The organism is Candidatus Binatus sp. (assembly GCF_036567905.1).
Lineage (GTDB): Bacteria > Desulfobacterota > Binatia > Binatales > Binataceae > Binatus.
Map to the genome: position 1 here is coordinate 1 of NZ_DATCTO010000084.1, position 57671 is coordinate 57671.

The window sequence follows — 57671 nt, forward strand, 5'->3', positions numbered from 1 at the left end:
AGCTTCGTCGGTGATCTTGACGCCGAGCGCGTCTTCGACCAGTGACGAGTCGTACATCCGGATCGCGTCGTAGTCGGTCAAAAGCGAGCAAACCTCGACGCAGATGTAGCATCCGATGCATTCCTGGAAACGGTCCTGCACTGGCTGCACGCCGCGTCCGGGCACGCTGCCGTTTTGCAGATACTCGATGCAATTGACGGGGCAGAACTCAGGACATTTGCCGCACGGGAAGCACAGGTTCACGTCCATGAACGCGACTTCGCGCGGGCGCTTTTTCTTTTGTCCGACTTCTTCAGGAGTCTCGGGGATACGGTCTTCCTTGAGACGGCGCTTGATGATGTCGATGGCGCTCATACTTTTACAGTCACACTTTTTCGGCGAGCCCGGTCAAGCGGGCTCGGGGGAAGAGTGAAAAAATGAAAATTTCTTATCTGATGGCGAAGATGCGGCCGGTCGAGGTCCCGACGTACAGCATCCCCGACGCCGACGACGCGGCCGTCGTGATCTTGCCGAAGCTTCGCGCCGCCCAGACGTAGCTGCCGTCGCCGGCGAGCACCGCGCCCACGTCGCCGGTGGCCGCATCGAACACGCCGTCGTAGCCAAGCGCGAACAGCCCGGCCTCGCCCGGTTTCAGCGTCGGATTTTGCCATCGGAGCTGACCGTCGGCGGAGACGCCGTAGATCGTATCGGCGCCGGCGAAGATTGTTCCCGACGGAGCCACCGCCGGTCCGGTGGTTACCGGATGCGCGGAGTTGACGTGCCAGATCAGATTGCCGGTTCCCAAATCGATCGCATACACGCCGCCGGCGGCCGAGCCCGCATAGACGACATCGTCGGCGTACGCAACCGATCCCGAAAATCCGCCGTCAGGCTCAAACGTCCAGACCACGGCGCCGTCTGCGGCAAGCGCCGTAACCGCGCCGCGCGACGCTCCCACCACGACTCCGTCCGGAGTCGTCGCGGCGGCAGTCACCGGTCCAACGCTCACGCGCCAATTGAGCGATCCCGTGGCGCCGACCGAGACGAGGTCGGCGCCCGCGGATGCGTAAATCGCGCGGTCGGTCGCGGCCAGCGGTCCAGCGCTCTGGCCAATTTCGAGATGCCAGAGCGTGGCGCCGTAGGGAGCGATCGCCGCAAGCTCCGACTTGGACGACATCGCGACCACGGTCCCGTCGGGCAACACGGCCAGCGACAGACCGTCGCCGTGGCGACGCATGGTTTCATTGCCGGCGGAATCCAGCCCGTGCAGCACGCCGTCACGGGTGATGAAATATATCGAGCCGTCGGCGCCGGTCGCGATTCGCCCGCGCAACTGGGCGCCCGAATCGAAGGTCCACATCAGAATGCCCGCACTGCGCGCCGATGGCGCGGGCGTACTCGAAGCCCCCGGCACCAAGGCGCCTTTGGGCGTGGGCGTCGCGGTAGGCACAGGAGTCGGGCATAGCGGGCAGGCGTCGACGTCCTGGTAAACGCCGATGCCAACCTGCTGACTGCTCACTCCTGAATTGCTCGCGAGAATACAGACGCATCCCGCAAATCCCGTCGTGTAGATGCCGCCCTGAGCCCCGGACGCAGGCGCTTGGAAGATAGTGTTGTCGGTGGAGGTCCAAAGCGTCAGCGGTCCCGCCGTGAGGTCCTGGTACTGGGTTTTAGATTTCTTCGTGAATTTACCGATTACATTGAATGCGACCGGGCCGCCGGTCGGCACGGCACTCGGGCCGGTGCTCAACACGGTGGTGCTGGTTGCTGCGGGACGCGGCGTCAACGTGGGCGTCGGTTGCTTCGGCGTGTGTGTGGGCGTGGCGGTGAACGTGGGCGAGGTCGGGGGGCCATTTGCGATCGTCATGGATTCGAGCGAAAAGCCCGGAGGGGGGCCTGGTCCACCCCCTCCGCCGTAGCCGTAGCCGCCGTAGCCGTAGCCGCCGTAGCCGCTGCCGCCGCCGCAACTGAGCATAATTGCTCCGAAGACGAACAATACGACCGGCGCTACCACCAGCCATTTGAGCCACCGCGAGAACATCAAGCTATGAGCTATGACGATGCCCGCGCGCGCTGTCAAGTTAAGCGGCGATTTTCGACCGAAATCTACGAGTTGATCTTAGCTTGCCCGAGTGCTGTGTCTGAAGTTCGCGATGATGGCGGTTGTTGAAATAAAAAATGGCGGGCATATGAAGAGGGGGGGACCCTTCAATGCCCGCCTGTTCGTAGCAGCCCGTCCGCTTACGCAGCGGACGGAATCCGGTTGGGTGGGAGGAATGTCCGACCGGAGGGTGCCAGAGCCGTTTGCACCCATTTATTGAGACGATTCATTTCGGCGATTATTCAAAGTCGAAAATTTTAATTTGTATGCGCCAATGGTCGTACTAGACTCGGTCGCGGAGGATTGGAAAAAGCCATGGAATATCGGCGATTAGGCGGTACCGGACTCAAAGTTTCGGAACTTTGCCTTGGCTGCATGACGTTTGGACGCGAAACGGATGAAGCTACGGCGGGAAAAATTCTCGATCGGTTCATCGAGGTTGGCGGTAATTTCCTCGACACCGCGAATGTTTATGCGGCGGGCGCGTCGGAGGAAATTCTCGGGCGAATTGTCGGCCAGCGGCGAAAAGATTTGATTGTCGCGACCAAAGTCCGCTTCAACGCCAATGTTTTCATGGGCAAAACGGTGGCGCCGAATCAAATTGGACTCTCGCGCGGGCATATCATGTCGGAGGTCGAAGCCAGTCTGCGGCGGCTGAAAATGGATTACATCGATCTCTACCAGGTGCATTCGTGGGACTTCGAAACGCCGATCGAAGAGACGATGCGCGCACTCGACGACCTCGTGGGTCAAGGCAAGGTCAGATATATCGGAGCGTCGAATTTTACGGCGTGGCAACTGATGAAGAGTCTGTGGGTCAGCGATAAACACGATTTCGCGCGTTTTGACTGCCTGCAGCCCCAATACAGCCTGATATCGCGCGAGATCGAGCGTGAGCTACTGCCCTTGTGCCGCTATGAGAGCGTCGGGGTGATTCCGTGGAGTCCGCTCGGCGGTGGATTTCTCACCGGCAAGTATCGTTCGGGACAGCACCCGCCCAAGGACAGCCGCCTGGCCAAGCTGGATATGTGGAATCGGCTCGCCGACGAGCGAAACTACTCGACCCTTGAAGCCGTCGAGCGCATCGCGAAGGAACGAGGCCGTACTATCTCGCAGGTCGCGCTGGCGTGGGTGAATCAGCAGCCCGGCGTCAGTTCGGTGATTTACGGCGCGCGAACCGAGGAGCAGAACGAGCAGAACCTGGGCGCGATCGGACTTCGGCTCGAGGCTGCGGAAGCCGCGGCGCTCGACAAGGCCAGCGCGTTGCCGCTCGAGTATCCCAATGCGATGCAGGCGCGGCTGCCCGGCTACCCGCGCATCTAAACAAGCGCCGCAGCGCCGTCAACCCTGGAACGACGGGCCGAGGAAGCCGGCTGGCGGGATCGCCGACGGCATGCTTTCTCCGCCCGCGCCTGAGAACTGGCTGCCGACCGTCAGTCCGCCGTCAACGATCATCGCCTGTCCGGTGACGAATACCGAATCGTCGCTGGCCAGGTAGAGCGCCATCCCGGCGATATCCTCCGGATGGCCCGCGCGCGGGATCGGCTGACCCTTTACCATCCATTGTTCCATCGCTTCTTTCACACCCGGCACATTGCGATGCAGGATCGGCGTATTGATGATGCCGGGACAGATGCAATTGACGCGGATTTTATCCTTGGCGAATTCCAACGCTGCCGAGCGCGTCAGATTCACCACCGCGGCCTTCGCCGCGCAGTAGGCGTGCAGTCCGGCGACGCCGCGGATGCCTGCGATCGACGCAGTCGAGATTATGGAACCGCCGCCGGCTTTTCGCAGCTCGGGCGCCGCATGCTTCATTCCCAGGAACACGCTGCGCAACAGCACCGCCTGACTGTTGTCCCAGTCTTCGACGGAAATTTGTTCGAGTGATCCGACCGCGCCGCCGATTCCGGCGTTGTTGTAAATGATATCGAGCCGGCCGAATTCCTTGACGGCGCGCGCGATGAGCGCCTTGATTTCAGCTTCGGCGGAGACGTCGGTCTTCTGGAAGACCGCGCGCCCGGCGTTCTCCTTGCAATCGCGGACCGCGGCCTGGCCGCCTTCGTCGTTAAGGTCCGCGATCACAACCGCCGCGCCTTCGCCCGCGAACCTGATTGCGGTCGCGCGCCCGATTCCACTTGCCGCGCCCGTAATAACCGCCACTTTGCCGTCAAGCCTGCCCATTTCAGAATCCCTCTGCCTAAAAGATTACGATGGCACGCAACGCGCGTGACACGCATCGAGCTAAGTAGCAGACCCCGCCTCGAAGCGGGTAGCGGTTGCCAAGCCGCTGGTGAGAGACCGCTCGAAGCGCCGGGCGCAACTTCCCGCCAGACAGCGGATACTTGGCGCCCCCATTGATATACTAGGCGCGACGATGGCCCCGGAAGACGAAAACAAAAAGCGCGGAGCAAACGAAACCCCGCCTGAACCGGATGTCGGCGAGCCCACCGGCCCGCAGTAGTTGCGTGCCCAGCAGATGCGAAACCGGCCCCTCGCGGCACCGCTGGAAAGACCGCGGACCAAAACCGGCTAAACCCTTGCCCAGAGAGGTGCTCCGGCCTATACGGGAGTTGGAATCGTAGAGTCAAAACGGAAATCCCGGTTTAGTTAAGGGAGTGCGCTATGAACTCAAAAAGTACTTTCGGAGTGTTGCTGATAGCTGCTGCGGTGATCGCTTGTGCGGTCCCGGCCGCCTATTGCCAGGGAATGGGAGGCGGCATGGGCGGCGGTCGCATGTACAATCCGAGCACTGAAACCACCGTCAACGGGACGGTCGAGCAAGTCAGAACGATCTCTGGCGGGCGCGGTTGGGGAGGGGTTCACCTCGACCTCAAAACCGAATCCGGCACACTCGACGTTCATTTGGGGCCTTCCGCCTATTTGTCATCGAAGGGCTTCCAGTTTGCCAAGGGTGATAAGGTTGAGGTGACGGGTTCGAAAGTGACGGTCCAAAGTCACGAAGCGATCATCGCCCGCGAAGTGAAGGAAGGTGGCAAGGTGCTCACTTTGCGCAATGCTCAAGGAATTCCACAATGGTCTGGCGGGCGGCGCGGCGGCGGCCTCGGAATGGGGCGTGGCAAGGTCATCGCGCCTTCACCTGCGCCCTAGTGTCGCGTTTCGGTAGTAAGTTCAGCATTGTCGATGCTGCGTTTGATCTTACCAGTGGTCCTGATCGACACGAAGGGTTGGGCGTTGTCATTCGAGTTTAAATCTGAATTGAAACGCGTTCGGTAACAGCCCGCGCCTTAGCGAGGCTTGGTCACCTTCCCGCCTCGAATCACCCGTGGCTTTAACGGGTTGTAGCCGCGCCGGAGCGTCGTTTCGGGATAATAGCCTTGACAATGCCTTCGGAAGACGAAAACGAAAAGCGCGGAGCAAACGAAACTCCGCCGCAACCGGCTGGCGGCGAGGCGACCGGCCCGGCTTACGGCTCGCTGATCGAGTATCCCAAGGACGCGCCGGCGCAGATCGGGCAGACCGCGGACTGCGATGCGCGCGCAGTCGGGGACGAAGCGGCCTCAATCGAGCAAAAGTTGGAGGCTGCCGCGACCGAGCCGGGCGTCTATCTGCTTCGCGATCGCGCCGGCAAGGTGCTTTACGTCGGCAAGGCCAAGTCGCTGCGCTCCCGCGTGCGCGCATACTTCCGCGACGGCGGCGACGGCCGCTTCCAGATTCGCTTCCTGATGCGGCGGGTGCGCGACTTCGACACGATAGTCACCGCGAGCGAGAAGGAGGCGCTGATCCTCGAAAACAATCTGATCAAGCAGTACCGGCCCAAGTACAATATCCGCCTCAAAGACGATAAATCCTACCTGAGCGCGAAGATCACCAATCACCCGTGGCCGCGAATCACGGTCACCCGCAAGATCGTCAAGGACGGCGGGCGCTACTTCGGCCCGTTCGGTTCGGCCGACGGACTGCGCGAGACGATCGACGTCATCCGCAAAGTCTTTCCGCTGCGCACCTGCACCGACGCGGTGTTCCGCAATCGCTCGCGGCCGTGCCTGGAATATCAGATCAAGCGATGCCTGGGGCCGTGCTGTTTGCCGGTCGATCGCGAAGAGTACGGCCGTCATTTGCACGCGGCGCAGATGCTGCTCGAGGGGAAAAATCTCGAGCTGCTCCGCGAGATGCGCGATCTGATGAAGGATCACGCTTCCCGCCTCGAGTTCGAGCAGGCCGCGCGAATCCGCGACCGCGTGCGCGCGATCGAAAAAACCGTCGAGCGGCAAACCGTGCTGCATCACTGGGGAATCGACCAGGACGTGTTCGGAATCTACCGCGAGGGCGGCTTCATCGAGGCGATCGTTCTAATCGTCCGCGGCGGAAAGCTGACCAGCACCCAGGGATGGAGCTTTCAGGACCTGGAATTCCCGGTTCACGAAATTCTTTCCGATCTGCTGACTCAGTATTACTCGGGAGCGCGCAATATTCCCGACGAAGTGATCGTGCCGGTCGAACTGGAGGACGCCGCCGTGCGCGCGGAGCTGCTCTCAGAGCGGCGCGGCAAGAAATGCGAAGTGTTTCAGCCGCAGCGCGGCGAGAAGCTCCGGCTGCTCGAAATGGCGATGGACAACGCGCGCCAAAGCTTTGCCTCGCGGCGCGACAACGAGAAGACCCGCGAGCAGATGCTCGAGGATCTGCGCGCCAAGCTCGGTCTGCGCAACACGCCCAAGCGGATGGAATGCTACGACATCTCAAATCTGCAGGGCTCGATGGTGGTCGGGTCGCAGGTGACGTTCGACGAAGGCGAGCCGCAAAAGAATCTCTACCGCCGGTACCGGATTCGCAGTTTCGAAGGCCAGGATGACTTCGCCAGCATGTACGAAGTCTTGAAGCGCCGGCTCCAACGCGCGGTGCGCGAAAACGAATACCCCGATTTGTGGGTCATCGACGGCGGCAAGGGACAACTGAACGTCGCACTCGAAGTGATCCGCGAGTTCAAGCTTGCCGATCAGATCGATTGCGTGTCGTTGGCCAAGCAGCATGTGCTGAACGACCGGCGCGGAAAAGAAGTGAAGAAATCCGAGGAGCGCGTCTTCGTTCCCAGGCGCAAGGATCCGATCGTGCTGCCGAAAAATTCTACCGCGCTGTTCCTGCTGGTGAGGATTCGCGACGAGGCGCATCGATTCGCGATCACCTACAACCGCGAACTAAGGCGCCGCGCACGGTTGCGCTCGGTCCTGGACGATATCGAGGGAGTCGGCCCGGTGCGCCGGCGCGCGATGCTCCGCCATTTTGGCAGTCTCAAACGGATTCGCGAGGCGACCACCGACGAGATTGCGGCAGTGAAGGGACTCAATCGCGAACTTGCCGCCGAGATTCGCCGCCATCTCGACGAAATGACGGCGCTGCTCGACGTCGAAGAATCCGCCGACTCCGCGGATCAACCGGCTCTTCCGCTCGCTTCATCGGCCATTTCCCCGGATAACGCCGGCGCTCGAGTCAACGACACATCCGCCCGCGATTGACGCGAAAGTTCCCCGGAGCACACATCGTTGGTCGTGCTACTTGCTTGTGTCGGCGCATAATCTATAAGTCAACATAGACCTCACGCCGCCGCTGATGCGCGAAGGAGTGCGTAGCTATCGCTGCGGGAGCACTTTCCGGAAAACGCGCCGCATTGCGACCTGTCGGACTGGACTCGATCAGGCCCCGCGAGATTTTACCCCCGGTCCCGGCAGTCAGCCCGCTTGAGCGGATCGCGCCGATCTACGCGGTCGCGATTTCCATAGCCGCCGGCGATGCGCTTGGCAATTTTCACATCGCGATTCCACTGTCGCTTGCGCTGGCGGTCGCCGCATTAGCGCTCGGCGCGTTTCTGGCCGCTCGACGGACGCTCGGCCTTGCGGCGGCATACGTCGCGCTTGCACTGAGCGCGACAGTAGCGGTGGCGAACGTACTCGATCCGCCGCACGCGGCGCACGACGTCGCCACGATGGCGGACGATTCGCGAATTACGATCGAAGGACACCTGTATCGCGAGACCGAGCGCGTAGCTTACGGCGATCGGTTGTACGTCATGGTCGAGCGGGCTGCCGAGCATGGCGGCGCCATGCTGCCGTCGCGCGGCAATGTCCGAATCGCGGTGCTCGGTGGTGGCAGCTTCAAGCTGGGCGACGAAATCAGGCTGAGCGCGCGAATTCATTTTCCGCGCAACTACGGGAATCCGGGCGAGTTCGACTACGCGGGACTGATGGCGCGCGAGGGCATAGACGCGACGATGACCGCGCCGAAAGGATCGCTCGGCTCAGTGCGATTTCAAATCATCGGGCATCGTTCGAGCTTCCCGTCGAGCCAGATTGAATCGATAAGAACTCACATCGGCGAGTTCTTCGATCGCAACCTTGCTTATCCTGAAAACGCCGAGATGCGCGCGCTCGTGATCGGCGATCAAGGCGAAATCGGCGAGCCGCTTCGACAGACATTCGCGCGCACCGGGATGGCCCATTTGCTGGTTATCTCGGGACTGCATTTGAGCATCGTGGCGGCCGCGATGTTCGCCGTGGCGCGGCTTGCGATGATGCTGTTTCCGGGGCTGGCAAACCGCGGCTATGCGAACAAGGTGGCCGCGATTGCCGCGATGGTGGCGGTATGCGCGTACGCGTCGATCGCGGGGCATCATGTGTCCACGATGCGCGCGCTGGTGATGGTGCTGGCGTATATGCTGGCCGTGGCGATCGATCGTTCCCGCGAGGCGATCGCGTCGTTGGCTCTGGCTGCGATTGTGATTTGCGCCGCGCTTCCCGGTTCGACCGCCGACATCGGGTTTCAGCTCTCGTTTGCGTCGGTAATTGCGATCATACTCGGGATGCGCCGGTTTGCCGCCTGGTTCGCGCGCCGCAAACGCATCGGGAGGCTTCGCGGCGAACCCTCGTCGCCACGATGGCGATTTCTGGAAGGTCCCGCAGGCTATCTCGCGGTGTCGTTCTGGGCGATGGTCGGGACGGCGCCTCTCACCGCGTATCACTTCAACCAGTTCGCGGTTGTTGGCCTGGTCGCGAACGCGGTGGTGGTGCCGATCATGGCATTCGGCGCCACGATCAGCGGACTGGTTGCCGCCGCGTTGAGTTTCGTTTCGGAGCCGACGGCACGGCCGATACTGCTGTTCGGCGCGCACGCGCTTGCGGCCGGCAACTGGCTGGCGGCCCGGTTCGTCGCCTGGCCGTTGGCGTGGTTCCGTATCTTCACGCCGACGATTCTCGAACTCGCAATCGCGTATGGATTGCTGATGATTTGGCTGCTCGCTCCGCTTGCCGCGGCGATAACCGGCAAGCGAGCGCGCGACGATCGGACTGGCGAGGACGGTCTGAACGGCGCTCCGGTTAAGCCCGGATTCGGATGGCATGCGCGATGCGCCATCGCGCTGGCAATTGTCCTGATAGTTGACGCGGGATGCTGGACCTACGACCGCTTCTTCAATCCCGATCTGCGCGTGACGTTCCTCGCGGTGGGGGAGGGCGACGGCGCGGTGGTGCGATTTCCCGGCTCGCGCGTGATGGTGATCGATGGCGGTGGCTCCTACGGCGGCTTCGACGTGGGTGAGCGAATTGTCGCCGCATATTTATGGTCGCAAAAAATCATGCACGTCGATTACCTTGCGCTCAGTCATTCCGACCTGGACCACTTCGGCGGTCTGGATTTTATCGCCATGAACTTCGCGCCACGCGCGTTCTGGACCACGGGAGTGGCGAGCGCCGACGTGAGCTACGCACGCCTGATGGACGACCTCTCGCGCGCCAAAATTCCGATGGTGCAGGTGGGCGAGACGGCGCCGGTCGCGGCGATCGGCGGGGTTGCGATTTCGTCGCTCAACGGCGACGCCGGCGCCACGAGGAAGCAGAACAACAGCTCGATGCTGTTGCGATTCAGCTTCGGCAGGATGTCATTGCTGTTCACCGGCGATATCGAGTCGGCCGGCGAGCACGCGATGATCGAGAGGCGCGGCGATCTTCACGCGACGATGCTCAAAGTGCCGCACCATGGCAGCGCGAGTTCCTCGACGCCGGCATTCATTGCGGCGGTGCATCCAGAGGCTGCGGTGATCTCGGACGGATATTTGAATTATTTTCATTTTCCGTCGGCCGCCGTCGTCGAACGTTACGTGGAAGCGGGCGCCATCGTAATGCGCACCGACCTGGACGGCGCCGTGATGGTCGATGCCACACCCGATCGGATGACCGTACGAACTTTCCGTGCGCGCCGTGGCGATCCGATCCACCTCGTGCTGCCAGCGCCCGCCGCCGCCCCGCATTAGTGAACGCCGCGCTCCGTTGTCGCGCGCGGCCACTGCGGCGGGCGCGCGGTTCTATCGACCCGGCCCATCGCTCTACGCTAGATATGGAGCGAGATGGATCTCGAACTCACCGGATCGCAGCGCGGCGCCCGCGACGTTGCCCGCCGCTTCGCCCGCGAAAAGCTTGGACCGATCGGGGTCGAGGCCGACCGCGCGCATCGCTATCCCGCCGAAGCGATCGACGAACTCGCCCGGCTCGGGATGCTCGGCATATTCCTGCCCGAACAATACGGCGGCGCGGGCCTCGATCACGTTGCGTACTCGCTGGTGCTCGAGGAACTCGCGGTCGAATGCGCTTCGACGGCAGTTATAATGTCGGCGCACTGTTCGCTTGCGTCGTGGCCGATTCTAGGGCTCGGCACCGCCGGGCAAAAAGATCATTTTCTGCCGAAGATGGCGACCGGCGCCTGGCTGGGATGCTTCGCGCTGACGGAACCGGAGGCCGGCTCCGACGCGGCGGGTCAGAAGACGCGCGCGGTGCTCGACGGCGACTCGTACGTGATCAACGGCACCAAGAATTTCATCACCAACGCGCCGCAATCGAAGGTCGCGATCGTGTTTGCGATGACCCAGCCCGACAAGGGCCATCGCGGGATCAGCGCATTTGCGGTCGAGACCGACACGCCGGGATGGGCCGTCACGCGGGTCGAAGACAAAATGGGAATTCACGGCGCGCATTCCGCGCAGTTGAGCTTTTCGGATATGCGCGTGCCGCGCGAGAATCTGCTGCTCGAGGAAGGGCAGGGATTCAAGGTCGCCATGAAAACGCTCGACGGGGGCAGGATCGGGATTGCGTCGCAAGCGCTCGGAATCGCGCGCGCGTCACTCGAGGCGTCGTTGAAATACGCCAGTGAACGCGTGACGTTTGGCAAGCCGATCGCGCAGTACCAGGCGATTCAGTGGAAGCTTGCCGACATGGCGGTCGAGATCGACGCCGCCCGCCTGCTGACGCATCGCGCCGCCACGCTGAAGGATCGCGGTGAGCCATGCACCAAAGAATCCGCGATGGCAAAGCTGTTCGCCGCTGAAACCGCGATGAAGTCCGCGACCGAGGCGGTGCAGATTCATGGCGGCTACGGCTACACCAAGGAGTTCAAAGTCGAGCGCTTTTTCCGCGACGCCAAGATCACCGAGATTTACGAAGGAACGTCGGAGATTCAGCGCCTGGTAATCGCGAGCAGCGTGCTCGAAAACCGGTGAGGATCGCGCACGGTGGGCAACAAGAAGAAATGGCGTGAGACGACCTACCAGCAGGCGAGCGAGCGCCCGGTCCGCTTCTCGACCGTGTCCGACATGGAACTCGAACCGCTCTACACGCCCGGCGACGTAACCGGCTCGTACGACGACGCGCTCGGCAACCCGGGCGAGTTTCCCTTCACGCGCGGTGTGTACGGCTCGATGTATCGCGGGCGGTTGTGGACGATGCGCCAGTTCGCCGGCTTCGGCCTTGCCGAGGACACCAACGCGCGCTTCCACTTCCTGCTCGGCCAGGGCCAGGACGGGCTTTCCACCGCGTTCGACATGCCGACGCTGATGGGCTACGACGCCGACCACGAACGGGCGCTCGGTGAAGTGGGACGCGAGGGTGTATCGGTCTCGACGGTTTCCGACATGGCGACACTGTTCGATCGAATTCCGCTCGACCGAGTCACCACCTCGATGACGGTGAATTGTTCGGCGTCGATCCTGCTCGCGATGTACCTGGTGGTGGCTGAGCGCAACGGAATTGCGTGGGAGCGCGTCGGCGGAACCATCCAGAACGACATGCTCAAAGAGTACATCGCGCAGAAGGAATGGATTTGCCCGCCGCGCCCGGCGCTGCGAATCGTCACCGACATGATCGAGTTCTGCGCGCGCAAAGTTCCGCGCTGGCATCCCGTGTCGATCTCCGGCTACCACATCCGCGAGGCCGGCTCGACCGCCGTGCAGGAGCTGGCGTTCACCATCGCCGACGGCATCTGCTATGTCGATGAGGCGATTAAGCGGGGGATCGGCGTCGATGAGTTCGCGCCGCGGCTGTCGTTCTTCTGGAATCTGCACAACGACTTTCTCGAAGAGATCGCCAAGCTCCGCGCCGCGCGCCGGATGTGGGCGCGAATCATGAAGGATCGTTTCGGCGCGATGAATCCGAAATCGATGATGCTGCGCACGCATGCGCAAACCGCGGGCGCGTCGCTGACCGCGCAGCAACCGGCCAATAACGTGGTCCGCGTGGCGATTCAGGCGTTGGCGGGAGTGCTCGGCGGAGTCCAGTCGCTGCACACCAATTCGATGGACGAGACGCTCGCGCTGCCCACCGAAGAGTCCGTGATGGTCGCGCTGCGCACCCAACAAGTCATCGCCGAAGAGACCGGCGTGACCAACACGATCGATCCATTGGGCGGCAGCTACGCGGTCGAGGCGCTGACGGACAGGATGGAACGCGAGGCGAACGGCTATATCCGGCGCATCGACGAGATGGGCGGGATGGTCAAGGCAATCGAGACCGGCTATCCGCAGCGCGAAATCGCCGAGGCCGCATTTCACTTTCAGCGGCAGCTGGAACAGGGAATCAAGACGGTGGTCGGGGTGAACAAGTATTCAATCCCCGAGGAGATTCCGATCGCGACGCTGAAGATCGATGCGGGGATCGAGGAGCGGCAGATTCAGCGCGTGCGCAAGGTCAAGCGCGAACGCAACTCCGTCGCGGTGAAGGAAGCGCTCGCCCGCGTCGCCCAGGCGTGCCGCTCCGGCGAGAACCTGATGGAACCGATTTGCGAGGCGGTGCGCCGCGATGCGACCGTCGGCGAGGTCTCCGACATCTTTCGCGCCGAGTTCGGCGTGTACAAAGACCCAGGCTGGATTTAGCGATGGCGGACAAGAGGCTCAGAATTCTGGTCGCAAAGCCCGGACTCGACGGTCACGATCGCGGTGCGAAAATTATCGCACGCGCGCTGCGCGACGGCGGCTTCGAGGTCATCTACACCGGGCTTCATCAGACGCCCGAAATGATCGCGGAGGCTGCGGTGCAGGAAGACGCCGACGCGGTCGGGCTGAGTATCCTTTCGGGCGCGCATATGACGCTGTTTCCCGAGGTGATGCGCCTGCTCAAGGAGCGCGGCGCCGGCGAGATCGCGGTTTTCGGCGGCGGGATTATTCCTGACGACGACGCCGTCAAGCTCAAGCAGATGGGTGTGCGCCAAATCTTCACCCCCGGCGCGTCAACTGAAGACATCGTCAAGTGGGTGCGCGAGAATGTCGCCCCTCGCACTTAAGCTGATATGAATTTCGATCTGACTGAAGAGCAGCGGCGCATCCGCGAAACGTTGACCGATTTCGCCGAGCGCGAAATCAAGCCGCATTCGACCAGCTGGGACAAGGAGGAGACCTTCCCGCGGCATATCGTCGAGCAGCTTGGCCGGCTCGGCTTTCTCGGCGTCTCATTTCCGGAAAAACTCGGCGGCGGCGGTGCGGACAGCCTCTCCCAGGTGCTCGTCGTCGAAGGGCTTTCGCGCTACGACGCGTCGATCGGGCTCACCTGCGCCGCGCACATGGCGCTCTCGACCGGGCACATCGCCGCTTTCGCTTCCGACGAGCAGCGCGATCGCTACGTTCCCGCCATGCTCCAGGCCAGCAAGATCGGCGCGTGGTGCCTGACCGAGCCGAGCTCCGGTTCGGATGCGGCCGCGATGCGCACGAAGGCCACGCGGGTCGGCGACAACTATTCGATCACCGGCTCCAAGATGTTCATAACCAACGGCACGGTCGCCGACGTGTACGTGGTGATGGCGATAACCGACCCGTCACGCGGACGCGACGGCGTGTCGGCGTTCATCGTCGATCGCGGCGCGGCGGGACTCTCGACCGGAAGGAAAATCGAAAAGCTGGGGCTGCGCGCGTCCGATACCGCCGAGGTCATCTTTGAAAACGTCACCGTGCCGGCGCGCAACCTGGTCGGCGAACTCGGCGCCGGCTACAGACAGACGCTCAAGGTGCTCGAAGCGGGGCGAATCGGAATCGCCGGATTCGCGGCGGGAATCGCGCGCGGCGGATTCGAAGAAGCCCGCGCATACGCGCTCGAACGCGCGCAGTTCGGCAAGAAAATCGCCGAGTTCCAGGCGATCCAGTGGATGTTCGCGGACATGGCGACCAGAATCGACGCGTCGTGGGTGCTCATCTGCCGCGCCGCCGCGCTCAAGGATGCGGGCAAGCCGTTCGCGCGCGAGGCTGCGATGGCAAAGCTGTTCGCGTCGGAAACCGCGATGTGGTCAACGATCAAAGCCGTGCAGATCCACGGCGGCTACGGCTACGTCACCGATTTCCCGGTCGAGCGCTACATGCGCGACGCCAAGCTCTCGGAAATCGGCGAGGGCACCAGTGAAGTGCTGCGGATGATCATCGCCAAGTCGCTGCTGCGCGACGGCTACCTGCCCGCTTGATCGCTCGCTTGGACTGCGAGCGGCCGGCGCGCTCAATCTTCCAGCAGATTTTCCTGAATGATGGCGATTTCGCCGGGCGCGAGGCCGATCACCTCGCGCATGAAACCTTCGATGCCGCCGTTCTCATCGATGAGGTCGAAGAGCGGATCGAGTTGCGCGGCTGTGAGCGGAACCTTGGTGAAGACCAGGTTGCTTTCGAGAAAGTCGGCGACGATTCGATTGCGAGCGACCCCGAGCATCGACAGCAGCATCGCGGCGCCAACTCCGGTGCGGTCGCGGCCGGCGGAACAATGGAAGAGCAGCGGATAAACGTCGCGCTCGGCGAGCAGTTTGAAGAAGCGGCGCCAGTCGCGCCGAAAGCCCGTCACGAGCGCCAGATGATCGGGGCCGGTTTGAGCGGCGATTTCCGTGTAGCCCTGGTCGTTGAACCATTCGTCGCCCATTGGGATGTGTTCCCATCGCACGCCGAGGCGCGAAGCGGGCTCGGGCGCGCCCAGGTGTTTCACTTCGGCGCGGCTCTGGAGAGTGACGAGGGTGCGGAGCTTGAGCCGGCTGATGGGGCTTTCAGGCGGAACTTGGGCGAGATGCGATGAGCGGAATATCCGGCCGGCGCGGACGTGGCGGCGATTGGCGGCGGGATGACCACCGAGGTCGCGGAAATTTTGCCCGGCATAGGTGCGCAGCAGGTCGAAGTCGATGACGACGCGCGGCTTTTCAGTCTTTTCAGATCCTTCGATGGCGGCGTCGGTCGTTTTTCTATTATTCGGCAAGGGATCAATCCAACCGTGTGCGTCTCTCTCCGGCCAAGTTTAACAGGGCGCGCTGCTCCGGCAAAAGACGAACTATCCGGCGGGAGCAATCGGCCGGCTGGAGTCAGGCGGGGATTTCGGCGGCGGTTTGCGCCAGATAGGCCCGGTAGGCCAGGTTGGTCGCGAGCAGGTGTGCATGCGTCCCGGAGGCGGCGATCGCCCCGCTGTGAATGAAGAACACGCGGTCGCAAGCGGCCAGGGTGTCGGGGCGATGGGCGACGATGATGACGATTCGATCGCGAGCGAGCGCGGCCAGCGTTGTTATGAGATCGGATTCCGAGCCGGGATCGAGTGGCGCGGCCGGTTCGTCGAGTACGATTATTTCCGGCCGCCGAAGCAGGGCGCGCGCGATGGCGATTCGTTGTTTCTGTCCGACCGAGAGGCGCGCGCCACGGCGCCCGAGCATCGTCGAGTATCCGTCGGGGAGCCGATCGATAAATTCCGCCGCACCGGCCATCGCGGCCGCTTCGCGAACGTCGGCCATCGACGCGCCAGCGCTTCCGTAGCGGATGTTGTCCTCGATCGAAATCGAGAACAGCGACTCATTCTGAAATACGAATCCGACGCGTGCGCGAATCGAGTCGGGCGCAACGGCGCGCGAATCGACGCCGTCGAAGGCGATCGTTCCCGCCGACGGTTCGATAAAACGCGGGATCGAGCAGATGAGCGTAGTCTTGCCGCATCCGCTGGGTCCCGCCAGCGCAACCATCTGGCCGGCGCGCATCGACATCGTGACTCCGCTGAGCACGGTGGCAGTGCCGTAGCCCAGAGCGACGCCGCTGAATTCCAGGTTGCCGACGCGTCCGCCGAGTCCATCGTGGCCTGCGTCGGCGACCGGCTCAGGCAAGTTGTCGAGTACGCTATGCACCCGCCGGAGTCCCGCGACCGACGCCTGCATCGCGGCCCAGGTGTTGCCGATCGTGGCCATCGGACGGGCCAGCATCGCTGCGTAGCTCGCGAGCAGGACGATATCGCCGAGCGTCATCCGGCCCGCAATCACCTGCATCATAAGATAGTAGAGGCAGTATCCGATCAGCAGGCTACAGGCGGGAGCGAGCACGATCGCGAGCACAAATCCGATCGCGAGCATCCGGAGCGTCGCGCGATAGGACTCCCAGCTGGCGGTATCGACGGCGGCGGTCTCGCGGTTTTCCTGTCCGAATGCCTTGATGAGCAGGACCTGCGCGATGCGCTCCTCGAACGCCGCCATCACGTTGCTGCCGCTTTCGCGCATCGACTGGCTCTGGTTGCGCAGCGCGCGTCCAAAGAGGCTGCTGCCGATGGCGACCACGGGCAGAAAGAGAATCGCGACGACGACGATCACGGGCTGGTTGCTGAATTGTGCGGAAAGCACGATCAACGCCATCACGAACATCAACAGCGACATGATTGGCGCCAGCACGCCGCGATAAAATACCGGGCCGATCGACGCGCTGTCGTACATCACGCGGAAAACGGCGTCGCCAATTTTCTGATCGGCGTAAAGCGCCAGCGGCGAGCGTAAAAATCGCTCATAGATCGCGGTGCGCACCGACTGGTTCATCCGCTGCGTGAGATCGATCGTGACGCGCGCCTCGAGGTAGCCGAACAGACCGCTCCACAGGCTGCCGCCGTCGTTGGCGTCGTTGGCGGTGAGGCCGGCCTGGTCGAGGCCGCCGCTGGCCACGTCGGTGCCGAGCGAGTGCGCGTTCCCGGCGGCCATCCCGATCAAAATCACGGCCAGCACCAGAAACATCGTGACGGCGATGAGCAGAGAGGTCCGGCTGGCGCCGGCGATCGGAGTCAGAATGGCGGCTGGAATGCCGGTCAGCGGGTGGGCGTCGATCACGTTGTCGATGACGATTTTCAGCGGCCACGGCGTCATCAGAAAGAAGGTCAGCGAGACGAAAACCAGCGCGCATTTGATCGCAACAAGGCGGCGATAGCGGCTGATGAACGGCCAGCTCTTGGCGAGCAAGCGCCAGGCCTCGCGCCAAGTGAGCGGAGCCTGTTCGCCGGCGTAAAGAAGATTCGTGCGCGAGTCGCGCGGCGACGGCGCCGGGTCTGCGGCGGATGCGACGGCGTCAGGCGTTTTCACTTTTCACTTTTCACTGGCTCGCCTCGCGCACTGGGGTGTCGTCGAGGGCGGAGCCGTCGGCGGCAACGAGCCGACCGGCGGCAAGCTGGTAGATTCGGTCGGCGCGAGACGCAGTAGTGTGGCGATGCGTCGCGATGATCGCCATGCGCCGCCTGGGCGCCTCGTTGACCCAATCGCGCACGCCGCGCATTACGATCTCTTCGGTGGCTACATCCAGGGCCGAGGTCGGTTCGTCGAGCAACAGAATTGGCGCGTCGCGTAAAATCGCGCGTGCCAGGCCGAGCCGCTGCGCCTGCCCGGTCGAGAGTTTAGAGCCCTTCTCGCCGAGCATCGTGTCGAGGCCGGCCGGCAGCGAGCGAACGAAGTCACTGAGGCCTGCGCGGTGAATCGCTTCGGCAACTTCGGCGGTCGATGCGTTCGGGCGCCCGTACGCGAGGTTGTGGCGAAGGGTCGCGGTGAAGAGCGGATTTTCCTGCAGCGCGACGGAAAGCATGCCGCGCCACGCCGGAAGATCGAAGTCGCGAATCGGTTCGGTGTCGAGCAGGATGCTACCCGCCGTGGGATCGATAAATCTCACGATGAGCGAGATGATCGTGCTTTTGCCGGAGCCGCTGGGGCCGGCGATCGCGGTGATTTGCCCGACGCGAGCCTCGAGATTTGCGCCGGTGAGGACGGGCGTGCGCGGGTCGTAGCCGAAGGTCACGCGGTCGAAGGCCAGAACCGCCGCGGTCTTTGGCGGGATTCCACGGCCGCTGCTGGCGCTTTGCTCCGGCGTTTGGCGGATCATCTCGAGCACGCGCGATATCGCGACGACCACGTCCTGCATGCTGCCCCACAGGTCGGTGAGATTTCGCGCGCGCGCACTGACGCTGCCAAACAGCGCGAGCGAACCCTGGAACAGTCCCAGCGAAACGGCCGCGCGGGCGAGGCCCGCGGCGCCACCGGCCATCACTTCCCCGGCGCCGACGTACAGCGCCGCAACGTAAGCGAGACCGCGAACGGTGTTGGTCATGACACGGTATCGCGCGAGCATCAGGCGGGCGCGGCGGGCGGCAATGAATGCGTCCCAATTGTCGCGCGCGTAGGTATCCGCCTCGCCAGCCTCGGCGCCGAAGGCTTTGACAGTTTTGATCGACGCGAGGGTTTCTTCGATCCGCGTTGTGGCGCGCGCCGTCGTCTCGCGCTCACGGATGAAAGCGCGGCGCATCGAATCGCCGAACATCCACGCCAGCATAAGGTTGGCAGGGATCAGCACAACGGCGATCAGCGCCATCCGGTAGTCGTACCAGACCAGGTAAAGGATCGAGGCGGTGGCGACGGGAATGAAAATCAGCGGTTGAACGACCAAGCCGTTGATGACATTGGGAATCGCGGCGGAGTCCTGGAACATCCGGAAAATCGCGTCGCCGATCTTCTCCTCGGAATGAAAGCGCACGCTCAGTTCCTGCATGCGGGTGTACAGATTGACGCGGAAGAGACTGCTGATGCGCTGTAAAATCCACACCGCGTAGCCGAGAGTGAATGCGCTCACGATCAGGGCCGCAACCGCCGCAATCCCGCCGACAGTGCATGCATGAATCAGGACGATCCGCCGGTCCGCATGCAACGGCAGGTGAAGCATCCACGCCTGCGCGGGCGTCAGGGCGTTGCCATGACCGACGACGTCGAAGAAAACGCGCGTGAGGTCGAGCGCCAGCAGTCCGCCAAGCAGCAGCGGCAGCGTCGCCAGGAATAGATAGACGAAATGGCGGCGATAGGGGCGGATAAACGGCCACGCACGCGCGAGCAGGCGGAACACGTCGCGGGAGCGCAGTTGGCGAGCGTCGGGGAACGCCAACTCGCTTGCAGCGGGAGGCGCGGCGATGGTCGATTCAGCGTTCAATCGGATCGCAGTCTTATGACTCCTCTGTGTGCGCAAGGTCGGGAGTCTCGCAGGATCATAACGGCCCGCGAAACGCCGGGTAAAGGGGCGTGGCCGGCGACGACTGTTTGGTGGTAACTTCGCGGGGCCGCTGCGCGCTTGCGTGAGTTCGTCACAGCGCACGGAAAAGGAGCGCATCATGCCCGCGTTAATCTTCGAAAAACGGAATCACGTCGCCTATCTCACTCTCAACCGGCCCGAGGTCCACAATGCGCTGAATCCCGAAATGCTCGTCAGCCTCGCCGCGGCGTGGAAGGAGATCGACGGCGACGGCGCAATCAGGGCGACGATCGTGACCGGCGCGGGCAAGATCGCATTCTCGGCCGGCGCCGATCTGGGGCGCTTGATTCCGCTGTTGACCGGCGCGCGAAAGCCGCAGGACGAGTGGGATGCCAAGCTGCTCGCGGAGCGCAAGCTCGGCGACATCGCATTGCTGCGCGGCTACGACATGGACAAGCCGGTAATTTCCGCGGTCAACGGGTTTTGCATCGCGGGCGGAATGGAATTGATCGAGGCAACCGATCTTCGAGTCGCGGCGGAGAACGCGAGCTTCGGGCTGCAGGAGGTGAAGTGGGCGATCATCCCGGCGGCCGGCTCGCTGGCCCGGCTGCAACGCCAGATTCCATACTGCAAGGCGATGGAGATTCTGCTGACCGGCAACCGGATCGATGCGCAGGAGGCGTGGCGCCTGGGCCTGGTCAACTACGTCGTGGCGCAGGAAGAACTGATGGCGAAGGCGGAAGAACTCGCGGCGACAATCGCGCAGAACGGGCCGTTGGCGGTGCGGAAGATCAAAGAGGCGGTGCGGCGGACCTCGGGCCGTCCCTACGAGGAGGCGTTCAAAATCGAGAACGAAATTGCGCGCGAAGTGATGAGGTCCGAGGACGCGAAGGAAGGCCCGCGCTCATTCATGGAGAAGCGAAAGCCAAACTACCAGGGAAAGTAGATGGCGTCGGGCGTTTAAGCTCCCGCCAGCGCGCGCATCGTGTTTGGATAATCGCGCGATGCGGTGGCGGCCGGTCCGATCGGAAACACCACCGGATGCGTCACGCCGGCAGCGCGGAATCTCGCGACGAAATCGCGGCCAGCTTGAGCCTTGCCGAACACCGCGATCTTGCGGCACGACTCCTCCGTGATGGCTCTGGGAGCCTCGTCGCGCTTGGCCTCGCGCCAAAGCCGGCGCACCTCGTCGAACTCTGCCGCCAGACCGTAGCGCGCGAACATCTTGTTGTAGCTGTCCACGAACGCATAGCCGGCCAGCTCGCGCCGGAACGAATCGACGGCTTTGTCCTCTTCCTCGGTGATGCACATGCGGACGTAGATGCCCACGTCAACGGCGGACGGCTCGCGCCCCGCGGCGCGGGCGCCCTCATGGATATGCTTCACCATCGGCGCGATTGCCTCGGGCGGCGAGTAGTTCATCAAGACCCCGTCGGCAACTTCGCCGGCGAGTCGAAGCATCGGGGCATTGAGGGCCGCCAGATAAATTTTCGGCGGATGCGGCGCCGTGATTCGCATACCGAGGCGGAAATCAGACTTGTACACTTCGCCCTGGAACTTCGAGCGGCCCTCGGTGAACAACTGGCGCATGATCGTGACGCATTCGCGCATCGCGGTGACCGGCTTGCGATACGACGCGCCGTGCCATCGCTCGACGATTACCGGACTCGACACGCCCAGACCCGCGATGGCGCGGCCGCCGGATAGCTCGTTGATCGTCAGGAATCCCATCGCCATCGCGCCAGGCGTGCGAATTTGAATCGGTATGACTCCGGTGGCCAGCTCAGCTTTGCGGGTGTTGGCCGCAAGCGCGGCGAGACTGACGAACGCGTCGGGTCCGCTGACCTCCGCAACCCACAGCGAGGTGTAGCCGAGGTCCTCGGCCTCACGGATGAGTGCGAGGCGGCCGGCAAGCGGGCCGGCGTCGATGGAGGTCTGAAGGCCGAGTTTTTGGTTTGATGCCATCTGAAAGTCCTGTACCGGTTCAGTTTGCCAAGCTGACGAGCTGGGCTAGTGCGCGATTCTGATTGATCGAATGGAGCCGGAAAGGACAATTTATACCATCGGTAGTGGTTTTGGGACGGCTCTGCTCCAGGGCTAGCTTTGTTCCGTCAAAAATTACCCGTGGGCACGGATAGCCAGTGTTAAGACCCGTTGGCACGGGAGGCCAGTATTAAAAAAAGATGGCGAGCGTCGCTGGGTTGCGGGCGAGCGCGGCGAGTACGGGATATCCTGGCGGTTGACCATAGCGTATGTGTAGCACGCCAAATCCGCGGGGGTCAGGCTGAATAGTTCATCCCCAAAATCCGAAGTTCGCGCGAGTTTGATTTGTGCAGATTGTGCGGCTATTCGATTATGGCTGCAAGACAGACAGGCACAGCCCAACCAGGAGTGTTGAACGATGGCTTACTTCGATTCCAACGGTGTGCAGATTTACTTCGAGGAACACGGGGGCGGCGAGCCGGTGGTGCTGGTGCATGGCTTCGCCTCGCGCGCGGAGAATAACTGGGGCGCGACGAATTGGTTCACCGCGCTTGCACCGCATTACCGCGTCGTCGCACTGGATTGCCGCGGCCACGGCAAAAGCGGCAAGCCGCACGATTCCGCCGCGTACGGCGGCGAGACCATGGGCGAGGACGTGATCCGGCTGATGGATCATCTGGGAATCAAGCGCACGCTGATCATGGGCTATTCGATGGGCGGACGAATCGTGACGGGCCTGCTGATGTCGCATCCAGAGCGTTTGCGCGCGGCCGTGCTCGGCGGAATCGGGGCGGCGTCGGCGACGGCGCCATCTTTCAGCCGCAAACCGATCGTCGATGCGCTGCTCGCCGAAAATATCTCAGGAGTTACGGATCAGCGGGCAAGGGAGTTTCGCCAATTCGCGGAGAGCACCGGCAACGACTTGAAGGCATTGGCGGCGTGCATGGGCGCGGACCGCGAGGGTCTTATGGCCGAGCACATTGCGGCGAAGAAAATTCGCGTGCCGGTCATGATCGTAATCGGGACCAAGGACGTGCTGGTCGGTAATCCCACGCTGCTGCGCGATGCGATTGCGGGCAGCAAACTTGTGATGTTGGAAGGACGCGATCATTTGAGCGCTCCCGGCGACCAACATTACAAGGAGGCGGTGGCGGAATTCTTCAAGTCCGCGCCGGCGTGAGCGGCTATGTCAATCCGTCAGCTGATTCGCGGGTTGTTGAGCGTGCCGGTCAATCGATAGGGCTGCGGACCGGGGGGATGCGGCAGCATCGCGAGCAGGGCCGCCAACTGCGAGGCCGCGGCCGGAGCCGGGGAGAGAGTGAATTCGATCGCGAGTTCGCTTTGACCCGGGTCGGGCGCGAGCTGGATGGTGCCCACGGCGGTCAGCGCCAAGTCGCCGCCGCTGGTCTTCAATTCTTCTATTGTTAGCGTGCCTTGATCCAATTTGAACTTTGAATGCCCGTCGCCAAGTTGAATCGGCGAGGCCGCAAACGGCGACGTGAGCGTCAGTCCCGCGGCGCTCAATTCGCCGTCGCCGGTCTGGGCGGCGTCGCCGGAAGACAGCCACAGGTTGCCGCTGCCAGAAAGCGTGCCCGCGGCCGCCGCGCCGGGAATCGCGATCAGGCGCTGACTGGCTATATCCACGGAGTCGAGCTCGTAGCTGATAGCAGTGCCGCCGCCGCTGGGGCGCAGGGTGACGTTCACGACGCCGTCGTAGAGCGCGGCTTTTACCCGAACGCCGGGATGCAACGTCAGCATCGAGAGAAACGCGGGCGCGATCGTGACGGCCGGGCTCTCGATCAGCGGACCGGCAGACGCGGACCGGGTCGAACTCAGGCGGACGCCGGCCAGCCGGGCGCCGAAGGGAAAGCTGGCGCTCTGACTGGCGCTTGAAACCTCGAGGCCCATCGGCGCGAGGACCTTCGATAGAGTCGCGGAGTAGGGAAAGGTGGCAATCAGGTACGCGGTGAAAAGCGTCAGTCCGACAACTGCGTAACCGACTCGAACGAGACGGGTTCGTCGGTATTGCGCGGACAAATTCCCGGGCGCATCAGGTATTCTTGGCGAGCGCAACACAGGTGAGGTCAACGTCGTAGGAATGCGTGTCCTGGGTGCGGCGCTGGATGCGAATGTTCGAGACGCCGATCGGCATCGCCAGCGAAGTGACTCCGTAAAGCGCATCGATCAACTGCGCGAGATTCACGTTGTCCAGCTTCAACTGCACGCTGTACTCGGTGAACCCGTCGGTAAGCTTGCGATCGGAGCCGGGCGTGATCGATCCGATCTTCGCGCGTCCGACGCTCTTGGTCAGCGACGCTTCGACGACGGAAAACAGCGAGAAATCCTTGCCCAGCGGAACCGTGTGACGCTCGGCAGAGGCAAGCTCAGCCTTGAGCTGCGCATAAGTGGCGGCGAGCCGGCGAACTTCGGCGAGATCCTGTTGTCGTTGGACAATCTTGTTCCGCAGCCCCGAGCTCAGATCCACGATCGGCATGTAGATCAGGTTGTAGATGAGAAAAACACCGACCAGGCCGGCGGCGATTTGCACCAGGATGCGTTCGCGGGTCTCGAGTTTCTGGTAGCGGCCGCGCGCCTGCGCGATCAGCGGATCGACGAGAGTAGCGGCTTGCTTGAGATAAGGGCCGAGCAAATCCATTGCTCGCGCGCGCAAATTGTCGATCCATTCTCTAAGCATTGCAGCTACTCGTCGCGCTCATTGGTCGGCGTCGTCGCGCGGATTCGCCGGGGTTGCGCCCTTGAAGTTTGCGTCCATCCGAAAATCCACCTTGCTGGGATCCGATCCCGCCTTGGCATGGGCGACTTCGATCGAGCCGAAGTAGCCGCTTTTGCCCAGCGCTTCTTTGGCTTGAGCGACGGTTGTGAACGAATCCGCCTGGCCGGTCACGCGCAAGCCGTTGGAATCGATCTGAACGTCGGCCATCTCGACCGGAAATCGGGGCGGCAGGGCTTGCGACACCGCCGCCAGGGTGTCCAGCGGCGAATGAGTCAGGTTGCCGCCGATTAGAGTCAGCCGATGATTCATCTTCGCGATGTCGGTCTTCAACTGCGCCCTGGCGTTGGCGGGATCGGTTTGGCCAAGGACCGGCCCGGCGACGGCGGCGATTTGTGCGTTGAGCTGGCTGAGCCGATGAAGATTGGCGTACACGCCGAGGGCGAAATGAAACAGGATCACGCCCAACAGCGCGGCGGCAAGGATTCCCGAGGTATAGAAGGGGCTGAGATCGCCGCTGACGCGGCCGCGAAACAGGAATTCGCCCTGCCGGAAATTGATCAAATCGAGCGGCTTGCTGGGCAACTCGCCGAGCAGCATCGCGACGCACGACGAATACTTGCCCGTATCAGGCACCGAGCCTTCGAAGATCCCGGTGTAATCGAACCGGCCGCCGTCACGGACCGGCATCGCCAGCGAATCGGAGAGCAGTCCACGCACTTGCGGACACGCAGCCGCCGCACCCGCGAGGATCACCTCGGTCTGATCCATTTCCTCGCCATGCGCGAGCAAGGTCTGACGCACGGAGTTGAGAATCGGCGCGGCTGCGTCCTGCGAGACCACCGATCCGTCGGAGGTCATCAGGCCGCCGGTCATCGAACGCATCGCGCGCGGCGTTCCCCCCAGATCGACGAGCACGACCGAGGTGGATGACTCGTCGCCTTCGACCACCAGGTGCGCCATTGGCTTGGCGCCGTTTTGCGCGCGGGTGAACATCGCGGCCAGCGCAAGCGGCGCCAGCGTGACGATCTTGGGATCGAGTCCCGCCTTCTGCAGCAAATCGAGATGATGCTGCAGGTCGGTCTTGCGCACCATCGCAGCCATGACCAGCGTATGGTCGCCGTCGCGCCCCACGCGGGTAAATGCGACCGTGCCATTGTCGACCGGGAAGGGCAGGTGCTCTTCCAGCGCGAAGGGAACCACCTGATGCAGCCGGCGCCCATCCTTGAACGGCAGTTCGAGCAGGCGTTTGGCGACGGAATCGGCAGGCAGGGCGGATATCACAATGTCGGGCTGGCCGGCCTCGGCGACCAGACGCGCCAGCGCGCCGCTGAGATCGGTCTCGTCATCGGCGCGGACCTTCTCGTACACGCCGGCGAGAATGAACGAATTCCACGAGCGCTCCGCGACCGCCGCGCGCACCAGGTCGCCCACGAACTCCAGCGCAAGTATTCGTTGAGCCATTAAGCGCTCTGCACCCTAGTCTTCATGCCACGCAGCGAGCGTGCCGATGCCGGTGGTCTCGCGATGGAAGGTTGCGGTAATGATTTTGCGCGCGCCCGCAAAAGTTCCGGTCCCGTTAATCGTAAAGAATTGGCTGTTCATGGCCACGTCCTTGGAAAGGTTCGTTCCTATCGGGCCGACATCGGGAAGATTCATGATGTCGGTGGGTTGGGTGAACGGCCGAATCGCGCGGGCTTCGACAATCTCCTGCACGATTTTCTGATCCTCCATCAATTCCGGCTCCAGCGCGGCAATCACTTGCGGCGCCGCAGTGTTGGCGTTCACCGCCGGCTCGGGCATCACGGTCAGAAACGGGCTCACCCGATTGAAGATTGCCTCGTTGAATCCCTGGACCATTTGCAAGTCGCCGATCGTCGGCATCGGGCCGTAGCGCGGCTGATATGGCGGTATCAGGCGCATGTAGAACTGGCCGCCGCCACCCGACGCGTTGGCGCCGATCGGCGTAATCCACTGGATGATACCTTGAATCAGGTCGGTATTCACGTCGAGGATCGTGAACAGCCGCTGTACTTTCGCAATCGCAGCCGGGTTGAGAGCGCCGTTTTGATCGATCATCGCATTGATTGGGAGCTTGCGGGCTTCGTCCACGATCGACAACGAGACCTTGCCGCCCTCCACCGGCATCGGCGGAAACGGCGCCGCCCATATGTCGTTGAAGCTTTCGCACGGCGATGCAGTGGTTGTCGTTTGCTGCTGCTTGGAGCGCTCGTCCTGGGCCAGCAGCGCCAGCCCGATATTGATTCCCGACCGCGCCAGATAACCGGCGCGCAACTCGTTGGCCTGATTCGCCGCCGACACGAATCCGAGTCCCGAGGTCATCGCGAAATCCACCACGATTAGCGTCATCAGCGTGACTCCCAGCAGCACCGCCAGGATCGCCACGCCGCGCTCATTCTTTCGCGGCTTCCCTACCACTGGGCTATTCCCATCGGCACGGTGACTTGCGTCGCGAAGTCCATCACGTGGCCGCCCGGCGCGGCCATCTGAATCTGGATCGCCACCGCGACCGGCAACTGCTGTAGAAGCTGCAGACTCGACGAATCCCAGCTCTCGCCCCAGCGCTGGCCGTCAAAATAACGGATATGAAGCGAGAGCACATTGTCCGCGAGCACCATCGTTTGCGCCTTGGCTGTGGAAGTCAGCAATCCACTCTGCTGCGAGCGTTGCAGCAGGTACCAGCCCCGCTGGTCGGGATTCGGAGTCAAATTGTAGGCGACGATATTCTCCGGCGTCATCCCGGTAAGCGCGCGGCGATGCCCTGCGCTGAACGTGGACATCGTGATGCTATCGATCGGCAGGCCATTGCCCATGTGTCCGGCGCCGACCAGCGCGACATGGCTGAGCGCGTAGGGAGTCTGCACGATATTGGTGACTTCCCTGCTCATTTGCCACAGCAGCGCGCGGCCTTCGCGGTCGACCATGAGCCGCCCTTCAGCGTGCACCTTGCTCTGCGCGATGGTGTGGAACGAGCTCGCAAGCATCGCGAGGATCAATGCCAGCACGCCAATCGCGAGCATCATCTCGATGAGGGTGAAGCCGCGCGGCGCCTGATGCCTCCGGGTACGCCGGCTGGTCATGGCGTCACCACCTGTCCCTGGCCGGTATCGGGCGGAATCGGCGAATGCAGGAACTCGACCACCGAGAAGGTTTGGGTCAACCCGGGACCATAGTGGATGGTAACCATGACCTTGCGGACATCGGGAAACATGCCCGAGGGCGCGACCGTCCGTTCCCATCGGAAGTCGCGGAACATGCCGGGAAACGACGCTGCGAAATCGCCTTTGCTGAAGCCGATATCCGGAAATCGCTCGATCTCCGCCTCCGTCATCACCGCCTGCGCCAGCATCGACGCTCGCGTCGTTTCTTGAGCGCGAATCACGGATTGGATGCTCTGGTGATGCAGTCCCAGCAGGCCGAGCAGCGCGATGCCGAGGATCGCAATCGCGACCATCACCTCGATCAGAGTAAACGCGCGCGCGCGCCGGCGAAGAAGATTCACCGCGACATCCCCGACGGCATCACGTCGCCCGCGATGATCGCGACCTGACCCGTCAGTGGAGAAAATTCCAGCGTCATCACGTCGCCCGATGCGTCATCGAGATGCACCACGGTCGCATCGACGTAGCCCTCGGGATAAAAAGTGGTCGCGACCGTGCCGCGATTGACGGTGCCGATTCCTTCGATGGTTACATCGCGAATCCGAATCGCCGCCGGCATCGTTACCGGCCGTCCGCCGAGGCTGTTATCCGCCGCGAACACGGGCTTGACCGCATACGGATCGAGCTGCGCGGCCAGGTAGCGATTGTTGTCCAAGTCGAAGATGAGCCGCAGGACGAGTTTGTGGCCGGTGGCCTCATCGAACATGTAAGTTGCGCGGCCTGCCAGCCGGCGCGCCTGGCTGCGCAGCGCGGCCTCACGAAATCCGCCCATATACGGTAGCACCAGCGTCAGCATCAGGCCCATGATGAAGATTACGATCGCGATTTCGAGCAGCGTGAAGCCCGGCGCCGCGGATTTCACCGATGCGCCGAAACGCGCCCGCGCGCTCGCCCTGGCGCGCCGCGAAGCTGGACCCGGCCTCGATTTCATGGCGCCATCACGACGATTGGCTGGCGTCTACATCGTCCGCGCTTTCCACCCCGTCGGGGCCGAACGACTTCAACACGTACGAGTTCCCATCGCTCTGGTAGAAGTAGGCGGTTCCCCATGGATCCGCCGGAAGCCGTTCTATGTAGCCGCCGCTTTCGTAGTTGCTGGGCACGCGGCCGTTGGTCGGCGGCGAGACCAGCGCGTTCAAACCCTGATCGGTGCTCGGGTAGTAGCCGTTGTCGAGGTAGTAGCGATCGAGCGCGGTCTTGAGCTCGGCGAGGTCGGCCTGCGCCTTGACGTGCTTGGCTTTGTCGGCGGCGCCGCGCAGGCTCTGGACGACGATTGTCGCCAGCAGCCCGAGGATCAGAATAACCACCATGATTTCGATCAGGGTGAATCCATCCTGATGGTATCGGCGTGACCTCATTGCGGTTACCTCCGGGGCGTTGGTCATTGCATCAACTGGTTGAGCTGGAAGATTGGCATCAGCACCGCCAGCATCATGAACACAATAACAGCCGCCATCGCTATCGTCATCACCGGTTCGAGCACGGTGGTCATCTGGCTCAGCGAGTGGGCGACCTCACGCTCGTAATTGTCGGCCACCCGCTCGAGCATCCGCTCCAGTTCCCCGGAACGTTCGCCGACGCGGATCATTTCGATCAGCAGCGGCGGGAAAAGCCCGCTCTGCGCCAGCGTCTGCCCCATCCCGTGGCCTTCGCGGATACTTTCACGGCTCTGCTCGACGGCGTCCTTGAGCAGACCGTTGGTCACCACGCCTTTGACCGCGTCGAGCGCCGGCAGCAACTGGACGCCGCTGGCGAGCAAGGTGGCCAGGGTCCGCGCGAAGCGCGCGCAGATGATTCGAATCATCGTCGGCCCGATGTACCATACCTTCAGGATCGCGGTGTCGTACGCGCGCCGGCCGCGCGGCGTCGCCATCGCGGCGCTGATTCCCGCCACTGTCCCCACCAACAACAGCAGCAGTGGGATCCAGTAGCCGGTGACGATCGCTGAAAATGCAATCAGGATCCTCGTCGCCAGCGGCAACGCCGCATGCTGTTGCTCGAAAATCGTCGCCACCTGCGGCACCACGTAGGCGACCAGGAACGCCATGATCGCCGCGCCCACGCACATCATTATGATCGGATAAGTCAGCGCGCCGCGCACCTTGGTCACGAACTCGGATTGGCGCTCGCTATACTCGGCGAGCCGGTCCAGCACCAACTCGAGCGCCGCGGCCTGCTCGCCGGCGCGCACCATCCCGATGTAGAGGTCGGAGAATACGTCGCGATGATTGGTCAGCGCGTCGGCCAGCGACGATCCCTCGCGCACCCGCTCGCGCACCTGCGAGAGCATCCGCTTGGTCGCGGCGCGCGTCGATTGATCGCTGAGCGTGCCGAGCGAATCGACCAACTGCACGCCCGCGCCGAGCAGCGCGCTCAACTGGCGGGTCAGCAGCGCCAGGTCCGAGGCCGGCATTTTGTGGCGCCACAGCGACGGCAGCCATTCACGCTTGGCGGTCTCGCGCTCGGCGGCGGTGGATTCTTCGTTGAGGTCGGTGGGAAAAATTCCCGACGCGCGCAGTTTGCCGCGCGCGGTCCGCGCGTTATCGGCGTCAACCACGCCGTTGACAGAGCGGCCGTCGGCGCCAAGTCCTCGATAGGCAAATACTGGCATCGGTGAAAAAAACTTAAGCGGGCGCGCTAGTCGATGTCTTCCTGCGTGACTCGCAGCAGTTCCTCGATCGAGGTCTCGCCGTGCAGCACGCGGCCCGCGCCGTCCTGGCGCAGCAGCGTCATCCCGTGGCCGGTGCAGTGGCGGCGCAGCGTCGCGGCGTCGGCATTCTGCATCACCAGCGCTCGGATTTCATCGTCCATGATCATCAGTTCCTGTATTGCCATTCGCCCGCGATAGCCGGTGTTGCGGCAATTGCGGCATCCCTTGGGGCGGCAGACCTTGGCGGTAGTGTCCAGCCCCTTGAGCCCGATCCGCGCCAGTTCGGTTTCGCTGGGCCGATAGGGCTCGCGGCAATCAACGCAGAGCTTGCGGACCAGGCGTTGCGCGAGCACGGCGAGAATCGAGGATGAGACCAGGAACGGCTCGATCCCCATGTCCACCAAGCGCGTCACCGCGCCAAACGAATCGTTGGTGTGCAGCGTCGAGAACACCAGATGGCCGGTCAAGGCGGCCTGGATTGCGATTTCCGCGGTTTCGCTGTCGCGGATTTCGCCGACCATGATCACGTCGGGATCCTGGCGCAGAATCGAACGCAGACCGCTGGCGAAGGTCAGCTCGATCTTCGGGTTCACCTGCATCTGGCCGACCCCGCGCAACTGGTACTCGATCGGATCCTCGATCGTAATGATGTTCTTCTCGGGCGAGTTGATTCGGCTCAGACACGCGTACAGCGTCGTCGATTTGCCCGAGCCGGTCGGCCCGGTCGCCAAGATGATCCCGTGGCTCTGCCGAATCAGCCGGTCAACGCGCTGCAGGTTGTCGCCGGAAAATCCAAGATGGTCGAGGTTGATGGCTTCCACCGCCTGCGCGCGGTCGAGCAGGCGCAGCACGATCCGCTCGCCGAACGCCGTCGGTATCGACGACACGCGCAAGTCGATGTCGCGGCCCGCGATGCGCAGCCGGATTCGGCCGTCCTGCGGCAGGCGCTTCTCCGCGATATTGAGTCCCGCCATGACCTTGACCCGCGACGTGATCGCCGGCTGGAAGCGCTTGGGCGGCGACAACACGTCGTACATCATCCCGTCGACGCGAAAGCGCACCACCATTTCCTTTTCGAAAACTTCAATATGAATGTCGCTCGCGCGGTCCTTGACCGCCTGCGACAGGATACCGTTGACGAGCTTGATGATCGGCGCCGAATCGTCGGACTCGAGCAAGTCCAGCGGCTCCGACGCCAGTTCGCTGGCGACCACGTCGAGCCGCTCTTCGGCGAGATCGATCATCAGGTCTTCGGCCGAGGTGGCCGAAGCCTGGTCGTACGCGCGGTTGATTGCTTCGGCGATTACTTCGGCCGGCGCGACCAGCGGATGTATCTGCGCGCCATACAGAATTCGCAAGTCATCGAGCGGCTCATAGTTGGCCGGGTCGGCGATCGCCACGGTTACCGTGCCGTCGATGCTCGATAGCGGCAGCACGCGGTTTTTCTTGGCGTAGTTGATCGGAATCTTCGCGACCAGACCCGGGTCGAGCGAATGCTCGTCGATATGGGCCTGGAACGGCAGCCGGTATTCCTGCGCAAGCGCGCGCGACAGGCGCTGCGGCTCCAGCGCGCCCATCTCGACCAGCACGTCGGCCAGCTCCTGGCCGGGCTTCTTGCGTTGGCGCGCCTTGTCGAGGTCCTGCGCCGAGACCCACGAGCGGTCCAGCAGGATTGCTTCGAAGCTTTTTCGGGCGGTCGCCATCAGGCAAGTCCCCAGGAAAGTTCGGAAACTGCCGGCGCCAAGCCGCAAGGATTCAAGTCATATGGAGTCATCTTCAACGACAATGCCACCCCACCGAACTTACCACCATTTCCCCCGTTCCCGCTCAATTAGACACGATGGTTCCGGCTGCCTGCAAGTAGTGTTCCCCCCTGGCGCTGACCGGTCGCGCAGCCATTGGCCATGCTCAGTAATGCACCGCTCCCGGCTGCGTCTGGGTCCCGTTTCCGATCGGCCCGCCGTTGATTCCCATGCTGAAGCCCGTATGCCCCCTGGCCGGCACCGTATGCTCGGCCTCTTGCCATGAGACGAGCTTGCCCCCGACAAACTTCAAATCGAGGAAGGTACCCTTGTCGCCGTCCTTGGACGAGGTGTACAGCAGCGCCGCCGTGAGGTCGTTGCTGTTGGGCTTGTAGGGGTAGCTCCAGACCTCGGTATCGCCCGGCAGATAGGTTCGCAGGTCGGGCTCGCCCCAAGCGTGATGCACCTCGGGCGAAGTCTGGCCGACCTGGATTGAATCCGACATCCGCGTCGCCTTGATGCGAGTGCCGGCCTGGTAGGCGAGACCGCAGCCAGCGAAAGCCGTCATGAACGCCGCCGAAATGACCGCGAGCGGAGCGAACCGAAAGAATCGGGTTTTTTTCCTCAGTCGGATTTTAGTTAACATTTGATCCATCGGCGCGATTCTGTGAGCACCATCCTTGATTGTCAACGTTATGCTATAGAGCAACCGATATGAACGAGGTAGAGCCCGATGGTGCGTAAGCTGACTTTGGTCAAAGGGGCGTCGCAGCGCGGATCGCTGGTTTATGGGATGCGGATTTTCGATCCGGACAGCATCGCGGGCGTCGAGGATGCGCAGGTCAGCCTGGCCGACGGCACCAGCGGGCGAGTCACGATGCATCTGATCGAAGGCAGCCGCGCACAAATCAGGCGGCAACTGATGCAAAGCATTGACGCCTTTTTCGAACTGCTCGACGAGCATTAGAATACGCATAGAAAGAATCAGCGAGGGAGTGAAAAAACGAAATGGATCTGAAATTCATCAAGTACGAGAAGCGCAACCATATCGCCTACATCACGTTCAACCGGCCCGAGCGGATGAACGCATTGCATCCGCCGTGTCACCTCGAGATGGACAGCGTGTGGGACGACTTCGTCGCGGACAAGTCGGCGTGGGTCGCGATCGTGACGGGGGCCGGCGACAAGGGGTTTTCAGCCGGCAACGATTTGCGCTGGACCGCGGAGAATAGCGGGAAACTGGCCGAGTCCATTCGCGGCAAGGGCGGCTTCGCGGGGATTACCGCGCGCTACGATATTTACAAGCCGATCATCGCGGCGGTTAACGGATTCGCACTCGGCGGTGGATTCGAGATCGCGCTCGCTTGCGATATTATCATTGCGGCCGAGCACGCGCGCTTCGGAGTGCCGGAACCGCGCGTGGGCCTGATGGCGGCGGCGGGAGGAGTGCATCGCCTGCCGCGCCAGATTCCGCTCAAGATCGCGATGGGCATGATGCTTACGGGCAAGCACATCAGCGCCGCGGACGCGCTTCGCTACGGTATCGCCAACGAGGTGGTGCCGCTCAAGGATCTCATGGCCACGGCTGAGAAGTGGGCGGGGCAGATCATGGAATGCTCGCCATTGTCGGTGCAGGCGACCAAGGAAGCGGCGATGAGCGGACTTGGGATGCCGGTCGAAGCGGCACTGGCGAAGCATTACGATTTGCAGGCGAAGCTGTTTCGATCGAAGGACGCGGTTGAAGGTCCGCTGGCGTTTTCGCAGAAACGAAAGCCCAACTGGACCGGAGAGTAGGGCGTCGCGCGCCCGCGGCGGTGCGGGTTGGGCCCGGGAGTCGCGATCAAGATGCAGGAACTCTGGCAGTTGCGCGACACAATCGCGATGCTGGTCGTTGGAGCGATGACGGCGGCGTTGCCGCCGGTCGGGACCGGCGCGTTCTGGACGATCGTCGCATTCTATGGGGTGGTGTCGGTGCTATTCGACGATGAAACGCCACGCGGCGTTCCCGGGATGGATTTCTTTTACGCTACGCATCCCCATTTGAAGGACCCGCAGAGTTAGCTCTCGCCTTCCGAATAAAAATGTTGCGTGGGGAACAAAACTTTCACGGGTAGCGGATGCATTTCGCTTGACTTAAGGCATGCAAGACGTTCGACCCGGTTGTGCTATGATAAGCACATACAAATAGTACACAGGTGAAGGCATGCCGATTAATTCTGTGATCCCCTCCCCGATCTTGGAAACGCTCAGGGACTCCGAGGATACCCTGCGGACCACGCTGGCCGAGCTGGCCGAAGACAAACGAAAGCAGAAGCCGAATATCTCGGAGCGCAAGCTGGCCGAATATCTGGCCGATCAGATGGGCTACCGCGGCGCCAAGAACGTGGAAGCGCTGGTGGCCTCGCGCGAGCGAATCGCGAAATCCCGCCAATCCGTGGGTTTGAGCGGCAAGTAGCGTTCCCTACCGGCCGAGGTGGCGGCCGAAGAACGCTTCGATGCGCTTCCAACTGTCTTCGGCGGCGTCGGGATTGTAAGCCGCCTTCATCGGGCCGATTTTTCCGATCGACGCGAGCAATCCGCGGTTGCGGCTCATGAAGCTGTGGCCCGCATCGTTGTAAAGCTTTACGTCGTGATCGACGCCCATTTCGGTGAGCAGTTTTTCGAGCCTGCGGCCATGCGCCGCGAAAATCCTGTCCTGAGCGCCGTAGCCGCCGAGCACCGGGCATACGCCGCGCAACTGTTCGGTGGTCTTGGGCACGTCGCCGTAAAACGTCGCGGCGGCGCCCAGCGGAGTGCGCGCCGCGAACATCAGGGCGAATCCGCCGCCCATGCAAAAGCCGATGACTCCGATGCGCGCGGCGTCGACGCCGGGCTGCTGCTGCATGAATTTGCGCGCTGCCTCGAGGTCGTGGAACGCGTCGCCCTCGCCGCGATTGAGCGTCATCAGGGTGCGCGCGACACACATGAGGCGGATACCGTCGCGGTCGTAGAGGTCGGGCGCGAGCGCGGCATAGCCCAGCTCGGCGACCCTCCCGGTGATTCGCCGGATGTCGTCGTTGAGCCCGAAGATTTCGTGAATGACGATTACGCCGGGATGTTTTTGCGAATCGGATGGCGCGGCATACGCGGCGCGCATCGGACGGCCGCCGGCGGCGGGGAAAGTGATGTCGGTGCTGGTCATTGGACTAAGCTCCCTCCTAAATTGGCTCGCCTCTGACGAGAAAGGCAAAGAGCCGGGGTCCCTCGGCTTCGCTCAGCGCAAACTCCGCTCGCATCTTTGTTTTAATATTGGGTGCAGGGGTCACCCCTGGCCGTTGGCACGGCTGGCCAGTATTAAAGGACTGTCCGGCCGCAGGCTCTTCCATCGCGTAGTCGCGAAAAGATGCGCTGCGCAGATTTTCGTGTCTTCTCACTGCGGGTGCAGGGGCCGCAGCCCCTGGCCGTGGCGACGGCAGCGCAGTATTAAGCCGTTGGCAGCGGCCGCGCGCGACAACGGAGCGCGGCCTTAACGGTGGGTGCAGGGGTCACCCCTGCTTCGCGTGCTTGCGCTTCACATTCAGGGCTTTCAGATATGCCTTCACCGTGCGCGTCAGGCCCATGTAGAGCGCGTCGGAGATCAGCGCGTGGCCGATCGAGACTTCCTGCAAGCCTTTGACCGCTTTCGCATAGGCCGGCATATTCTTGAGATCGAGGTCGTGGCCCGCATTCACGCCGAGTCCGATCTCCCGCGCGAGGTGCGCGGCCTCGCGATGCGCCGCGAGAATCTCTTGACCGGCCGGTGTGCCGAACGCATTCGCATATGGTCCGGTGAACAGCTCGATTCGGTCCGCGCCGAGTTCTCGTGCGCGCCTGATCTGCCGCGCGTCGGTCTCGAGGAAAAGACTCGTGCGGATGCCCGCCTTGCCCAGCCTGACGAGCACGTCGCCAAGCCAATCCGCCGCGCCGCTCGCCAGGTTCCATCCCGCATTCGACGTCAGCACGCCGGGCGGGTCGGGCACTAGAGTCACCTGCGCCGGCTTGACGCGCATCACGAGGTCAAGAAACTCCGCGCCCGGGTATCCTTCGATGTTGAACTCGACCGTCAGCATCGCGGCGAGATCGAACACGTCCTGAAACGTGATATGCCGCGCGTCAGGGCGCGGATGCACCGTTATCCCGTGGCATCCGGCGGCGATACAGGTGCGTGCCGCCTCGACCACGTTGGGAATATTTCCGCCGCGCGCATTTCGGAGCGTCGCGATTTTGTTGACGTTGACGCTGAGGCGAATCATTTCAATTCCGAGCCTACCAGAGTCGGCCAGCCAGTCCAGTTTTTCACGGCCGCCCGCATTCACGCCTCTCGCGCATGGTGTAATATCTGCCTCAGGACAGCCGACGATGATTTTACTCAACGCCGCCGAAAGCCGCGAACTCGATCGCATCAGCCAGCAAAAGTACGGAATTTCGTCCTACCTGCTGATGACGCGCGCGGGCGAGGCTGTTGCCGGCGCGCTGGTCGAGCGCTTCCCCGAAGCCGCCGCCGATGTGCTGGTCGTGGCGGGCAGGGGCAACAACGGCGGCGACGGATTCGTCGCGGCAAGACGGCTGATCCAGGACGGCTTCGGCGTGCGAGCCGTTCTGCTCGGTCGCGCGGCGGACTTGAAGGGCGATGCCGCGCGTGCGCATGCGGAGTTCCGCGCATCCGGTGGCAAGGCGATCGAGGCATCAGGCGAGTCCAGCCTCGAAGCCGCGCTGAGCAAGCGCCCGAGCGCCGTTATCGACGCGATTTTCGGCACGGGACTGAACGCGGAGATCAAAGACGCGCCGCGGCGCGCGATCGAGATTGTTAATTCATTCGCGGCGCCCACGGTCGCCGTCGATATCGCGTCGGGCGTGAACTCGGACACCGGCGCGGTCATGGGTGCGGCGCTCCGAGCCTCGCTCACGGTGACATTCGGGTTCGCGAAGTTCGGCCACGTTTCATTTCCTGGCGCTGCGCAATCCGGCGAGTTGCGGATCGTCGATATAGGTTTCGCCGCGCGCGCGATTGAAGAGATAGCGCCTCGCGGCCGATTTCTCGAGCGCGACGACGTGCGGCATTTGATTCGTGCGCGGCCGGTGAATTCGCACAAGGGAATGTATGGACATCCGCTGGTAATCGCCGGCGGCCGCGGCAAGTCCGGCGCCGTCCTGCTCGCTTCGCGCGCCGCTTTGAGGGCGGGCGCGGGCCTGGTTACGGCGGCGGTGCCAGAGTCGATCCAGCCAATCGTCGCGGCGGGGCAGGCCGAACTGATGACCGAGCCGATCGCCGATCGCGACGGCCATTTTGACGGCGTTCACGCGCCCGAGGCGTTGAAGATGATAATCGAAGGGATGAACGCGTTGATCGTGGGGCCGGGAATGGGCGTCAGCGATGACACCAGGCGCCTGGTCGAATGGCTGATTTCAGACGCATCCGAGCGCGAGCGTCCGATGCTGATCGATGCCGACGGACTCAACGCGCTGGCCGCGATCGGTTGCGAAGCTTTAAGGCGGGCGCGCGGTCCTGTAGTGCTGACGCCTCATCCGGGAGAAGCCGCGCGCCTGCTCGGCGTGACGCCGGCGATTATCAACGATGATCGTGTGTCTGCCGCGCGCACTTTGGCGCAGCGAACCGGAGCGTCGGTGCTGATAAAGGGCGCGCGCTCCGTTATCGCCTCTCCCGACGGCGTCGTCTATATCAACTCGACCGGCAATCCCGGGATGGCCACGCCCGGCATCGGTGACGCACTCTCGGGAATCGTCGGCGCGCTGCTGGGGCAGAAGATGCGCCCGACCGACGCTCTCGCGCTCGGGGTTTTTCTTCACGGCTACGCGGCCGATCGCGTCGCGGCGCGGATGGGGCGCGTTGGCTATATCGCCGGCGACCTCATTGACGAGCTGCCGGCGGCGCTGGAAGCACTAACTCAGTAGTTGCAGTATAATAGTAACTGAGTAATCGCGATGGCTAATGAGGCTGTAGAAGCGGGCGCGAGCGTGGTCACGATGGTGATCGAGAGCGGATCGCCGCACGAGACCAAATCGTGGGGACGGCGGCTGGCGTCGCTGCTCGAAGGTGGCGAGTTGCTCGGCCTGATCGGCGATCTCGGCGCGGGCAAGACCTGCTTTATCAAAGGGCTCGCGCGGGGACTGAGCCTGCGCGAAGAGGACATCCTGAGCCCGACCTTCACGATGATCCAGGAGCATCACGGCCGCTTGCCGCTGTATCATATCGATCTGTATCGGCTCGAAGAGGCGACGCTCGACGACCTGGGCCTTCGCGAATACTTATTTTCCGAAGGTGTCGCGGCCGTCGAATGGTTCGAGCGTCTGCGCGGCGGCGCCGAGATGGAATACCTGGCAGTCCGGATCAGTTACGCCGGTGCGAATCTCCGCCGGATCGAGTTCAGCGCGGTGGATTCGCGACACGCGCAGATTATTTCCAAGCTGAAGCGCCGCTTCGCTTAAGGGGCGCGGGACCGTTCAGTTCGGCAGGGGGCTGGTTTGAGGCCCATTTTCCGCACATAATACTAAATTGCCCCTTTTTTTAAGGCGGATAGGGTCATTGCATTGGGATTGGTCGTTCAAAAATACGGCGGAACTTCGGTCGGATCGATCGAGCGAATCAAGGCGGTCGCCGATCGCGTGGTCAGGTCGCGCGACGCCGGCAATCGGATTGTCGTGGTCGTTTCCGCGATGGCGGGCGAGACCAATCGGTTGTTCAAGCTCGCTTCCGAACTGAGCGACTCGCCCAACGCGCGCGAGACTGACGTGCTGGTCGCGACCGGAGAGCAGGTCTCGGCTGCGCTGCTCGCGATCCGGCTTCAGTCGATGGGACATCCGACGGTTTCTTTTCTGGCTTTTCAAATGAACCTGACCACCGACTCGAATCATGGCCGGGCGCGAATCAAATCCGTGCAATGCGATCGGGTGATGCGCGCTCTCGACGCCGGGCAGATCGTCGTGGTCGCCGGCTACCAGGGCGTCAACCCCGCCGGCGATATCACGACGCTGGGCCGCGGCGCGTCGGATCTGACCGCGGTGGCGCTGGCAGCCGCGCTCAAAGCCGACACCTGCGAAATCTACACCGACGTGGACGGCGTCTATACCGCCGATCCCAACGTCTGCCCCAAGGCAAAAAAACTCGGCCGCATCTCGTATGATGAGATGCTCGAGATGGCGGGACTCGGGGCAAAGGTCCTGCAAACCCGTTCGGTTGAACTCGCCCGACGTTACAATGTGCCGCTCGTCGTCCGCTCCAGCTTCCGTGAAGCCGAGGGGACGTGGGTTGGACAAGAGGATTTGTCAATGGAGGACGTGCTCGTTTCGGGCGTAACGCTCGACCAGAATCAAAGCAAGATAACCGTTGCCGGGGTCGAGGATCGACCCGGTCTGGCGGCGAAGATTTTCGGCCCGATCGCCGCCGCGGGAATCGTCGTGGACATGATCATCCAGAACGCCAGCGCCGACGGCCACACCGACATGACGTTCACGATCGGGCGCGAAGATCTCGGCCGCGCGCTCGAAATCGTCACGCGTACCGCGAAGGAAATCGGCGCGTCGGGCGTGCGGCATGACGATCAGGTCGCCAAAGTTTCGGTGGTCGGAGTTGGAATGCGCACGCATGCGGGGGTCGCGGCCTCGATGTTCCAGGTGCTGGCGGCGGAACGGATTAATATCGAGATGATCTCGACCTCGGAGATTAAGGTCTCGGTCGTGGTCAATTCGAAATACGGGGAACTCGCGATGCGCGCGCTGCACGACGCGTTTGTCAACGGCGGCGGCGGCTCGAACGCCGCGCCGCGGGAGACGGTTTGAGTCCGATGGCGGATGCAAAACATATCCAGGTTTATGACACCACATTGCGCGACGGATGCCAGTCCGAAGACGTCTCGCTGACGGTCTCGGACAAGGTCACGATTGCCCAACGTCTCGACGATCTCGGTTTCGATTACATCGAGGGCGGATGGCCGGGCTCGAACGATCGCGACGCGGCGTTTTTCAAAGAGATCAAGAAGATCAAAATTCACCACGCCAAGATAGCGGCCTTTGGCACGACTCGCCGCTCCGGAGTACGCGCCGCGGCCGATCGCAATCTGCAATTGATCCTGCGCACCGGGACTCAAGTCGCGACCGTGGTCGGCAAGACCTGGGACATGCACGTCCGCGAGGCGCTGCGAATCCCGCTGAACGAAAATCTCGAAATCCTCAACGACACGATCGCGTTTCTGAAAAAAAACTTCGACGAGGCGATTTTCGACGCCGAACATTTCTTCGACGGCTACTTTCACAATCCCGAGTACGCGCTTGCGTGCCTGAAAGCCGTTGACGACGCGGGCGTCACGCTGATCGCGCTGTGCGACACCAACGGCGGACGCCTGCCCGGCGAAATCGAAGCCGCGGTAACCGCGGCTCGCGCCGCGGTCAACTGCCCGATCGGAATTCACTGTCATAACGACTCCGACGTCGCGGTCGCCAACACCCTTGCCGGCGTGCGCGCGGGCGCGGTGCAGGTGCAGGGAACGATCAACGGCTTCGGCGAGCGATGCGGCAACGCGAACCTGGTTTCGATAATCGCCAACTTGCAGCTCAAGCTCGGCTACCATTGCGTGCCCCCGGCCAAGCTCAAGACGATGCGCGAGGTCTCGACGCTGGTGTACGAACTCGCCAACATCACGCCGTTCGCGCGCCAGCCGTACGTCGGCCGCAGCGCGTTCGCGCACAAGGGCGGGCTGCATGTCTCGGGAATCCAGCGCAACACCGCGACCTACGAGCACGTCGATCCCGCGCTGCTCGGCAACGATCGCCGCGTGCTGCTCTCCGAGCTCTCGGGCCGCGCCAATATCGTGTACAAGGCCAAAGAATTCGGCCTCGAGCTCGATACGGCGAACGACAAGATCGGCGCGTTGCTCGACGAGCTCAAGCGGCTCGAGGGCGCGGGCTACACCTTCGACGGAGCGGACGCTTCGTTCGAGCTGCTGATGCTGCGCACGCTCGGGCTGGCCAAAGAGCATTTCAACTTTGTCAGTTTCCGCGTCTTCGACGACAAGTGGCATGAGGACCGCGCGCCTTTCAGCGAGGCGGTGGTCGTGATCGAAGGACCCGACGGCGTGCGCACGCGCAACTCCGCCATCGGCAACGGTCCCGTCAACGCGCTCGATTCGGCGCTGCGTCAAGCGTTGCTGCCGTACTATCCCAATCTCGAGGCGATGCAGTTGGTCGATTACAAAGTCCGCGTGCTCGACAACGGCGCCGGCACCGAGGCGCGAGTTCGGGTGCTGATCGAATCGACCGACGGCAAGCGCCGATGGGGCACGGTTGGATTGTCGAGCAACGTCGTCGAGGCGAGCTGGCAGGCGCTGGTTGACTCGATCGAATACAAGCTGCACAAGGATAACGTGAAGCCGCGGGCGAAGGCGGCGAGCAAGCACAACGGCGCGCGTCCGCGGTCTTCGCGGGCCGTCGAGAATGCGCCGGCGCGCGCAAGATAGGACGCGAGCGAGCATCCGAGCACGCCCGATTCTCTCACACTCGAAAAACCAGTCTCTCGCGCATGCCGCTAGCTTTTCTTCGGATGCGGCGTGCCGATGTACGGGAACTGCTTGAGCAAGTCGGTATGCGGCTTGAGTCCGTCGGGCGGAATGTCGCCCTTGGAAAGGAAGGCGAGGCGGTGGTCGATGACATCGTCGGCAAAAACGCGGCCGTTGGGATACTTCGCGGGCTTCGAAGGATTGAAGCTCAGCATGTCGGGCAGGAGGCGGTCGGCGTCGATCGCGGCAATCGCTTCTTCCCGGGTGTAATTGCCGGTATGCCCCATCAAGTGGACGAACTGATCGAGCCAGCGCTTGCGATCGTTAGCCGGCTCGCCGGCGTTGTATTCTTCTTTGGTCTCGTCGGTGTTGAAGAAGCTGCTGACCGACGGGTGACCGGCGCGATCGACATGGAGCAGCTTCCCGTCGCGCCGCACGCTGCATCGCCCCCAGATGCGGATCTCGGGCTTGGCGCCGAGTTCACTCGTCGGCAGCTCGATCACCGTCGAGAACACGTTGGCCTCGGTATTCGAATCCACGCCGGTCCATGGCGATTTGGCGCCGAGGTGCGGCTCGGTGAAGTTCCGTTTGCCCCTGATATCGAACAGAGCCTTGATTCCGTCGAAGTCGAAAAAGAAGGCGTCGCTGCGACGGCCGGCGAAGAACGTATAGCCGCCGGACTTGACGATGTTGGGTTTGGCGCCGAAGGAGACCTCGGCGGCGGTGATGATTTTCTTCCCGACGGCTTCGGGCGAGCGAGTCTCCGCGCCTTTTGCCACGAAGACGGTTACGGTCTGCTTGCCGTTTTGCGGCGGCGAGAACACGTAACTGATCGCGATGTCCGTCAAGCAGTCTCCGTCGTTGTCGATATTGAGCCGGTAGATGGCGTCGGGATGGAGTGCTTCGGCATTTGGATTTGCATTGAGGATGAGCACGGTCCGCGATGGATCCGTCGGCGCCTGGAATGCGTAGAGGTCGCAGAGGTCGAGTCTTTGGTCCCCAAGAGGCGGGCCGAGACTGAGTCCGGTAAAGTGGTTCGACATTTTTTCCTCCTCCGTTGAAAATTGAAAATGTGATTGCGCTGTCCGACAAGATCGTAACAAACGGTAGATCTATTGTCGCCCCGTCTTTTTCCGCCGATCGGCGTAAGCTAAGCTGGGCGCCGCACTGGTGGCGAAGAAAACCGTCCATGCCGATTTATCTCGATCATAATGCAGGCGCTCCGGTTCGCGCCGAGGCTGCCGCCGCGGTCTCCCGCCTGCTGGCCGACACGGGTGGAAATCCCTCGTCGGTGCATCGCTCGGGCCAGCGTTCGCGCCGGATGCTCGAGGTTGCGCGCGCGCAGGTCGCGGCGATCATCGGCGCCGAGCCGCGGCAGATCGTGTTTACCAGCGGCGGCACCGAATCGAACAATCTTGCCATCTTCGGCGCGATCACCGCGGCCTCTCGACGCCGTAAAATTATTTCATCCGAGATCGAGCATTCATCGATCCTCGCTCCGATTGCGGAACTCGAGCGCCGTGGCTTTGAGGTACTGCGAGTCGCGCCCGACTCCGACGGACGCGTCGATCCCGAATGCGTGCTCGCCGTGCTCGATAGCCGGACCGCACTCGTCACGCTCGGACTGGCGAACTCCGAAGTCGGAACGATTCAGAATCTCGCTCCGCTCGCATCGATGTGCGGCGAGGCCGATGCGTTGTTTCATATCGATGCGGCGCAGGCCGTCGGGCGAATCCCGGTCGATATCGCGGCGCTGGGATGCGATCTGATGACACTGAGCGGCCACAAGCTTGGCGCGCATTCGGGAGTTGGCGCTTTGTACGTCCGCGACTTTGCGCGCCTGGCGCCAATCGTTTTCGGCGGGCCGCATGAAAGCGGCATGCGAGCAGGCACGCCGAATCTGCTTGGCGCAGTGTCTTTCGGCGCGGCGGCCGAGGCCGCGATGGATGCGATGGCGGCAGAGTCGGTTCGAATCGGTTCGCTCGCCGCGTCGCTGTTGGCGCGTATCCGCGAGGCGATTCCCGGTCTTCGCTTGAACGGCCCGATGGCTGGCAGGCTTCCGAATACGCTCAACCTGACGTTTCCGGGCGTGCTTGGCGAGAGCCTGCTGATTGCGCTCGATCTCGAAGGGATTGAAGTTTCGATGGGCTCGGCGTGCGCGGCAGGAGCCGTCGAGCCGTCGCACGTGTTGCGCGCGATGAGCCGCAGCGTTGCCGACGCGCGCAGCTCGCTCAGAATCAGCCTCGGTTGGAACAACACCGCACCGGAAATCGAAGCCGTCGCGGCGCTCATCCCGGAAGTGTGGCGGCGCGTCGAGGCCGCCGAACCTCTGTCGGAGGCTAGCGCGCGATGAGGCCGCGAGTGCTGGTTGCGATGTCGGGCGGGGTGGACAGCTCCGTCGCGGCGGCGATTATGCGCGAGCAGGGTTACGACGTGGTCGGCGTGGCGATGCGGCTCGCACCCGAGCCGTCTGCGCCAATTGCGAAGCGCCGCGGCACCTGCTGCTCGCATGACGACTTCGAAGATGCGCGCCGGGTGGCGGAGCGGATGGATTTTCCGTTCTACGTGATTGATTTGCGCGCCGACTTCGCCGCGCGCGTGGTCGATAACTTCGTCTCCGAATATCTGGGCGGGTGCACGCCGAATCCGTGCGTGATGTGCAATCGCGAGATCAAATTCGATCGCCTGTGGAGCCGCGCCCGCGCACTTGCGGCCGACTACGTCGCGACCGGACATTATGCCCGAATAGAGCAGGGGACAGACGGCAGATTTCATCTGCTGCGCGCCGCCGACGACTCGAAGGATCAGTCGTATTTTCTCTTCACGCTGGGGCAGGACGAACTCGCGCGAACAATTTTCCCGCTTGGCGCCATGACCAAGACCGAAGTTCGGGCGCGCGCGCGCGCTTTGGGCCTTGCCACCGCGGACAAGCCTGAGAGCCAGGAAATCTGCTTCGTTCCCGACGGCGATTACGCGAGTTTTGTCGAGCGTCAAAGCGATCCCGCACAACTCCGCCCCGGGTCGGTTATCGACAGCGACGGAAGACGGCTCGCCGCTCACTCGGGCGTGCATCGATTCACGATAGGACAGCGGCGCGGCCTCGGTGTCGCCAGTGGGCAGCGGCTGTACGTCCGCGAGATTCGGGCCGGGTCGGGCGAGGTCGTGGCCGGGCGGCGCGAGGAACTCGATTCTCCGGGCCTGATCGCGAATCGAATCAGCCTGGTCGATAATTCCATTGCGCCGGGGCGCGAGCTGAGGGTCGAGGTAAAGATTCGCCATCGGCATCGCGCGATCGCGGCAACGATGCGCGTCGATTCAGGGCGCCGGGCGGAGATTCGCTTCGCGTCGGGCGGTCCCGCAGTGACACCGGGACAGGCGTGCGTTTTTTACCGCGGCGAGGAAGTGCTCGGCGGCGGATTTATCGAGCGGGCGATCACGCAAGAGCAAGCGAACTGACTATGGCAACGCGCTTCGCGATCGCAACGCTCGGATGCAAGGTCAATCAGTACGATTCGGCGATCATCGAGTCGCGCCTGAGCGCACGCGGGATGGAACGCCGCGAGTTCAGCGAGCAAGCCGACGTCTATATCGTCAACACCTGCACGATCACCGATCGCGCCGACGCGGAGAGCCTGCGTATCGCGCGGCGCGCGCGGCGGCTCAATCCGAATGCCCGCGTGGTTATGACCGGATGCCTGGCGCAAGCGAACCCCGACGTGCTCGCGAAGGCGCCGGAGGTCGATGCCGTGATCGGGCTCGGGATGCTCGACGAGCTCGTGCGCGCAGCCGCTTCAGGAGCGGGCGAGCGCGTGATGGTCACGAATCTGCGCAAGGAAAAGGGGCCGATTGAACTGGCCGCGGTCACGCTGGACGGTCATACGCGCGCGTTTCTGAAATTGCAGGAGGGATGCGATCAATTCTGCACATTCTGCATCGTTCCGTTTTCGCGCGGCGCCTCGCGCAGCGTCGAGCCGCGACGAGTGATGGCGGCGCTCGACGATCTTCACGCGCGCGGCTTCAAGGAAGTGGTTCTTACCGGGGTTCATCTCGGCGGCTACGGCAGGGATCTCGAGCCGCGGGTCGATCTCGCCGATTTGCTCGAGATGATCGCCGAGCGATGCCCGCTGGAGCGGGTGCGGATAAGCTCGCTCGATCCCGAAGAATTGAGCGACCGTATCCTCGGAATAATCTCGAGCAGCGCAACATTCTGCCCGCATCTGCATCTGCCGCTGCAGTCGGGCGACGACGAAACTCTATCGCGGATGCGGCGGCGTTATCAGCGCGGCTATTTTCGCGATCGCGTCGAGCGCGTTTTACGCGCGTGGCCCGATGCGGCGATTGGCACCGACCTGATTGTGGGTTTTCCGGGTGAGACGGGAGCGCATTTCGAGTCGTACTTTAATTTCGTCGAGTCGATGCCGATCGCGTATTTTCACGTGTTTCCGTATTCGGTCCGGGCCGGGACCACGGCGGCGAAGTTTTCCGGCCGGGTGAAGCCGCTGGAGATCAAGCGGCGCGCCGGGCTGATGCGCGCGCTGGGCGAGCGCAAGCGGGTCGAATTCGCCCGGCGATTCGTCGGGACGAAACTTAAGGTATTACTTGAAGAACGCGGGCCGGGTGGCGAGCTCCAGGGCTACAGCCGCAACTACGTGCGGGTATCGACGCAGGGGCCCGATGAACTGACAAATTGCGAAGTCGAGGTGGAGGCGTCAACCGTTGAAGGCGCGCAGCTGGTTGGGCAGATTGTTCGGCCGTGGGCGGACGATACCGCCTGCCCCCGGGCCTGCTGAAGGTTCCCGCACTAAACTCGAGCGCGTGCTGGGCTATTCGTTCGCGCGAGCGGATCTGCTGGAGACCGCGCTGACGCATCCGAGCGCCGCGGTCGCCAGCGACGTCCATTACGAGCGGCTGGAGTTCCTTGGGGATGCGGTGCTCGATCTTGCGATCGCAGACCTGCTGATGCGCAAGTTTCCGACCGCGAAAGAAGGCCCGCTGTCCAAGCAGCGAGCGTCGATTGTAAACGCGCGCACGCTGGCGCTGAAGGCGCAGGCGATTGAATTGAACGAGATGATGCGGCTGGGGAAAGGCGAGGAAAAAAGCGGTGGGCGCGAGAAGACCTCGATTCTTGCGGCGGTGTTCGAGGCGGTGATCGGCGCCATCTACACCGACGGCGGACTCACGCCGGCGCAACAAGTGGTCGAGCGCCTGTTCACCGGCGATATCGGCGGACCGGCTGCGGAGCGCGATTACAAAACCGAATTGCAGGAAATCGCGCACCGGAATTTTCGCACGCAGCCGGTGTACGAACTGATCGCGACGGAGGGGCCCGATCACGCCAGGCGCTTTACCACCCGAATCAGAATCGCGGGCCGCGATCTCGGCGTGGCCGAGGGTGGCAGCAAGAAGCAGAGCGAACAGGCGGCGGCGCGCCTCGCGCTGGAGCGGATCGAAGAAGAGCGCGGTGAGCGCCATGGGTGAGCATCGCGCCGGATTCGTGGCGGTCGCCGGCCGCACCAACGTCGGCAAATCGACGCTGGTGAATCGGCTGGTGGGCCACAAGGTCGCGATCGTCACGCCGCGTCCGCAGACCACGCGGCGGCGAATTCTCGGTATCCGCAGCGACGCCGACGCCCAGATCCTGTTGATCGACACGCCCGGACTTCATGAGGCGAAGCAGCAACTGAATCAGCGCATGGTGCAGGTGGCGCGGCGCGCGATCGCGGAGGGCGAAGTCATTCTGGCCGTGGTTGAAGCAGGCGATCATCTCAACCCCGGCGATCGCGCCGTGCTGGTTGACATCCGCGCGCTGGGCCGCCCTACGATCGTTGCGATCAACAAGGTCGATCGCGTCCCGCGCGCTCAACTGCTGCCGCTGATCGAGGAAATCAACCGCGGATATCCTGGCGCCGAGATCGTGCCGGTCAGCGCACTGAGCGGCGAGAATATCGACGAGCTGTTGCTGACCCTCAAGCGGATGCTCCCGGTGAGCCCGGCACTGATGTCGCCCGATGAGTACACCGATCAGAGCGAACGGATGATTGCCGAGGAAATCATCCGCGAGAAAATTTTTCTCAAGATGCGCCAGGAGATTCCGTTCTCGACCGCCGTCAGGGTCGAGAAGTTCGAAGACGACGCGGAGCGCAAGCTCAAGCGGATCGGCGCGACGGTGGTTGTCGATCGCGAGTCGCACAAAGGCATGCTGATTGGCGCGGGCGGGCGCACGCTCAAGGAGATCGGTACGGCGGCGCGCCTCGAGCTCGAAGAAATCCTCGGCGCGCGCGTGTTTTTGGAAATCATCGTCAAAGTCGAGCGCGATTGGACACGCGATCCGCGCAAGCTCGCGGAGTTCGGACTGTGACGAATTCGCGCGCAGCGTCTGGCGCCGAGGCGCGGCGGATTGCGGCCGAGGGTCTGCCGGCAGTGGTGCTGGTTGGCCGCGCGAACGCGGGCAAGTCCACGCTGTTCAATCGAATCACCAGGGGCGGCCGCGCGATTACCAGCGCGATTCCCGGCACTACGCGCGACCTCAATTTCGCCCGCGCGATCCACGGCGACCGCGAATTCATCGTGGCCGATAGCGGCGGCCTCGAGCTTGGCGGGCATGAGCGGATGACCGAACGGATCGTCGGCGAGGCGCTGGCCGCGGTGGGCGTGGCTGACGTCGTGGTGTTCATGCTCGATGGCAGGGGCGGGCTCGGCGAGGCCGACGCCGAGGCGCTGGCGCTGGTGCGCGAAACCGGATGCCCGCTGATCATGGCGGTCAACAAGATCGATCGGCCGGGACAGGAGGCCGAGGCGGCTGAGTTCTACGCGCTCGGCGGCGACGAGCTGTTTTTCATCTCGGCGGCGCACGGGCGCGGAATCGGCGAGCTACTCGATCAAGTCGTCGCGCGGCTGCCCAGGCTTGAAGGCGCCGTGGCCGCATCTCCCGACTTGAGGCTGGCGCTTATCGGCCGCCCCAACGTGGGGAAGTCGTCGATCCTCAACCGGCTCTCGGGTTTCGAGCGCGCGATCGTGGACGACAGCCCCGGTACGACGCGCGATCCGGTGGACGTGCGGCTTTCCGCACAGGGCCGCGACGTGCTGTTGATCGACACGGCGGGAATCCGCAGGCCGCCGCGCGTCGAAGGCGAGCTGGAGCATCATTCGGTGGGCCGGGCGATCGAAACGATTCGGCGCGCCAACGTTGTGCTGCTGGTGATCGACGCGAGCGAGGGAATCACCGACCAGGATGCGCGGCTGGCGCGGCTGGTGGACAGCAGCGATCGCGCGATGGTGATCGTGTGCAACAAATGGGACGTGGCGGCAAAGCAGGGGCGCAAGCTGGCGGCTTTCGTCCGCGACGCGCACGAGCGCTACCCGTTCCTCGACTATGCGACGATGGTGTTCACGTCAGCGGTCACCGGCGACGGGGTGGACGGGATCATCCCGGCTGCGACCCAGGCCGGAGATTCGTGGCGTGCAGTCTTTCAGACTTCGCGGCTGAATCGAACGCTGGCCGAGGCGACGGCCGCGATGGATCCGCCGCAGGTGGACAGGCGGCGATTGAACCTGATGTACGTGACGCAGGTCGGCAGCGCGCCGCCGCGGCTTCGATTTTTCACCAACGTCGAACACGGCATCCCGGCGCATTACATACGCTTCATCGAAACGCGATTTCGAAAGTCCCTGGAACTTGTCGGCACGCCGCTGAGGCTCGATTTTCGGCGCACCGGCCGCTCGTGGGTGCAAGGCGGTCCGCCGGGACGGCCGCGCGGCAAGCCTCGCAACCGGCCCGCGCCGCGCACCAAGCCCGCGCGCGCGTAAGGTTGCGGCTGTGGAGCATTGGCGCGGCGGCGTTTCGTACACCGCGCCGGGTCCGGTATATTTCAGGGTCAAGGTAATTCCCGTGATCTTTCTATCGACAGTCGAGCCCAGTCAGTGATCCTGATTTTAGATTTCGGCAGCCAGTACACGCAGCTGATTGCGCGCCGCGTGCGCGAAGCCAACGTGTATTGCGAAATCCATCCGTTCAACCTCGAGCCCGAAAAAATCCGCGCGATGAATCCGCGCGGGATAATTCTTTCCGGCGGACCGGCCAGCCTCTACGAGCGCAATGCGCCGGATATCGCCGACGAGGTGCTCAATCTTGGCTGTCCGGTGCTCGGAATCTGCTACGGGCTGTACGTGATCGCGCAGCATATGGGCGCTCGCAGCGTGGGCTCGCGACAGCGCGAATACGGACCCGCAACGCTGGTAATAGACGGCGACGACGTGCTGTTCGAAGGGCTCAGCGGGCGGGAGCATCGCGTCTGGATGAGTCACGGCGACAGGGTCGAGACGATTCCGGGCACGCTGTGCGCGATTGCACACACCGACAACTCGCCGTATGCCGCCTTCAAAACGCGCGACGGGCGCATCCGCGGAATCCAGTTTCATCCCGAGGTCGTGCACACACCGTGCGGCCCGCAGGTGCTGCGCAACTTCGTGCTGAAGATCTGCGGCGAGCGCGGCGATTGGACGATGGCGAATTTTGTCGAGACGAAACTCGCGGAGATTCGCAAGCAGGTCGGGCCGACCGACAAGGTCTTGATGGGACTGTCGGGCGGCGTCGATTCCTCCGTGGCGGCGGCGCTGATTCATCGCGCGATCGGCGCGCGGCTGCATTGCGTGTTCGTAGATACCGGACTGCTGCGCGCGGGCGAGCGCGAGCGGATGGAGAATACGTTCGCGCGCCAGCTCGGGATCGATCTCAAGCTTACAGATGCGTCCGATCTTTTTCTGTCGCGGCTGGCGGGCGTGCTCGATCCCGAGCAAAAACGCCGCATCATCGGACATGCTTTCATCGACGTGTTTGAATCCGAGGAAGTCGTTCAGGGCGCGAAATTTCTCGGCCAGGGAACGCTCTACCCGGACGTGATCGAATCGGTCTCGTTCAAGGGGCCGTCGGCGGTGATCAAGAGCCATCATAACGTCGGCGGATTGCCGGAGCGGATGCGCCTGGAACTGGTCGAACCGTTGCGCGAGTTGTTCAAGGATGAAGTGCGCGAAGTGGGCCGCCGGCTCGGGCTGGCGGCGGAGGTGATCGAGCGGGAACCGTTTCCCGGCCCCGGGCTTGCGGTGCGAATCGTCGGCGAGGTCACGCGCGAGCGGCTCGATTTGCTGCGGCGCGCGGACGCGATCGTGATGCAGGAAACGGCGGCGGCGGGCTTCGGACTCAAACTATGGCAGGCGTTCGCCGTGCTGCTGCCGCTCAAGACCGTGGGCGTGATGGGCGACGGGCGCAGCTACGAAAGCGTGATCGCGATTCGCGCGGTCGAGTCGATGGACGGCATGACGGCGGATTGGGCGCGCCTGGACCCCGCTTTCCTCGCGCGCGTCTCCAGCCGAATCACCAACGAGGTCAGGGGCGTCAACCGCGTGGTTTACGACATCACGTCGAAGCCGCCCGCGACGATAGAGTGGGAGTGAAGGTGACGGTTCGCACACGCTTCGCGCCGAGCCCGACCGGCTCGCTGCACATCGGTAACGTCCGCTCGGGCCTGTTCGCCTACCTCTACGCGCGGCACAACGGCGGGCAGTTCATCGTGCGCATCGACGACACCGATCGCGAACGATCGACCAGGCAGTCGCTTGACGAAATCCTCGCGGACCTGGAATGGCTCGGGATGGAGTGGGACGAAGGTCCGCCCGACGAGGCATACTTTCAGAGCAATCGAGTCCAGCGGCATCGTGAAGCCGCGCTCAAATTGCTGCGCGAGCGAAAAGCGTATCCCTGCTACTGCTCGGCGGAAGAACTGGACGCCAGGCGCAAGCAGGCCGAGCGCGAGCATCGCAGGCCGGTTTACGATCGCAAATGCCGCGGGCTCGGCTTTCCGGCGGCGCTGGCGCTGCCTGACAAATCCGCCGGACGCAACTATACGATCCGGTTTGCGATGCCACTGGATGGCGAGACGGTCGTCGATGACCTGGTGAAAGGCCGGATGGTCTTTCAGAACACCGAGCTCGACGACTTTATCATTGTTCGTTCGGACGGCTCACCGATTTACAACTTCGCGAGCATCCTCGACGACGTGGACATGCGCATCACGCACATCGTTCGCGGCGACGACCACGTCTCGAATACTCCGCGCCAGATGCAGATGGCGTACGCGCTCGGATTCACGCCGCCAGCCTTCGCACATTTGCCGCAGGTGCTGGGGCCGGACGGCTCTCCGCTGTCAAAGCGCCACGGCGCGACTTCGGTGATCGCCTATCGCGAGAGCGGCTATTTCCCGCAGGCGATGCTGAACTATCTGGCGCGCCTTGGATGGTCCCACGGTGACCAGGAAATTTTTTCCAGGGACGAACTGATCGGTTATTTTGGCTTCGAGGCTTGCGGAAAATCAGCCGGCGTATTCAACGCCGAAAAATTGCTCTGGCTCAATTTCCATTACCTGAAGGAGCGGCCGATCCCGCGGCTGGCGGCTGAGATCAAGCCGTTCATCGCCAGGCGCGGATGGCCGATTCCGGGCGACGACGCGTGGCTCGAAAAGGCGGTCGCAACCCTGCACGAGCGCGCCAAGACGCTCGTCGAGCTGGTGGACTTCGCGTCGTTCTACCTGAAGGACGCGATCGAGATCGATTCGAAAGCGGCGGCGAAATTCCTTAAGCTCGAAATCGCGGAACCAATCCGGGCGTTGGCCGCGGAGCTCGAATCGATCGAGGGCGAGCTCTCCGAGGCGTCGGTGCAGGCGGTTTTCGAATCTGTCCTCGCGCGATTCAACCTCAAGCTCGGGCAACTCGCGCAACCGGTCCGCGTCGCGCTCACCGGCGGCGCCGTCAGCCCCGGGATTTACGAGGTGATCGCGGTGCTCGGTAAACGCCGCACCGTCGATCGCCTGACCGCCGCCGTCGGCCGAATCGAGCAGCCTGCCTGAACCAACAGCGCCTGGCCGCTGCGGGTCCGCTGCCCGCCACTTCCCCGCTGTTCATCCAGATAGTACCTTTGTATCATGAGTGTACTCGTACCATACGTAGTCGAGCAGACTGGCCGCGGCGAGCGTTCTTACGACATCTTTTCGAGATTGCTCAAGGACCGGATCGTGTTCCTGGGCGGCCCCGTCACCGACGACCTTGCCAACCTGGTCACCGCGCAGCTTCTGTTCCTCGAGTCCGAGGATCCGGAGCGCGAAATCAATATGTACATCAACTCGCCGGGCGGTTCGGTCACCGCCGGCCTGGCCATCTACGACACGATGCAATTCGTGAAACCTCCTGTCTCGACGCTGTGCGTGGGACAGGCCGCCAGCATGGGATCTCTGCTGCTGGCCGCAGGAGCCAAGGGCAGAAGATACGCGCTGCCGCACTCGCGGATACTGATTCATCAGGTCTCCGGCGGGTTCGAGGGACAGGCCAGCGATATCGAGATTCACGCGCGTGAGGCGTTGCGTCTTCGCGAAATCCTCAACGACATCCTTGCTCACCATACCGGCCAGAATGCCAAGAAAGTCGAGAAGGATACCGACCGCGACAACTTCATGTCCGCGGCGCAGGCAGTCGAATACGGACTCATCGACGAAGTCATTTCCGGCCGGCCAATCAAGGCCTCGCTCTAGCCGGCGCCCGACCTGCGCTTGGCCATGGACGCGCAACATAACCTCGAAGACCGGGCTGACGAAAAGATCGAACGGTTCCGAATTCGCGGGATGCATTGCGCGAATTGCGCGAACACCATCGAAAACGCTGTCGCGCCGATCCCCGGCGTCATCGACGCCCATGTAAATTTCGCCGCCGAGACGCTGACCGCGCGCGTCAGCGGCAAACTTGCTGGCGGTGAAATCGAGGCGAGGGTCGCGGCCGCCGGCTATAGCGCGATCGCCGAGTCCAGCGGCGTAAGCGCGGGCGAATCCGCCCTCGATCGCCTGGATGCGCGCCGCAACCTGGCGTGGGTTGTCGCCACCGCGATTGGCGCCGCAGTCGTCATGTATCTGCAGGATCGCGAGGGCAGCGCCGCGCGCATCGCGACGCTCGCCGCCGCCATGACGCTGATGTTCACCGCCGGCCTGACCTTCTACCGCGGCGCATGGATCGCCGCGCGCAATCGCACCGCGAACATGGACACGCTGGTCGCGCTTGGCGTCAGCGCCGCCTGCTTCTACTCAATCCTCACCACCTTTCCCGCCATCTTCTTCGCGGGTCCGCGATTCTTCGATACTGCCGCCGAGCTGATCCTTTTTATTCGCTTCGGCAAATTCCTCGAGGCGCGCGCTCGCGGCCGCGCGATGGCTGCGTTGCGATCCTTGCTGACCCTCGTCCCCGACGTTGCCACTGTGGTGCGCGACGGGATGGAGCGCGCCGTGCCTGTTTCCGAGTTGGCCATCGGCGACATCGTGCTGGTCAAGCCGGCTTCCAGAATTCCGGTTGACGGCGTGATTGTCACCGGCGCCAGCGCTATCGACGAGTCGATGCTTACGGGCGAGTCGATGCCGGTGGACAAGTCGGCGGGTGATGAGGTCTCCGGCGGCGCGCTCAACACCGCCGCTGCGATTACGGTCCGCGCGACGCGTGTTGGCTCTGAGACGGCGCTTGCGCAGATAGTCCGAATGGTTGCGGACGCGCAGGGCGACAAAGCTCCCATCCAGCGCGTCGCCGACGCGGTCGCCGCGCGATTTGTGCCGGCGGTGATCGCGATCGCAGCGCTCACTTTTTTTGCGTGGATGTGGTTGGGCCCGACTCTGGTGATGGCGTTGACTGCGATGACCGCCGTGTTGGTGATCGCGTGCCCATGCGCGATGGGATTGGCCACGCCGACTGCGCTTATGGTAGGTAGCGGGCTCGGCCTGCGCGCGGGAATTTTGTTCAAGCGGGCATCCGCCCTCGAACTGATCACGAGAATCCGGGTCATGCTGTTCGACAAGACCGGCACCCTGACGGTCGGCCGGCCGGAACTCGAGTCGGTCGTCGCGCTCGACCGCGACGAGAATAGTGCGCTGTCCCTTGCCGCGATTGCCGCCGCCGGATCGATTCATCCGCTGTCGCGAGCCGTGACCGCCAGCGCGCAAGCGCGAAATCTCGCGCCGCAATTCACGCCCGATACCTCACGCGAGATGCCGGGCCTCGGCGTTACCGCCGAGCATGGCGGCAAACAGATCGCGCTTGGCAACGACCGCATGATGACGCAGGTCGGCGCCGGCGTCGATTCCCGCGCCCGCGACGAGGCGGCTCGCGTCGCGGCGTCTGCGGCGACGCCGCTGTTCCTCGCGATCGATCGCAAGGTGACTGCGGTGCTTGCATTCCGCGATCCGGTCAAGGCCGACGCCCGCGGCGCGATCGCGGCGCTGCATCGGATGGGCATTCGCACGGTGATGATTTCCGGTGACAACGCTGATGTCGCAAAGACCGTCGCTGCTCGATTGGGAATCGACGAGTTCCACGCGCAACTGATGCCGGCGGACAAGATCGCGATCGTCAAGCGCTACCAGGAGTCCGGCCTGTTCACCGCGATGGTCGGCGACGGAATCAACGACGCGCCCGCACTGGCCGCCGCGGACATTGGAATCGCGATCGGCTCCGGCACTGACGCCGCCAAGGAGACCGGCGACGTCGTGCTCACCCGCGACGACTTGTACGACATCATTCGCGCGCTTGTGCTCGGCCGCTTGACCCTGAACAAGGTGAAGCAAAACCTTTTCTGGGCGTTTTTCTACAACGTGCTCGGAATTCCGATCGCCGCCGGCGTTCTTTATCCGTGGTTTGGAATCATGCTGAACCCCGCCCTGGCCGGACTTGCGATGGCGCTGTCGAGCGTCAGCGTCGTCAGCAACGCGCTACTGCTCAATTTCACCGGCCCGCGAAAGTTGGGCGCAGTGCGCGCCGAAGTCGGAGGATTGCCGGGACCCGCTGCGCCGAATTCCTCGACTCCGCCGCAAGCGCGGATCGAGGTTTCTGAAAAGAAGGAGATCGCAATGGCAACGAAATTAAAATGCGAAAAATGCGGCTTCGAGACCGCGATGCCGACGCATTGCAATCGCCCGATGCACTCTGAACGCGTCGGCCGCGAAATCAAGCTGGTGTGCTGGATGGGTCCCGACTGCGGTGTCGCCGATGTACCCAGGCATTGCGATGCGCCCATGCACGACGCCGCCTAGCACATGCACGTAACCGCTTTCATCGCGCGCATCGGGCTGGGACTATTGCCAATTGGGTGAGCGAGCGTCGAGCGAGGTTCCAGCCGGGAGGATGCGAATGCCGAGCCGGGTCCATCAATTCTACGCGGTAGCTTTCGAGGAGAACTTTTCGCTCCGCCAGATAGCGCCGGCTTTTCCCGAGGCCAGGATGTCGCCGCTCGAAATGTTCGTGCCGATCGAACCCAACGGCGGCCTCTACATCTTTCCCTTCGGCGCCATCGTCTCGCACGACGTTCCGGTCGAGCATCGCGAACGCATATTCGCACGCCTCACCCGGGCCCTGCCCAAACTCACGACCCGGATCATTCGCGAGGATTACTCCGTGCTGGAGGACTCTGCCGCGCCGATCGGTATTTCCGCCGGGATGCTGCGGGTCGACAATCTCACTCCCCAGCGGGCAGGAATCGTCGCGCTGACGGTCGGTCAGAGCGCGGCGATGGAATACTACGAGCGAATGGTGGATAGCCTCTTCGCGCGCACCGCGCAGTTGGTCGATCGGATGGCGTCGCACGGCACCGTGCCGTATCGGATTACTCCTTTGCATCGCTTCATTGGCGAAGCGATTTCGTCGCGCACCGAAGTTCTCGCCGTGCTCCATCTGCTCGACAAGCCCGACGCTGCATGGGAAGACCCCGCGATGGACCTCATCTACGACGACCTGCGCGACGATTTCGATCTCGTCGATCGTTACGCTGCGCTGACCAGCAAGCTGCAGAGCATCCAGGACTCGCTGGTTCTGGTCCTGGACGTCGCGCGCGACCGCCGCCTCGTACTGCTCGAAGTCGTTGTCGTGCTGCTGATTTTGCTGGAAATAATCTTGGGCGTCATTCACTTCACCGCCTAGGCGCGCTCCCACGGCTCGTGACGTCAGCAAACGGAAAAACGGAAAAACGAAAACGGACTAAATCTCGCTAGCTACTGACGGCAGGCGAGTTGATTGGTGGGCAGGGAGTGAATCGAACACTCGACACAAGGATTTTCAGTCCTTTGCTCTACCGACTGAGCTACCTGCCCACCGTGTTGGCCACGTTCGCGCGATGCGATCGGGGCGAACGGTGAAAGAATCATTCGTACCGATGATTGCCGCGCCTTGCAACGGCCCGTTCATCGCTTGAGCCCCGCCACCCGCGACTCGACGAAATCAATCACCTTGCCTTCCAGGTTCACGCCGTCGAGCCGATCGATCTCCTGCACCCCGGTCGGACTCGTCACATTCACCTCGGTCAGGTAGTCGCCGATGATGTCGAGCCCGACAAAGTACAGCCCGTCGCGCTGGAGGCGCGGCTTCAGCATCCGGCAGATATCGCGATCGCGCGCCGTGATCGGCGCCTTCACGCAGGTGCCGCCGACGTGGATGTTGCCGCGATGCTCGTCCTCGCGCGGCACCCGCAGCGTGCATCCCAGAGGTTCTCCGTCGAGCACGATCAGCCGCTTGTCGCCGTTGCGAGCCTCGGGGATATAGCGCTGCGCCATGATTGGACGCGACTCGTATTGCGTCACCGTCTCGAGAATCGCGCCGAGGTTGCGATCCTTCGTGGTGACCAGGAACACGCCTTCGCCGCCGTGTCCGTCCAGCGGCTTCACGATCATCTCGCCGCCTTGCTCGTCAAGAAAATTCTTGAGCCGTGGAATTTCATAAGTGACGAGCGTTGGCGGAATCGCGCCGGGGAAATTCAGCGCGTAAAGCTTTTCGTTGGCCTCGCGAAGGCCCGCCGGATGGTTGAGCACAAAGGTGCGCCGGCTGTCGGCCAGGCTGAGCAGCATCGTGGCGTAGAGATAAGCCGCATCGGCGGGCGGGTCTTTGCGCATGAAGACCGCATCGAAAGTCTCCAGCGGATACTCGCCGCCCTCGTCGAGGAAACGGTGATGAGGACTCCCGCGCGTCACCTCGCATTGCCGCGCCCGCGCGATCACATTCGGACCGCGCGCGTAAAGGTCGCGAATGCCGAGCACATAGATTTCATGGCCGCGCAATTGCGCCTCGAGCATGAACACGAACGTCGTGTCCTTGTCGACCAGCACCCGCTCCAGCGGGTCCATGATGAACGCGAACTTACGCGTCCTTTTCTTCCGTTTCGGCATCTTCGCTTGACCCTTGCGCATCG

At 63.0% G+C, this 57671-nt stretch carries 52 protein-coding genes and 1 tRNA gene (1 of these 53 running past the window's edge); 29 read left to right on the forward strand and 24 right to left on the reverse strand.

From position 1 onward, the window contains the following. Together VIO10_RS12805 and VIO10_RS12810 are read right to left on the reverse strand one after the other, a co-directional pair. Positions 1-354 (reverse strand): 4Fe-4S dicluster domain-containing protein (locus tag VIO10_RS12805; protein WP_331964730.1); only part of this gene is annotated, 354 nt, incomplete at its 3' end. Positions 355-427: 73 nt separating this feature from the next. Next, on the reverse strand, positions 428-2020 hold the full coding sequence (locus tag VIO10_RS12810; RefSeq protein ID WP_331964732.1) for a PQQ-binding-like beta-propeller repeat protein: 1593 nt from the start codon (positions 2018-2020) through the stop codon (positions 428-430). Positions 2021-2395: 375 nt separating this feature from the next. On the opposite strand from VIO10_RS12810, the gene VIO10_RS12815 reads away from it, so the two are divergent. Then, a complete protein-coding gene (locus VIO10_RS12815; RefSeq protein WP_331964735.1) occupies positions 2396-3403 on the forward strand; it encodes an aldo/keto reductase in 1008 nt (335 codons plus the stop codon). A gap of 18 nt (positions 3404-3421) precedes the next feature. On the opposite strand, the gene VIO10_RS12820 is transcribed toward VIO10_RS12815, so the two are convergent. Continuing rightward, complete coding sequence (locus tag VIO10_RS12820) at positions 3422-4264, reverse strand: SDR family oxidoreductase (RefSeq protein ID WP_331964738.1); 843 nt, start codon at positions 4262-4264, stop codon at positions 3422-3424. Positions 4265-4705: 441 nt separating this feature from the next. Here VIO10_RS12820 and VIO10_RS12825 point away from each other — a divergent pair, with 441 nt between their 5' ends. The 7 genes from VIO10_RS12825 (at position 4706) to VIO10_RS12855 (ending at position 14797) form a co-directional block, all read left to right on the forward strand. Beyond that, positions 4706-5191 carry a hypothetical protein gene (locus tag VIO10_RS12825; RefSeq protein ID WP_331964741.1) on the forward strand — a complete coding sequence of 162 codons (486 nt, stop codon included), beginning with the start codon at positions 4706-4708 and terminating at the stop codon, positions 5189-5191. Positions 5192-5424: 233 nt separating this feature from the next. Then, entirely contained in the window at positions 5425-7554 is a 2130-nt protein-coding gene (gene uvrC / locus VIO10_RS12830) for an excinuclease ABC subunit UvrC (RefSeq protein WP_331964744.1), read from the forward strand. A gap of 152 nt (positions 7555-7706) precedes the next feature. Continuing rightward, the gene (locus tag VIO10_RS12835) at positions 7707-10340 is read left to right on the forward strand and encodes a DNA internalization-related competence protein ComEC/Rec2 (protein ID WP_331964747.1); all 2634 of its coding nucleotides are present in this window, start codon (positions 7707-7709) and stop codon (positions 10338-10340) included. 93 nt (positions 10341-10433) lie between these two features. Continuing rightward, entirely contained in the window at positions 10434-11579 is a 1146-nt protein-coding gene (locus VIO10_RS12840) for an acyl-CoA dehydrogenase (protein ID WP_331964750.1), read from the forward strand. A 12-nt stretch (positions 11580-11591) separates the two neighbouring features. Further along, the gene (locus VIO10_RS12845) at positions 11592-13226 is read left to right on the forward strand and encodes a methylmalonyl-CoA mutase family protein (protein WP_331964753.1); all 1635 of its coding nucleotides are present in this window, start codon (positions 11592-11594) and stop codon (positions 13224-13226) included. Positions 13227-13228: 2 nt separating this feature from the next. Then, positions 13229-13633, forward strand: a complete 405-nt coding sequence (locus VIO10_RS12850) for a cobalamin B12-binding domain-containing protein (protein WP_331964757.1) — start codon at positions 13229-13231, stop codon at positions 13631-13633. Between the two features lie 6 nt (positions 13634-13639). Then, positions 13640-14797 (forward strand): acyl-CoA dehydrogenase family protein, encoded by a 1158-nt coding sequence (locus VIO10_RS12855; RefSeq protein ID WP_331964760.1) that lies wholly within the window; start codon positions 13640-13642, stop codon positions 14795-14797. Positions 14798-14829: 32 nt separating this feature from the next. Here the strand turns inward: VIO10_RS12855 and VIO10_RS12860 are convergent, their stop codons facing one another. The 3 genes from VIO10_RS12860 to VIO10_RS12870 form a co-directional block, all read right to left on the reverse strand. Next, the gene (locus VIO10_RS12860) at positions 14830-15567 is read right to left on the reverse strand and encodes a tyrosine-protein phosphatase (RefSeq protein WP_331964763.1); all 738 of its coding nucleotides are present in this window, start codon (positions 15565-15567) and stop codon (positions 14830-14832) included. 103 nt (positions 15568-15670) lie between these two features. Then, a complete protein-coding gene (locus VIO10_RS12865) occupies positions 15671-17683 on the reverse strand; it encodes an ABC transporter ATP-binding protein (protein ID WP_331964766.1) in 2013 nt (670 codons plus the stop codon). Between the two features lie 10 nt (positions 17684-17693). Next, the gene (locus VIO10_RS12870) at positions 17694-19565 is read right to left on the reverse strand and encodes an ABC transporter ATP-binding protein (protein WP_331964768.1); all 1872 of its coding nucleotides are present in this window, start codon (positions 19563-19565) and stop codon (positions 17694-17696) included. A 178-nt stretch (positions 19566-19743) separates the two neighbouring features. Here VIO10_RS12870 and VIO10_RS12875 point away from each other — a divergent pair, with 178 nt between their 5' ends. After that, positions 19744-20550: an enoyl-CoA hydratase-related protein gene (locus VIO10_RS12875; RefSeq protein WP_331964771.1), complete on the forward strand. Its 807-nt coding sequence runs from the start codon at positions 19744-19746 to the stop codon at positions 20548-20550. A gap of 14 nt (positions 20551-20564) precedes the next feature. On the opposite strand, the gene VIO10_RS12880 is transcribed toward VIO10_RS12875, so the two are convergent. Then, entirely contained in the window at positions 20565-21569 is a 1005-nt protein-coding gene (locus VIO10_RS12880) for an LLM class flavin-dependent oxidoreductase (protein ID WP_331964774.1), read from the reverse strand. Between the two features lie 436 nt (positions 21570-22005). On the opposite strand from VIO10_RS12880, the gene VIO10_RS12885 reads away from it, so the two are divergent. Further along, positions 22006-22767: an alpha/beta hydrolase gene (locus VIO10_RS12885; RefSeq protein WP_331964777.1), complete on the forward strand. Its 762-nt coding sequence runs from the start codon at positions 22006-22008 to the stop codon at positions 22765-22767. 17 nt (positions 22768-22784) lie between these two features. On the opposite strand, the gene gspN is transcribed toward VIO10_RS12885, so the two are convergent. The 11 genes from gspN to VIO10_RS12940 all read right to left on the reverse strand — a co-directional run bounded on the left by gspN (position 22785) and on the right by VIO10_RS12940 (position 32460). Next, positions 22785-23624, reverse strand: a complete 840-nt coding sequence (gene gspN / locus VIO10_RS12890; protein ID WP_331964780.1) for a type II secretion system protein GspN — start codon at positions 23622-23624, stop codon at positions 22785-22787. A gap of 13 nt (positions 23625-23637) precedes the next feature. After that, positions 23638-24282 carry a type II secretion system protein GspM gene (gene gspM / locus VIO10_RS12895; RefSeq protein WP_331964783.1) on the reverse strand — a complete coding sequence of 215 codons (645 nt, stop codon included), beginning with the start codon at positions 24280-24282 and terminating at the stop codon, positions 23638-23640. 18 nt (positions 24283-24300) lie between these two features. Next, a complete protein-coding gene (gene gspL / locus VIO10_RS12900) occupies positions 24301-25782 on the reverse strand; it encodes a type II secretion system protein GspL (RefSeq protein ID WP_331964786.1) in 1482 nt (493 codons plus the stop codon). Positions 25783-25797: 15 nt separating this feature from the next. Then, positions 25798-26757: a type II secretion system minor pseudopilin GspK gene (gene gspK / locus VIO10_RS12905; protein WP_331964789.1), complete on the reverse strand. Its 960-nt coding sequence runs from the start codon at positions 26755-26757 to the stop codon at positions 25798-25800. Further along, positions 26751-27419 (reverse strand): type II secretion system protein GspJ, encoded by a 669-nt coding sequence (locus VIO10_RS12910; protein WP_331964792.1) that lies wholly within the window; start codon positions 27417-27419, stop codon positions 26751-26753. The genes gspK and VIO10_RS12910 overlap by 7 nt, the downstream gene beginning before the upstream one ends. Next, the gene (locus VIO10_RS12915; RefSeq protein ID WP_331964795.1) at positions 27416-27841 is read right to left on the reverse strand and encodes a prepilin-type N-terminal cleavage/methylation domain-containing protein; all 426 of its coding nucleotides are present in this window, start codon (positions 27839-27841) and stop codon (positions 27416-27418) included. Before VIO10_RS12915 ends, VIO10_RS12910 begins: the two co-directional genes overlap by 4 nt. After that, positions 27838-28431 (reverse strand): prepilin-type N-terminal cleavage/methylation domain-containing protein, encoded by a 594-nt coding sequence (locus VIO10_RS12920; RefSeq protein WP_331964798.1) that lies wholly within the window; start codon positions 28429-28431, stop codon positions 27838-27840. The genes VIO10_RS12915 and VIO10_RS12920 overlap by 4 nt, the downstream gene beginning before the upstream one ends. 7 nt (positions 28432-28438) lie before the next feature. Further along, on the reverse strand, positions 28439-28858 hold the full coding sequence (gspG, locus tag VIO10_RS12925) for a type II secretion system major pseudopilin GspG (RefSeq protein ID WP_331964801.1): 420 nt from the start codon (positions 28856-28858) through the stop codon (positions 28439-28441). Positions 28859-28881: 23 nt separating this feature from the next. Continuing rightward, positions 28882-30111, reverse strand: coding sequence for a type II secretion system inner membrane protein GspF (gspF, locus tag VIO10_RS12930; protein WP_331964804.1), 1230 nt, complete (start codon positions 30109-30111; stop codon positions 28882-28884). 26 nt (positions 30112-30137) lie between these two features. Further along, positions 30138-31853 carry a type II secretion system ATPase GspE gene (gene gspE, locus VIO10_RS12935; protein WP_331964807.1) on the reverse strand — a complete coding sequence of 572 codons (1716 nt, stop codon included), beginning with the start codon at positions 31851-31853 and terminating at the stop codon, positions 30138-30140. A 205-nt stretch (positions 31854-32058) separates the two neighbouring features. Next, entirely contained in the window at positions 32059-32460 is a 402-nt protein-coding gene (locus tag VIO10_RS12940; protein ID WP_331964810.1) for a hypothetical protein, read from the reverse strand. Between the two features lie 165 nt (positions 32461-32625). Between VIO10_RS12940 and VIO10_RS12945 the strand changes: the two genes are divergently transcribed. The 4 genes from VIO10_RS12945 (at position 32626) to VIO10_RS12960 (ending at position 34347) form a co-directional block, all read left to right on the forward strand. Then, complete coding sequence (locus tag VIO10_RS12945; protein WP_331964813.1) at positions 32626-32859, forward strand: hypothetical protein; 234 nt, start codon at positions 32626-32628, stop codon at positions 32857-32859. Positions 32860-32900: 41 nt separating this feature from the next. Then, complete coding sequence (locus tag VIO10_RS12950) at positions 32901-33686, forward strand: enoyl-CoA hydratase-related protein (protein WP_331964816.1); 786 nt, start codon at positions 32901-32903, stop codon at positions 33684-33686. 27 nt (positions 33687-33713) lie between these two features. Then, entirely contained in the window at positions 33714-33953 is a 240-nt protein-coding gene (locus tag VIO10_RS12955; protein WP_331964819.1) for a hypothetical protein, read from the forward strand. Positions 33954-34095: 142 nt separating this feature from the next. Then, positions 34096-34347 (forward strand): hypothetical protein, encoded by a 252-nt coding sequence (locus VIO10_RS12960; RefSeq protein ID WP_331964822.1) that lies wholly within the window; start codon positions 34096-34098, stop codon positions 34345-34347. A gap of 6 nt (positions 34348-34353) precedes the next feature. Here the strand turns inward: VIO10_RS12960 and VIO10_RS12965 are convergent, their stop codons facing one another. Both VIO10_RS12965 and VIO10_RS12970 read right to left on the reverse strand, forming a co-directional pair. After that, positions 34354-35073 (reverse strand): dienelactone hydrolase family protein, encoded by a 720-nt coding sequence (locus VIO10_RS12965; RefSeq protein WP_331964825.1) that lies wholly within the window; start codon positions 35071-35073, stop codon positions 34354-34356. 343 nt (positions 35074-35416) lie between these two features. Continuing rightward, a complete protein-coding gene (locus tag VIO10_RS12970) occupies positions 35417-36163 on the reverse strand; it encodes a pyridoxine 5'-phosphate synthase (protein WP_331964828.1) in 747 nt (248 codons plus the stop codon). 106 nt (positions 36164-36269) lie between these two features. On the opposite strand from VIO10_RS12970, the gene VIO10_RS12975 reads away from it, so the two are divergent. The 4 genes from VIO10_RS12975 (at position 36270) to cimA (ending at position 41380) form a co-directional block, all read left to right on the forward strand. Continuing rightward, positions 36270-37823 (forward strand): NAD(P)H-hydrate dehydratase, encoded by a 1554-nt coding sequence (locus VIO10_RS12975; protein WP_331964831.1) that lies wholly within the window; start codon positions 36270-36272, stop codon positions 37821-37823. 30 nt (positions 37824-37853) lie between these two features. Then, positions 37854-38357 (forward strand): tRNA (adenosine(37)-N6)-threonylcarbamoyltransferase complex ATPase subunit type 1 TsaE, encoded by a 504-nt coding sequence (tsaE, locus tag VIO10_RS12980; protein ID WP_331964834.1) that lies wholly within the window; start codon positions 37854-37856, stop codon positions 38355-38357. A gap of 102 nt (positions 38358-38459) precedes the next feature. Next, positions 38460-39707, forward strand: a complete 1248-nt coding sequence (locus VIO10_RS12985; RefSeq protein ID WP_331964837.1) for an aspartate kinase — start codon at positions 38460-38462, stop codon at positions 39705-39707. 5 nt (positions 39708-39712) lie between these two features. Beyond that, entirely contained in the window at positions 39713-41380 is a 1668-nt protein-coding gene (cimA, locus tag VIO10_RS12990; protein WP_331964840.1) for a citramalate synthase, read from the forward strand. Between the two features lie 68 nt (positions 41381-41448). On the opposite strand, the gene VIO10_RS12995 is transcribed toward cimA, so the two are convergent. Then, entirely contained in the window at positions 41449-42462 is a 1014-nt protein-coding gene (locus tag VIO10_RS12995) for a DUF4331 family protein (protein WP_331964842.1), read from the reverse strand. A gap of 146 nt (positions 42463-42608) precedes the next feature. Between VIO10_RS12995 and VIO10_RS13000 the strand changes: the two genes are divergently transcribed. The 11 genes from VIO10_RS13000 (at position 42609) to VIO10_RS13050 (ending at position 56410) form a co-directional block, all read left to right on the forward strand. Continuing rightward, the gene (locus VIO10_RS13000; protein WP_331964844.1) at positions 42609-43772 is read left to right on the forward strand and encodes a cysteine desulfurase family protein; all 1164 of its coding nucleotides are present in this window, start codon (positions 42609-42611) and stop codon (positions 43770-43772) included. Further along, complete coding sequence (gene mnmA / locus VIO10_RS13005) at positions 43769-44875, forward strand: tRNA 2-thiouridine(34) synthase MnmA (protein ID WP_331964847.1); 1107 nt, start codon at positions 43769-43771, stop codon at positions 44873-44875. Before VIO10_RS13000 ends, mnmA begins: the two co-directional genes overlap by 4 nt. A gap of 2 nt (positions 44876-44877) precedes the next feature. Further along, entirely contained in the window at positions 44878-46209 is a 1332-nt protein-coding gene (mtaB, locus tag VIO10_RS13010) for a tRNA (N(6)-L-threonylcarbamoyladenosine(37)-C(2))-methylthiotransferase MtaB (protein WP_331964850.1), read from the forward strand. A 25-nt stretch (positions 46210-46234) separates the two neighbouring features. Then, positions 46235-46897, forward strand: a complete 663-nt coding sequence (rnc, locus tag VIO10_RS13015) for a ribonuclease III (protein WP_331964853.1) — start codon at positions 46235-46237, stop codon at positions 46895-46897. Next, positions 46890-47777 carry a GTPase Era gene (gene era, locus VIO10_RS13020; protein ID WP_331964892.1) on the forward strand — a complete coding sequence of 296 codons (888 nt, stop codon included), beginning with the start codon at positions 46890-46892 and terminating at the stop codon, positions 47775-47777. Before rnc ends, era begins: the two co-directional genes overlap by 8 nt. After that, positions 47774-49225 (forward strand): ribosome biogenesis GTPase Der, encoded by a 1452-nt coding sequence (gene der, locus VIO10_RS13025; RefSeq protein WP_331964856.1) that lies wholly within the window; start codon positions 47774-47776, stop codon positions 49223-49225. Before era ends, der begins: the two co-directional genes overlap by 4 nt. A 93-nt stretch (positions 49226-49318) precedes the next feature. Next, positions 49319-50869 carry a glutamine-hydrolyzing GMP synthase gene (gene guaA / locus VIO10_RS13030; RefSeq protein ID WP_349259248.1) on the forward strand — a complete coding sequence of 517 codons (1551 nt, stop codon included), beginning with the start codon at positions 49319-49321 and terminating at the stop codon, positions 50867-50869. A 2-nt stretch (positions 50870-50871) separates the two neighbouring features. Next, complete coding sequence (gltX, locus tag VIO10_RS13035; protein WP_331964862.1) at positions 50872-52317, forward strand: glutamate--tRNA ligase; 1446 nt, start codon at positions 50872-50874, stop codon at positions 52315-52317. Between the two features lie 75 nt (positions 52318-52392). Beyond that, a complete protein-coding gene (gene clpP / locus VIO10_RS13040) occupies positions 52393-52995 on the forward strand; it encodes an ATP-dependent Clp endopeptidase proteolytic subunit ClpP (protein WP_331964865.1) in 603 nt (200 codons plus the stop codon). A 24-nt stretch (positions 52996-53019) separates the two neighbouring features. Then, positions 53020-55527, forward strand: a complete 2508-nt coding sequence (locus tag VIO10_RS13045) for a heavy metal translocating P-type ATPase (RefSeq protein WP_331964868.1) — start codon at positions 53020-53022, stop codon at positions 55525-55527. Positions 55528-55624: 97 nt separating this feature from the next. After that, positions 55625-56410, forward strand: a complete 786-nt coding sequence (locus VIO10_RS13050) for an RMD1 family protein (protein ID WP_331964871.1) — start codon at positions 55625-55627, stop codon at positions 56408-56410. A 94-nt stretch (positions 56411-56504) separates the two neighbouring features. Here the strand turns inward: VIO10_RS13050 and VIO10_RS13055 are convergent. The 3 genes from VIO10_RS13055 to VIO10_RS13065 form a co-directional block, all read right to left on the reverse strand. After that, positions 56505-56580 (reverse strand) — tRNA-Phe (locus tag VIO10_RS13055). 90 nt (positions 56581-56670) lie between these two features. Next, the gene (gshB, locus tag VIO10_RS13060) at positions 56671-57648 is read right to left on the reverse strand and encodes a glutathione synthase (protein ID WP_331964874.1); all 978 of its coding nucleotides are present in this window, start codon (positions 57646-57648) and stop codon (positions 56671-56673) included. After that, positions 57620-57671, reverse strand: partial view of an RsmE family RNA methyltransferase gene (locus VIO10_RS13065; RefSeq protein WP_331964877.1) — the final stretch only. 731 nt of this gene lie beyond the right edge of the window; the window shows 52 of its 783 coding nt (coding positions 732-783); its start codon lies off the right edge, out of view; its stop codon occupies positions 57620-57622. The genes gshB and VIO10_RS13065 overlap by 29 nt, the downstream gene beginning before the upstream one ends.

Excerpts from the sequence above, each read along its gene's own strand:
- VIO10_RS12840 (WP_331964750.1), top strand. The coding sequence starts at position 10,434 with ATGGATCTCGAACTCACCGGATCGCAGCGCGGCGCCCGCGACGTTGCC.
- VIO10_RS12815 (WP_331964735.1), top strand. The coding sequence starts at position 2,396 with ATGGAATATCGGCGATTAGGCGGTACCGGACTCAAAGTTTCGGAACTT.
- VIO10_RS12825 (WP_331964741.1), top strand. The coding sequence starts at position 4,706 with ATGAACTCAAAAAGTACTTTCGGAGTGTTGCTGATAGCTGCTGCGGTG.
- gspF (WP_331964804.1), bottom strand. The coding sequence starts at position 30,111 with ATGCCAGTATTTGCCTATCGAGGACTTGGCGCCGACGGCCGCTCTGTC.
- gspM (WP_331964783.1), bottom strand. The coding sequence starts at position 24,282 with ATGCTTAGAGAATGGATCGACAATTTGCGCGCGCGAGCAATGGATTTG.
- VIO10_RS13045 (WP_331964868.1), top strand. The coding sequence starts at position 53,020 with ATGGACGCGCAACATAACCTCGAAGACCGGGCTGACGAAAAGATCGAA.
- tsaE (WP_331964834.1), top strand. The coding sequence starts at position 37,854 with ATGGCTAATGAGGCTGTAGAAGCGGGCGCGAGCGTGGTCACGATGGTG.
- VIO10_RS12880 (WP_331964774.1), bottom strand. The coding sequence starts at position 21,569 with ATGGCATCAAACCAAAAACTCGGCCTTCAGACCTCCATCGACGCCGGC.
- VIO10_RS12950 (WP_331964816.1), top strand. The coding sequence starts at position 32,901 with ATGGATCTGAAATTCATCAAGTACGAGAAGCGCAACCATATCGCCTAC.
- mtaB (WP_331964850.1), top strand. The coding sequence starts at position 44,878 with ATGGCAACGCGCTTCGCGATCGCAACGCTCGGATGCAAGGTCAATCAG.
- VIO10_RS12820 (WP_331964738.1), bottom strand. The coding sequence starts at position 4,264 with ATGGGCAGGCTTGACGGCAAAGTGGCGGTTATTACGGGCGCGGCAAGT.
- VIO10_RS12885 (WP_331964777.1), top strand. The coding sequence starts at position 22,006 with ATGGCTTACTTCGATTCCAACGGTGTGCAGATTTACTTCGAGGAACAC.
- gspE (WP_331964807.1), bottom strand. The coding sequence starts at position 31,853 with ATGGCGACCGCCCGAAAAAGCTTCGAAGCAATCCTGCTGGACCGCTCG.
- gspG (WP_331964801.1), bottom strand. The coding sequence starts at position 28,858 with ATGAGGTCACGCCGATACCATCAGGATGGATTCACCCTGATCGAAATC.
- VIO10_RS12995 (WP_331964842.1), bottom strand. The coding sequence starts at position 42,462 with ATGTCGAACCACTTTACCGGACTCAGTCTCGGCCCGCCTCTTGGGGAC.
- uvrC (WP_331964744.1), top strand. The coding sequence starts at position 5,425 with ATGCCTTCGGAAGACGAAAACGAAAAGCGCGGAGCAAACGAAACTCCG.
- VIO10_RS12960 (WP_331964822.1), top strand. The coding sequence starts at position 34,096 with ATGCCGATTAATTCTGTGATCCCCTCCCCGATCTTGGAAACGCTCAGG.
- mnmA (WP_331964847.1), top strand. The coding sequence starts at position 43,769 with ATGAGGCCGCGAGTGCTGGTTGCGATGTCGGGCGGGGTGGACAGCTCC.
- VIO10_RS12970 (WP_331964828.1), bottom strand. The coding sequence starts at position 36,163 with ATGATTCGCCTCAGCGTCAACGTCAACAAAATCGCGACGCTCCGAAAT.
- VIO10_RS12920 (WP_331964798.1), bottom strand. The coding sequence starts at position 28,431 with ATGAAATCGAGGCCGGGTCCAGCTTCGCGGCGCGCCAGGGCGAGCGCG.
- VIO10_RS12855 (WP_331964760.1), top strand. The coding sequence starts at position 13,640 with ATGAATTTCGATCTGACTGAAGAGCAGCGGCGCATCCGCGAAACGTTG.
- VIO10_RS12810 (WP_331964732.1), bottom strand. The coding sequence starts at position 2,020 with ATGTTCTCGCGGTGGCTCAAATGGCTGGTGGTAGCGCCGGTCGTATTG.
- cimA (WP_331964840.1), top strand. The coding sequence starts at position 39,713 with ATGGCGGATGCAAAACATATCCAGGTTTATGACACCACATTGCGCGAC.
- clpP (WP_331964865.1), top strand. The coding sequence starts at position 52,393 with ATGAGTGTACTCGTACCATACGTAGTCGAGCAGACTGGCCGCGGCGAG.
- era (WP_331964892.1), top strand. The coding sequence starts at position 46,890 with ATGGGTGAGCATCGCGCCGGATTCGTGGCGGTCGCCGGCCGCACCAAC.
- VIO10_RS12975 (WP_331964831.1), top strand. The coding sequence starts at position 36,270 with ATGATTTTACTCAACGCCGCCGAAAGCCGCGAACTCGATCGCATCAGC.
- VIO10_RS12910 (WP_331964792.1), bottom strand. The coding sequence starts at position 27,419 with ATGACCAGCCGGCGTACCCGGAGGCATCAGGCGCCGCGCGGCTTCACC.
- VIO10_RS12940 (WP_331964810.1), bottom strand. The coding sequence starts at position 32,460 with ATGACGGCTTTCGCTGGCTGCGGTCTCGCCTACCAGGCCGGCACTCGC.
- VIO10_RS13000 (WP_331964844.1), top strand. The coding sequence starts at position 42,609 with ATGCCGATTTATCTCGATCATAATGCAGGCGCTCCGGTTCGCGCCGAG.
- VIO10_RS12965 (WP_331964825.1), bottom strand. The coding sequence starts at position 35,073 with ATGACCAGCACCGACATCACTTTCCCCGCCGCCGGCGGCCGTCCGATG.
- VIO10_RS12875 (WP_331964771.1), top strand. The coding sequence starts at position 19,744 with ATGCCCGCGTTAATCTTCGAAAAACGGAATCACGTCGCCTATCTCACT.
- VIO10_RS12945 (WP_331964813.1), top strand. The coding sequence starts at position 32,626 with ATGGTGCGTAAGCTGACTTTGGTCAAAGGGGCGTCGCAGCGCGGATCG.
- gshB (WP_331964874.1), bottom strand. The coding sequence starts at position 57,648 with ATGCCGAAACGGAAGAAAAGGACGCGTAAGTTCGCGTTCATCATGGAC.
- VIO10_RS12850 (WP_331964757.1), top strand. The coding sequence starts at position 13,229 with ATGGCGGACAAGAGGCTCAGAATTCTGGTCGCAAAGCCCGGACTCGAC.
- gspL (WP_331964786.1), bottom strand. The coding sequence starts at position 25,782 with ATGGCTCAACGAATACTTGCGCTGGAGTTCGTGGGCGACCTGGTGCGC.
- VIO10_RS13050 (WP_331964871.1), top strand. The coding sequence starts at position 55,625 with ATGCCGAGCCGGGTCCATCAATTCTACGCGGTAGCTTTCGAGGAGAAC.